The 57,671-nt window shown below is 67.1% G+C and carries 50 protein-coding genes (2 of these 50 cut by a window edge); 35 read left to right on the forward strand and 15 right to left on the reverse strand.

What is annotated here, in order from left to right; translation table 11 throughout:
- The 4 genes from tig to clpX form a co-directional block, all read left to right on the forward strand.
- Positions 1–14 carry the end of a trigger factor gene (gene tig / locus V9G04_03890; GenBank protein MEI2712442.1) on the forward strand. 1,345 nt of this gene lie to the left of the window's left edge, so 14 of the gene's 1,359 nt are visible here — the last part of the coding sequence; its start codon lies off the left edge, out of view; the stop codon is at positions 12–14.
- A 172-nt stretch (positions 15–186) separates the two neighbouring features.
- Positions 187–795: an ATP-dependent Clp protease proteolytic subunit gene (locus tag V9G04_03895; GenBank protein MEI2712443.1), complete on the forward strand. Its 609-nt coding sequence runs from the start codon at positions 187–189 to the stop codon at positions 793–795.
- 2 nt (positions 796–797) lie between these two features.
- Positions 798–1,406, forward strand: a complete 609-nt coding sequence (locus V9G04_03900; GenBank protein MEI2712444.1) for an ATP-dependent Clp protease proteolytic subunit — start codon at positions 798–800, stop codon at positions 1,404–1,406.
- A gap of 96 nt (positions 1,407–1,502) precedes the next feature.
- Complete coding sequence (gene clpX, locus V9G04_03905) at positions 1,503–2,783, forward strand: ATP-dependent Clp protease ATP-binding subunit ClpX (protein ID MEI2712445.1); 1,281 nt, start codon at positions 1,503–1,505, stop codon at positions 2,781–2,783.
- A 26-nt stretch (positions 2,784–2,809) separates the two neighbouring features.
- On the opposite strand, the gene valS is transcribed toward clpX, so the two are convergent.
- Both valS and V9G04_03915 read right to left on the reverse strand, forming a co-directional pair.
- Complete coding sequence (valS, locus tag V9G04_03910) at positions 2,810–5,461, reverse strand: valine--tRNA ligase (GenBank protein ID MEI2712446.1); 2,652 nt, start codon at positions 5,459–5,461, stop codon at positions 2,810–2,812.
- A gap of 58 nt (positions 5,462–5,519) precedes the next feature.
- Positions 5,520–6,602 carry a MauE/DoxX family redox-associated membrane protein gene (locus V9G04_03915; protein ID MEI2712447.1) on the reverse strand — a complete coding sequence of 361 codons (1,083 nt, stop codon included), beginning with the start codon at positions 6,600–6,602 and terminating at the stop codon, positions 5,520–5,522.
- Positions 6,603–6,648: 46 nt separating this feature from the next.
- On the opposite strand from V9G04_03915, the gene V9G04_03920 reads away from it, so the two are divergent.
- The 4 genes from V9G04_03920 (at position 6,649) to V9G04_03935 (ending at position 9,828) form a co-directional block, all read left to right on the forward strand.
- A complete protein-coding gene (locus tag V9G04_03920) occupies positions 6,649–8,028 on the forward strand; it encodes a folylpolyglutamate synthase/dihydrofolate synthase family protein (protein ID MEI2712448.1) in 1,380 nt (459 codons plus the stop codon).
- Entirely contained in the window at positions 8,025–8,399 is a 375-nt protein-coding gene (locus V9G04_03925; GenBank protein MEI2712449.1) for a DUF4233 domain-containing protein, read from the forward strand. Before V9G04_03920 ends, V9G04_03925 begins: the two co-directional genes overlap by 4 nt.
- A 53-nt stretch (positions 8,400–8,452) precedes the next feature.
- Positions 8,453–8,872 (forward strand): nucleoside-diphosphate kinase, encoded by a 420-nt coding sequence (ndk, locus tag V9G04_03930; GenBank protein MEI2712450.1) that lies wholly within the window; start codon positions 8,453–8,455, stop codon positions 8,870–8,872.
- 113 nt (positions 8,873–8,985) lie between these two features.
- The gene (locus V9G04_03935; GenBank protein ID MEI2712451.1) at positions 8,986–9,828 is read left to right on the forward strand and encodes a methylenetetrahydrofolate reductase; all 843 of its coding nucleotides are present in this window, start codon (positions 8,986–8,988) and stop codon (positions 9,826–9,828) included.
- A gap of 24 nt (positions 9,829–9,852) precedes the next feature.
- Here V9G04_03935 and V9G04_03940 read toward each other — a convergent pair whose 3' ends face one another.
- The 5 genes from V9G04_03940 to V9G04_03960 are packed head-to-tail and all read right to left on the reverse strand — an operon-like array spanning position 9,853 to position 14,691.
- Positions 9,853–10,530, reverse strand: coding sequence for a DUF1638 domain-containing protein (locus V9G04_03940; GenBank protein ID MEI2712452.1), 678 nt, complete (start codon positions 10,528–10,530; stop codon positions 9,853–9,855).
- Positions 10,469–12,364 carry an ASKHA domain-containing protein gene (locus V9G04_03945; GenBank protein MEI2712453.1) on the reverse strand — a complete coding sequence of 632 codons (1,896 nt, stop codon included), beginning with the start codon at positions 12,362–12,364 and terminating at the stop codon, positions 10,469–10,471. Before V9G04_03945 ends, V9G04_03940 begins: the two co-directional genes overlap by 62 nt.
- Before the next feature lies 1 nt (position 12,365).
- Complete coding sequence (locus V9G04_03950) at positions 12,366–13,253, reverse strand: dihydropteroate synthase (GenBank protein ID MEI2712454.1); 888 nt, start codon at positions 13,251–13,253, stop codon at positions 12,366–12,368.
- The gene (locus tag V9G04_03955; GenBank protein MEI2712455.1) at positions 13,253–13,918 is read right to left on the reverse strand and encodes a corrinoid protein; all 666 of its coding nucleotides are present in this window, start codon (positions 13,916–13,918) and stop codon (positions 13,253–13,255) included. Before V9G04_03955 ends, V9G04_03950 begins: the two co-directional genes overlap by 1 nt.
- Complete coding sequence (locus V9G04_03960) at positions 13,915–14,691, reverse strand: IclR family transcriptional regulator (protein ID MEI2712456.1); 777 nt, start codon at positions 14,689–14,691, stop codon at positions 13,915–13,917. The genes V9G04_03955 and V9G04_03960 overlap by 4 nt, the downstream gene beginning before the upstream one ends.
- A gap of 88 nt (positions 14,692–14,779) precedes the next feature.
- Here V9G04_03960 and V9G04_03965 point away from each other — a divergent pair, with 88 nt between their 5' ends.
- The 15 genes from V9G04_03965 (at position 14,780) to V9G04_04035 (ending at position 34,200) form a co-directional block, all read left to right on the forward strand.
- The gene (locus V9G04_03965) at positions 14,780–16,240 is read left to right on the forward strand and encodes a trimethylamine methyltransferase family protein (protein ID MEI2712457.1); all 1,461 of its coding nucleotides are present in this window, start codon (positions 14,780–14,782) and stop codon (positions 16,238–16,240) included.
- A 79-nt stretch (positions 16,241–16,319) separates the two neighbouring features.
- Complete coding sequence (gene purU / locus V9G04_03970) at positions 16,320–17,165, forward strand: formyltetrahydrofolate deformylase (protein MEI2712458.1); 846 nt, start codon at positions 16,320–16,322, stop codon at positions 17,163–17,165.
- 189 nt (positions 17,166–17,354) lie between these two features.
- The gene (locus V9G04_03975) at positions 17,355–18,164 is read left to right on the forward strand and encodes an IclR family transcriptional regulator (GenBank protein MEI2712459.1); all 810 of its coding nucleotides are present in this window, start codon (positions 17,355–17,357) and stop codon (positions 18,162–18,164) included.
- 76 nt (positions 18,165–18,240) lie between these two features.
- Positions 18,241–19,458: an inorganic phosphate transporter gene (locus tag V9G04_03980; protein MEI2712460.1), complete on the forward strand. Its 1,218-nt coding sequence runs from the start codon at positions 18,241–18,243 to the stop codon at positions 19,456–19,458.
- Positions 19,458–19,766, forward strand: coding sequence for a hypothetical protein (locus V9G04_03985; GenBank protein ID MEI2712461.1), 309 nt, complete (start codon positions 19,458–19,460; stop codon positions 19,764–19,766). The genes V9G04_03980 and V9G04_03985 overlap by 1 nt, the downstream gene beginning before the upstream one ends.
- A gap of 1 nt (position 19,767) precedes the next feature.
- Entirely contained in the window at positions 19,768–20,334 is a 567-nt protein-coding gene (locus tag V9G04_03990) for a DUF3349 domain-containing protein (protein MEI2712462.1), read from the forward strand.
- 113 nt (positions 20,335–20,447) lie between these two features.
- On the forward strand, positions 20,448–21,950 hold the full coding sequence (locus V9G04_03995) for an aldehyde dehydrogenase family protein (protein MEI2712463.1): 1,503 nt from the start codon (positions 20,448–20,450) through the stop codon (positions 21,948–21,950).
- Entirely contained in the window at positions 21,950–23,659 is a 1,710-nt protein-coding gene (betA, locus tag V9G04_04000) for a choline dehydrogenase (GenBank protein ID MEI2712464.1), read from the forward strand. Before V9G04_03995 ends, betA begins: the two co-directional genes overlap by 1 nt.
- Positions 23,656–24,708, forward strand: a complete 1,053-nt coding sequence (locus V9G04_04005) for a betaine/proline/choline family ABC transporter ATP-binding protein (protein ID MEI2712465.1) — start codon at positions 23,656–23,658, stop codon at positions 24,706–24,708. The genes betA and V9G04_04005 overlap by 4 nt, the downstream gene beginning before the upstream one ends.
- Positions 24,708–26,711: an ABC transporter permease subunit gene (locus V9G04_04010; GenBank protein MEI2712466.1), complete on the forward strand. Its 2,004-nt coding sequence runs from the start codon at positions 24,708–24,710 to the stop codon at positions 26,709–26,711. The genes V9G04_04005 and V9G04_04010 overlap by 1 nt, the downstream gene beginning before the upstream one ends.
- A 47-nt stretch (positions 26,712–26,758) precedes the next feature.
- A complete protein-coding gene (locus tag V9G04_04015) occupies positions 26,759–27,751 on the forward strand; it encodes an ABC transporter substrate-binding protein (GenBank protein ID MEI2712467.1) in 993 nt (330 codons plus the stop codon).
- Positions 27,752–28,055: 304 nt separating this feature from the next.
- Positions 28,056–29,762, forward strand: a complete 1,707-nt coding sequence (locus tag V9G04_04020) for a BCCT family transporter (protein MEI2712468.1) — start codon at positions 28,056–28,058, stop codon at positions 29,760–29,762.
- Positions 29,763–29,889: 127 nt separating this feature from the next.
- Complete coding sequence (locus V9G04_04025) at positions 29,890–32,415, forward strand: FAD-dependent oxidoreductase (GenBank protein MEI2712469.1); 2,526 nt, start codon at positions 29,890–29,892, stop codon at positions 32,413–32,415.
- 58 nt (positions 32,416–32,473) lie between these two features.
- Positions 32,474–33,244 carry a hypothetical protein gene (locus V9G04_04030; GenBank protein MEI2712470.1) on the forward strand — a complete coding sequence of 257 codons (771 nt, stop codon included), beginning with the start codon at positions 32,474–32,476 and terminating at the stop codon, positions 33,242–33,244.
- A complete protein-coding gene (locus tag V9G04_04035) occupies positions 33,241–34,200 on the forward strand; it encodes an electron transfer flavoprotein subunit alpha/FixB family protein (GenBank protein MEI2712471.1) in 960 nt (319 codons plus the stop codon). The genes V9G04_04030 and V9G04_04035 overlap by 4 nt, the downstream gene beginning before the upstream one ends.
- A 100-nt stretch (positions 34,201–34,300) precedes the next feature.
- On the opposite strand, the gene V9G04_04040 is transcribed toward V9G04_04035, so the two are convergent.
- The gene (locus tag V9G04_04040; protein ID MEI2712472.1) at positions 34,301–34,855 is read right to left on the reverse strand and encodes a DUF937 domain-containing protein; all 555 of its coding nucleotides are present in this window, start codon (positions 34,853–34,855) and stop codon (positions 34,301–34,303) included.
- A 268-nt stretch (positions 34,856–35,123) separates the two neighbouring features.
- Here V9G04_04040 and V9G04_04045 point away from each other — a divergent pair, with 268 nt between their 5' ends.
- The 5 genes from V9G04_04045 to rodA are packed head-to-tail and all read left to right on the forward strand — an operon-like array spanning position 35,124 to position 40,954.
- Positions 35,124–36,137 (forward strand): rod shape-determining protein, encoded by a 1,014-nt coding sequence (locus tag V9G04_04045; GenBank protein MEI2712473.1) that lies wholly within the window; start codon positions 35,124–35,126, stop codon positions 36,135–36,137.
- A complete protein-coding gene (gene mreC / locus V9G04_04050) occupies positions 36,137–37,147 on the forward strand; it encodes a rod shape-determining protein MreC (protein MEI2712474.1) in 1,011 nt (336 codons plus the stop codon). Before V9G04_04045 ends, mreC begins: the two co-directional genes overlap by 1 nt.
- A complete protein-coding gene (mreD, locus tag V9G04_04055) occupies positions 37,144–37,656 on the forward strand; it encodes a rod shape-determining protein MreD (GenBank protein ID MEI2712475.1) in 513 nt (170 codons plus the stop codon). Before mreC ends, mreD begins: the two co-directional genes overlap by 4 nt.
- Before the next feature lie 47 nt (positions 37,657–37,703).
- Positions 37,704–39,791 carry a penicillin-binding protein 2 gene (gene mrdA, locus V9G04_04060; GenBank protein ID MEI2712476.1) on the forward strand — a complete coding sequence of 696 codons (2,088 nt, stop codon included), beginning with the start codon at positions 37,704–37,706 and terminating at the stop codon, positions 39,789–39,791.
- Entirely contained in the window at positions 39,791–40,954 is a 1,164-nt protein-coding gene (gene rodA, locus V9G04_04065; GenBank protein MEI2712477.1) for a rod shape-determining protein RodA, read from the forward strand. Before mrdA ends, rodA begins: the two co-directional genes overlap by 1 nt.
- 90 nt (positions 40,955–41,044) lie before the next feature.
- On the opposite strand, the gene V9G04_04070 is transcribed toward rodA, so the two are convergent.
- Entirely contained in the window at positions 41,045–42,142 is a 1,098-nt protein-coding gene (locus V9G04_04070) for an ionic transporter y4hA (protein ID MEI2712478.1), read from the reverse strand.
- A gap of 123 nt (positions 42,143–42,265) precedes the next feature.
- On the opposite strand from V9G04_04070, the gene V9G04_04075 reads away from it, so the two are divergent.
- Both V9G04_04075 and V9G04_04080 read left to right on the forward strand, forming a co-directional pair.
- Complete coding sequence (locus V9G04_04075) at positions 42,266–44,212, forward strand: TIGR03960 family B12-binding radical SAM protein (protein ID MEI2712479.1); 1,947 nt, start codon at positions 42,266–42,268, stop codon at positions 44,210–44,212.
- 36 nt (positions 44,213–44,248) lie between these two features.
- Positions 44,249–44,998 carry an FkbM family methyltransferase gene (locus V9G04_04080; GenBank protein MEI2712480.1) on the forward strand — a complete coding sequence of 250 codons (750 nt, stop codon included), beginning with the start codon at positions 44,249–44,251 and terminating at the stop codon, positions 44,996–44,998.
- Between the two features lie 87 nt (positions 44,999–45,085).
- Here the strand turns inward: V9G04_04080 and V9G04_04085 are convergent, their stop codons facing one another.
- Positions 45,086–46,168: an NAD(P)-dependent oxidoreductase gene (locus V9G04_04085; protein MEI2712481.1), complete on the reverse strand. Its 1,083-nt coding sequence runs from the start codon at positions 46,166–46,168 to the stop codon at positions 45,086–45,088.
- Between the two features lie 96 nt (positions 46,169–46,264).
- Between V9G04_04085 and V9G04_04090 the strand changes: the two genes are divergently transcribed.
- From V9G04_04090 to V9G04_04100, 3 genes are all read left to right on the forward strand, one after another.
- A complete protein-coding gene (locus tag V9G04_04090; protein ID MEI2712482.1) occupies positions 46,265–47,191 on the forward strand; it encodes a hypothetical protein in 927 nt (308 codons plus the stop codon).
- Complete coding sequence (locus tag V9G04_04095; GenBank protein ID MEI2712483.1) at positions 47,188–49,032, forward strand: glycosyltransferase; 1,845 nt, start codon at positions 47,188–47,190, stop codon at positions 49,030–49,032. The genes V9G04_04090 and V9G04_04095 overlap by 4 nt, the downstream gene beginning before the upstream one ends.
- Positions 49,033–49,100: 68 nt before the next feature.
- Positions 49,101–50,198, forward strand: coding sequence for a glycosyltransferase family 1 protein (locus tag V9G04_04100; protein MEI2712484.1), 1,098 nt, complete (start codon positions 49,101–49,103; stop codon positions 50,196–50,198).
- Here the strand turns inward: V9G04_04100 and V9G04_04105 are convergent.
- The 3 genes from V9G04_04105 to V9G04_04115 are packed head-to-tail and all read right to left on the reverse strand — an operon-like array spanning position 50,179 to position 53,353.
- Positions 50,179–51,636, reverse strand: coding sequence for a polysaccharide biosynthesis C-terminal domain-containing protein (locus V9G04_04105; protein ID MEI2712485.1), 1,458 nt, complete (start codon positions 51,634–51,636; stop codon positions 50,179–50,181). The two genes, V9G04_04100 and V9G04_04105, sit on opposite strands and share 20 nt — an antisense overlap.
- A complete protein-coding gene (locus V9G04_04110) occupies positions 51,633–52,601 on the reverse strand; it encodes a glycosyltransferase family 4 protein (protein ID MEI2712486.1) in 969 nt (322 codons plus the stop codon). The genes V9G04_04105 and V9G04_04110 overlap by 4 nt, the downstream gene beginning before the upstream one ends.
- On the reverse strand, positions 52,598–53,353 hold the full coding sequence (locus V9G04_04115) for a class I SAM-dependent methyltransferase (protein ID MEI2712487.1): 756 nt from the start codon (positions 53,351–53,353) through the stop codon (positions 52,598–52,600). The genes V9G04_04110 and V9G04_04115 overlap by 4 nt, the downstream gene beginning before the upstream one ends.
- A 44-nt stretch (positions 53,354–53,397) precedes the next feature.
- On the opposite strand from V9G04_04115, the gene V9G04_04120 reads away from it, so the two are divergent.
- Both V9G04_04120 and V9G04_04125 read left to right on the forward strand, forming a co-directional pair.
- On the forward strand, positions 53,398–53,949 hold the full coding sequence (locus V9G04_04120; protein MEI2712488.1) for an acyltransferase: 552 nt from the start codon (positions 53,398–53,400) through the stop codon (positions 53,947–53,949).
- Between the two features lie 2 nt (positions 53,950–53,951).
- A complete protein-coding gene (locus V9G04_04125) occupies positions 53,952–55,127 on the forward strand; it encodes a glycosyltransferase family 4 protein (protein ID MEI2712489.1) in 1,176 nt (391 codons plus the stop codon).
- A 104-nt stretch (positions 55,128–55,231) separates the two neighbouring features.
- Here V9G04_04125 and V9G04_04130 read toward each other — a convergent pair whose 3' ends face one another.
- Entirely contained in the window at positions 55,232–56,527 is a 1,296-nt protein-coding gene (locus tag V9G04_04130; protein ID MEI2712490.1) for a hypothetical protein, read from the reverse strand.
- 546 nt (positions 56,528–57,073) lie between these two features.
- Positions 57,074–57,671, reverse strand: partial view of an acyltransferase gene (locus tag V9G04_04135; GenBank protein ID MEI2712491.1) — the 3' portion only. The gene runs 470 nt beyond the window's last position; 598 of the gene's 1,068 nt are visible here — the last part of the coding sequence; the start codon falls outside the window, past its right edge; its stop codon occupies positions 57,074–57,076.

The following is a 57,671-nucleotide window of genomic DNA, read 5'->3' on the forward strand; positions in this document are numbered from 1 at the left end:
AGCGTGGACGCTGACTGATCCAGCCCAGAACACCGACAGGCCCCGCCCGCGACTCCCGCCGGCGGGGCCTGTCGGTGTTCTGGACGGTTCGCTCGTACGCCGTGGGCGAACACCGGCCACATCCGCGTGTGAGTGTCGGTCGGCCCGGCTACTGTCGCGATCGTGACGAATCCGAACTCTGTGCAGATGAACGGTGGCGGCGGTGCCTACGGGCTCGACGACCACATCTACCAGCGCCTGCTTCGCGAGCGCATCGTCTTCCTCGGCTCCGAGGTGCGTGACCAGAACGCCAACGCGATCTGTGCCCAGCTCTTGTTGCTGTCGGCCGAGGACCCAGAGGCTGACATCTTCTTGCACATCAACTCGCCCGGTGGCTCGGTCGACGCCGGCATGGCGATCTACGACACCATGAACTACATCCCCAACGATGTCGCCACCGTCGGCATGGGGCTGGCCGCCTCGATGGGTCAGTTCCTGCTGTGCGCGGGCACCAAGGGCAAGAGGTACGCGCTGCCGCACGCGCGGATCATGATGCACCAGCCGTCCTCGGGCATGGGAGGCTCCGCCTCCGACATCAAGATCCAGGCCCAGCAGTCGCTGCACATCAAGAAGGTGCTGCTGGAGCTGATCTCCGAGCACACCGGCCAGACGGTCGAGCAGGTCACCGCCGACGCCGACCGCGACCGCTGGTTCACCGCGCAGGAGGCGTTGGAGTACGGCCTCGTCGACGCCGTGATCAAGTCCGCTCGCGAAGCGGCGGACGAGGGTCGTCCCGCCCACAAGTCAGGAGACTGAGCATGAACTACTACATCCCCCAGTGGGAGGAGCGGACGTCGTACGGTTTCCGCCGCATCGACCCGTACGCCAAGCTCTTCGAGGACCGCATCATCTTCCTCGGCACCCCGATCAGCGACGACGTCGCCAATGCGGTGATGGCGCAGTTGCTGTGCCTGGAGTCGATGAACCCCGACACCGACATCCAGATCTACATCAACTCCCCGGGTGGTTCGTTCACCGCGCTCACCGCGATCTACGACACGATGCGCTTCATCAAGCCCGACATCCAGACGGTGTGCCTGGGTCAGGCGGCCTCCGCCGCAGCGATCCTGCTCGCGGCCGGCACGCCCGGCAAGAGACTGGCGCTGCCCAACAGCCGGATCCTGATCCACCAGCCCTACACCGAGGGCACGTTCGGCCAGACCTCCGACATCGAGATCCAGGCCAACGAGATCCTGCGGATGCGCGAGTTGTTGGAGAACATGATCTCGACTCACTCGGGCAAGGACGTCGAGCAGGTCTCGCGCGACATCGAGCGTGACAAGATCCTGACCGCCGAACAGGCCGTCGAGTACGGCCTGATCGACGCGGTCCTCGACTCCCGCAAGAGCACCCTCGCCTTGGGCTGACCTCATCGTGTCGCGCGCTCGGGCGGGCACCCTTCGGGGTACCGTCTGAGCGTTCGGCGCCGGTCGGTCGGACGATTCGAATCGAAAGGTTTTCGCGTGGCACGCATCGGTGATGGGGGAGACCTCCTCAAGTGCAGCTTCTGTGGCAAGAGCCAGAAGCAGGTCAAGAAGTTGATCGCCGGTCCCGGCGTCTATATCTGTGACGAGTGCATCGATCTGTGCAACGAGATCATCGAGGAGGAACTCAACGAGGGCGCCGACGTCGATCTGGCGGAGTTGCCCAAGCCCAAGGAGATCTTCGAGTTCCTCAACGCCTATGTGATCGGCCAGGAGACGGCCAAGAAGTCGCTGGCGGTGGCGGTATACAACCACTACAAGCGGGTCCAGGCGGGACTGCCGCCCGCTGGTGGTCGACACACGAAGTCCGACCAGGTCGAGGTGGCAAAGTCCAATATCTTGGTGATCGGCCCGACCGGCTGCGGCAAGACCTACCTTGCCCAGACGCTCGCACGGATGCTCAACGTGCCGTTCGCGATCGCGGACGCGACCGCGCTCACCGAGGCCGGCTACGTCGGTGAGGATGTCGAGAACATCTTGCTGAAGTTGATTCAGGCGGCCGACTATGACGTCAAGAAGGCCGAGACCGGCATCATCTATATCGACGAGATCGACAAGGTCGCCCGCAAGGCCGAAAACCCCTCGATCACTCGTGACGTGTCGGGAGAAGGTGTCCAGCAGGCGCTGTTGAAGATCCTGGAGGGCACCACCGCCTCCGTGCCACCCCAGGGCGGGCGCAAGCACCCGCACCAGGAGTTCATCCAGATCGACACCACCAACATTCTCTTCATCGTCGGTGGCGCCTTCGCCGGCCTCGAGCAGATCATCGAGCAGCGCGTCGGCAAGAAGTCCCTCGGATTCACCGCCGAAGTGCGCGGTCAGGCTGAGCGGGAGGCCGACGACCTGTTGGCCAAGGTGCGTCCAGAGGATCTGACCAAGTTCGGACTCATCCCCGAGTTCATCGGTCGGCTTCCGCTGATCGCCTCGGTCGCCAAACTCGACGAGCAGGCGCTCGTGGAGATCCTGACGGTGCCACGCAACGCGTTGGTCAAGCAGTATCAGCGACTTTTCGAGCTCGACCAGGTCGAGTTGGAGTTCGACGACGAGGCCATCAAGGCGATCGCGCACCAGGCCCTCGAACGTGGCACGGGCGCGCGCGGGCTGCGCGCGATCATCGAGGAGGTTCTCCTCCACGCGATGTACGACGTCCCGTCGCGAGGCGATGTCGCGAAGGTGATCGTAGGCCGCGAGGTCATCGTGGACGGCGCCGCGCCGGTGCTGGTCTCGCGCCAGGAGGGCAAGAAGAAGAAGTCGGCCTGACCCGTCGCGCGGGCAGGCCGACCTGTTCAGGCCTCTACCGGAGCCAACTCCACGTCGACGCTGACCTCTGAGCCGGCATCGGGCGCGAACTCCAGCGTGCCGATCACGCGTGCCGCGCGAGCCAGGTCGGCAGCGGCCTGCTCCGCCGCACCCACCAACATCTCCGGCCCTCGTACGGTGGCTCGCGCCACCTCCGCGCGCATCGAGACCTTGGCGGCCGACTTCGCGCCGCGAACTCCTGTCAGGGCAGCGGCAACACCGGTCAGGATCGTGGGGTCGCCATCTGCTGTCCACTCGGCGCCGTCCGGCCAGGGGGCGCGGTGAATGGAGCCTTCCTGCCACCACGACCACACCTCTTCGGTGACGTAGGGCAGGAACGGCGCGAGTAGTCGCAACACGGTGTGCAGCGCGGTGGCGAGAGCTGCCTTCGCGGACTCGGTGGCGACACCGCCGTTCTCGGCGTACGCCCGCTCCTTGACCAACTCGAGGTAGTCGTCGCAGAACTCCCAGAAGAACTTCTCCGCGCTCTCCAAAGCGGTGGTGTAGTCGTACTTCTCGAACGCTGCGGTCGCCACCCGGGCCGTCTCGGCCAGGCGCGCGAGCAGGGCACGATCGACTGCTTCGGTCGCCAGCGCCGGGTCCGGGTTGGTCGCCTGCACCGACCCCAGCACGAACTTGGACGCATTGAGCACCTTCATCGCGAGTCGACGACCGACCTTGATCTGCTGCTCGTCGAAAGGCGAGTCCAACCCGGGCCGCGTCATCGCGGCGCGCCACCGGACCGCATCCGCACCATGGGTCGCCAACAGGTTCTCCGGGTCGATCTTGGAGTTGGCGGCCGACTTCGAGAGCTTGCCCTGCTTGCCCTTGCCGGTGCCCGCGGTCACGAAGCCCGAGATCATCACGTGGCGCCACGGCACGCCGTGGTTCTCGTAGTGCGCGCGCACCACGCGGGAGAACAGCCAGGTGCGGATGATGTCGTGCGCGTGGGTGCACAGGTCGTACGGGAACGTCTGCGACCACAAGGTGTCGTCGATCAGCCAGCCACCGGCGATGTGCGGGGTCAGCGACGAGGTGGCCCAGGTGTCCATGATGTCGGGATCGCCGAGGAAGCCACCGGGCTTGCCGCGCTGGTCCTCGTCATAACCGTGTGGCGCCTGGGTGGAGGGGTCGATCGGCAACTCGTTCTCGCGAGGCACCAGTGGGTGCGCGTAGTCGGGTTCGCCCTCGTCATCCAGCGGATACCAGACCGGGAAGGGCACGCCGAAGAAACGTTGCCGAGAGATCAGCCAGTCACCGTTGAGGCCCTTGACCCAGTTGTCGTAGCGATGCCGCATGTGCTCAGGCACCCAGTCGAGCTCTGCCCCGCGAGCCAGCATCTCGGCTCGGATCTCGCCGTCACGCCCACCGTTGCGGATGTACCACTGCCGGGTCGAGACGATCTCCAGCGGCTTGTCGCCCTTCTCATAGAAGTTCGTCATCCGCTGGGTGGGTTTCGGCTCACCGTCCAGATCGCCGCTCTCGCGCAGCATCGCGACCATCGCCTCGCGTGCGGAGAAGGTCGTCTTGCCCGCGAGTTCGGCGTACGCGCGCGAGGCCCGCTCACTGCTGAGCCACTCGGGGGTGTCGGCCAGGACGCGACCGTCGCGGCCGATCACCGTGCGTACCGGCAGGTTGAGTTCGCGCCACCACTGCACGTCGGTGAGGTCGCCGAAGGTGCAGCACATCACCAGGCCGGAGCCCTTGTCCGGTTCGGCGGCCTCGTGGGCGAGCACCGGAAGTTCGACGCCGAAGACCGGTGAGGTCACGGTGGCGCCCGAGGCGATCAGGTCGGCGTACCGCTCGTCATCGGGGTGCGCGATCAGCGCCACGCAGGCAGCGATCAACTCCGGGCGAGTGGTTTCGATGAAGAGTTTGGTGTCGAGACGCCCGTCGGTCTCCTCCACCACCGATTGGCGGTGGAAGGCGACCCGGTGATAGGCGCCGGGGTATTCGCGGGCCTCCAACTCGGCCTGCGCCACCGCAGTCCGGAAGGTCACGTCCCACAGAGTCGGGGCTTCTTGGAGGTACGCCTCGCCGCGGGCGAAGTTGCGAAGGAACGCGGTCTGGCTGACTCGCTGAGCGTGCTCGCCGATCGTGGTGTAGCTCTCGTCCCAGTCCACCGACAGCCCCAGGGTGCGCCACAACTCCTCGAACTTCTTCTCGTCCTCAACGATGAGTTCCTCGCAGAGTTCGACGAAGTTGGGTCGACTCACGGGGATCTGGCGCTTGGGGTCGGGCTTGTCCGGCGGGGTGAAGTCGGGGTCGTACGGCAGCGACGGATCGCAACGAACGCCGTAGAAGTTCTGCACCCGTCGCTCGGTCGGCAGGCCGTTGTCGTCCCAGCCCATCGGGTAGAAGACGGTCTTGCCGCGCATCCGCTGGAAACGCGCGATCAGGTCGGCGTGGGTGTACGAGAAGACGTGCCCGACGTGCAGCGCGCCGCTCGCCGTCGGCGGGGGGGTGTCGATCGAGTAGACCGACTCGCGCGGCTGGGTGCGGTCGAAGACGTACGTCCCCTGGTCCTTCCACGTCTGCGACCAGGTGGCCTCCAGGCCCTCCAGCGCCGGCTTGTCAGGTACGACGACGTCGCGCGTTGCGGTCGTCGGTTCCTGGGCGTACGGCGGGGTCTGCGTCATGGTCGCAGAGTCTAGGAGCCGGGCTCCCGACGGCGAAAACCAGTTGCCCCTGGTGGGCTCAGTTCGGCTGGCCGACCTCGGCGTCGGTGCTGGCGACGACCTCGCCGGCCACGACGTCGTCCTCCTCGGCTGCCTGGTTCAGGACCTCTTCGATGTCGGTGATGAACGCCTCGATCTCCTCGACGCCGTGCACCGGGCCACCGGCGAGCATGCCGTCGGCTCCGAGCAGGACGGCCGCAGGGCTTGCGGGGAGCTTGAGGGCCCGCCAGACGAGACTTGCGTGGTCATAGAGCATGTCGTCATCGTCTTGGAGCAAGGGGAGCGAGTGGCGGGTGACCTCGATGCTGTTGGTGGTCAACAGTGCGACCTTGAGTGAGGGCAGCCGTTCGCGCCAATCCGCCAAACTCTCGGCCATCCGATGACTGGAGCCGCAAAAACAGTTGATACTCACCAAGAGCACGGCCTGCGAGCTGGCCAGTTCATACAGCGTCGCCATCGTGCCGTCGGTCCGTTGCAGGGCAGCCTCGGGAATCCGCTCTCGGATGTAGTCCAGTTCGTCGTCGACCGGCGACGGCTCGGCCGCAGCCTGCGGGGGGTGAGCGGCAGCCGATGCCCGCTTCGGGCGCGGCGGCGCAGTGATCAGGTAGGTCAACGCGCTGACGGTCAAGGCGCCCACGACCCACCACCAGCCCGTCGAGCCCAGGTCGCCTAGCAGCGCAGGCAGAGAGTCGCCCTGCCAGGTCGCGACCGTCCAGACGACGGCCACCGCCACGAGCAGTGTGTTGCGTACGAGCGTGCGTTCGGTGACCTGGTTCTGGCCGATCCGTCCGAAGCAACCGCACGTCGGGCGCGGGTCGAAGGTGAGCCCGCGAGCGATGAGTCCCCAATAGATCAGCATCAAGCCGGTGGCCGCGAGCGCGCCCAGGCGTGCGGGCCAGCCGGCGGGCAAGAACAGCGCCGCGGCGATCAGCAACTCACCCGGGGGCACGGAGCGGGCGACGGCTGCTGCTTGCAGGGCCTCGGGCACGCGCAGAAGACGGAGCGCGGAACGTGTCGAGTCGCTCGCGTTCCACTTCGCCATCGCGCTGAAGACCAGCACGGCGATCAGGATCAGTGGTGCCAGAATGACGGCGTGAGGCATGCGCAGAAGTGTAGGTCTAGGGGCGCGGGACCTTAGACTCGCCGCGATGCCTGACCAGATCACACCTGACAGCCCCGAAGCTCGGCCGGCGGCGACCTTCGCCGAGGCTGAGGAGGCGCTGCTCTCCCGCTGGCCCGAGACCAAGTTGGAGCCGTCGCTGGACCGGATCCGCGCGTTCGTCGACCTGCTCGGTCAGCCCCAGACCAGTTATCCCGTCGTGCACCTCACCGGCACCAACGGCAAGACCTCGACGTCGCGGATGATCGACGCGTTGTTGCGCGCCCACGAGTTGCGGACCGGTCGCTTCACCTCGCCACACCTGGAGCGGATGAGCGAGCGGATCTGCCTGGATGGCGAACCGCTCAGCGACGAGGCATTCGTACGCGCTTTCAACGATGTGGCGCCGTACACCCATCTCGTCGACGCGTCCGAGCCCTTCCCGCTGTCGTTCTTCGAGACGGTAGTGGGGATGGCGTACGCCGCCTTCGCCGATGCGCCTGTTGATGTCGCGGTCGTGGAAGTCGGCATGGGCGGGGCCTGGGATGCGACGAATGTCGCGGACGCCGCCGTCGCCGTGATCATGCCGATCTCGGTCGACCATGAGAAGTATCTGGGCGACTCACCGGTCACGATCGCCGTGGAGAAAGCCGGGATCATCAAGGCCGGGACGCTGGCTGTCGTCGCCGAGCAGACGCCCGAAGTGCTCGCGGTCCTGGCTGATCGGGCTCGCGAGGTCGGGGCGGATCTGCTCGTCGAGGGTGTGGACTTCGAGGTCGAGTCTCGCGTGGCTGCTGTGGGGGGCCAGGTCGTCACCTTGCGCGGGTCGGTGGGACGCTACGAAGACCTGTTCTTGCCGTTGTACGGCGCGCATCAAGCCCAGAACGCCGCCTGCGCACTCGTGGCGGTCGAAGCGCTGATCGGTCGCGGCGGCGCACTGGACGACGCGGTGGTGCGGGCCGCGTTCGCGGAGTTCACCTCGCCAGGTCGCCTGGAGGTCGTACGCCGCTCGCCGACGATCCTGCTCGACGCCGCCCACAACCCGCACGGCGCGCAGGCGACGGCGGCCGCGCTCGAGGACTCGTTCTCGTTCGATCCCCTGATCGGCGTGATGGGCGTGATGGCGGACAAGGACTACGAAGGCGTGCTGGCCGCGTTCGAGTCCACGCTGGCGCACCTGGTGTGCACCCAGAACTCCACGCCTCGCTCGATGCCGGCCGAGGAGTTGGCGCAGGCCGCACGAGAGGTCTTCGGCGACGACAGGGTGAGCGTTGCGCCGTCATTGGCCGACGCGATCGAGCAGGCGGCGACCCTGGCCGAGGCAGGTGACGCGGTCGGCTCCTCACTGTCGGCAGGCGCCGTGCTGGTCACCGGCTCGGTCGTCACCGTCGGCGAGGCCAGGGCGCTGCTGAAGGGGGGCCGCTCATGAGGTCACCGCGGCGCGGCATGTGTGCGGCGATCCTGGCGCTCGAGGCGGTCGTGCTCGGCCTTACCTCGCCGGTAATGATCATGGTCAGCGACGTCCCCCGCGGTGTCGGGCTCGGCATCGGACTCGGGCTCGCGCTCACCTGCGTACTGCTCGCGGGCATGTTGCGCCACGAGGCGGCGTACGTGGCGGGCTGGTTGATCCAGGTCGCCGCCGTCGCCCTGGGCTTCGTCGTGCCGGTGATGTTCGTGATCGGGTTGATCTTCATGTCCCTGTGGGGCTCGGCCGACTTCCTGGGACGCAAGATCGAGAGGGAGCGGGCGGCAGCGTACGCAGCGGCCGAGACCGACGACGAGGACCGACCGCTGGGCTGACCTCTGGGCTGACCGCTGGGCTGACCGCTGGGCTGGCCACTAGGCTGGGCGCCATGGAGCGCTCGCTTGTTCTTGTGAAGCCCGATGGGGTCCGTCGCGGCCTGGTGGGGGAGGTCGTACGCCGCATCGAAGCCAAGGGCTACTCGCTCGTCGCACTCGACCTGCGGGTGCCGACCCGGGACCTGCTGGCCGAGCACTACGCCGAGCACGAGGGCAAGCCGTTCTACGAGTCGCTGGTCGAGTTCATGATGTCCGGTCCGGTCGCTGCGATCGTGATCGAGGGCCAGCAGTGCGTGGCCGGTTTCCGTTCGCTCGCCGGTGCGACCGACCCGACCGCCGCAGCGCCGGGCACGATCCGCGGCGACCTCGGGCGTGACTGGGGTGAGAAGGTCACGGCCAATGTCGTGCACGGTTCGGATGCGGCCGAATCCGCCGCCCGCGAGATCGCCATCTGGTTCCCCGGCCTGGTGTGAACCCGAGCGGGTATCCACCGCGAGGTCTTTGCCGGGTCGCGGGCCATTGCCGCGCGCCCTGATGCGGGCGTACGCTCTCCCGTGTGGTGCGTATCACGAAACGCGGTAGCGCAATGCGCAACAAGCACAAGGTCACTATGCGTCGGCTCCTGGAGCATTCGCGCTTCGAAGTGCTCCCCACGCCCACCGTGGAGGCCAAGATCCTGGCCAGCGTAGGCACCGACGTGCCGATCACGGTCACGGCATCGGAGGGCAAGGGACTGGAGGCCACGCTCGCGCTCGCCGAGAGCCTGGCCCGGCAGGGCTATCGAGCAGTGCCGCACCTGGCCGCTCGACTGGTGTCGGGACGCAGCGAACTCGAGGAGATCGTCGCCCGGCTGCAAGCCGTGGGGATCGACTCGGTGTTCGTGCCCGGAGGCGATGCGACCCCGAAGGGTGACTATCCGGATGCACTCGCGCTGCTGGAGGACCTGACGGTCCTGGGCAGTCCGTTCCGCCATGTCGGCGTGGCGGGCTATCCCGAATCGCACCCCACGATCCACGACGACCTGACCGTGCAGTCCATGTGGGACAAGCGCAAGCACGCGACTCACGTCGTGTCCAACCTGACTTTCGATCCACAACTCATCGCCAGCTGGATCCACCGGATGCGGCTGCGCGGCATCACGATGCCGTTGCTGATCGGGATCCCAGGCCCGGTGGAGCGCACCAAACTGCTCGGCATGGCCACCAAGATCGGAGTCGGTGAGTCCACGCGGTTCCTGAACAAGCAGAAGGGCGTGATGGCGCGACTGATGGCGCCCGGGGGCTTCACCGGTGAGTCGTTTCTCGAAGCCTGCGCACCGGCCGCGACCGACCCCGAGGCCCGCGTCGAAGGACTGCACGTCTACACCTTCAACCAGGTCGCCGAGACGGCTGCCTGGCGTACGGAACTCCTGTCCCGACTGGCGCAATAGCGCGGCGGACTTAAGGCCGGCGGATCAAGGCTGGTGGATGAGGTCGGCCAGCGCGCGCTCGAGACCGGCGTGCCCGGTCTCGACGACCGTCAACGGCAGGCCGATCCGCTCGGCCGCGCGCCGGGCCAACTCGCGTAACTCCTCATCAGGTTCCTGCGCGAGCCAGACGACGCGCGTGTAGGCCTTGAAATAGTCGTCGCGAAGCTCCGGATAACGGTCGAGGCCGAGTTCGCGTACGACCGTGCGCTCGAAGGAGCGCACCAGGAAGTCCGTGAAGACGTAGGTGCCGGGCTGCTGCGCGAAGAACTCCTCGATCCGCTGCGCGCCGCCATAGATGTCATAGCAGTGCAACCCCGGCAGTCGTTCGACACCCAGCTCCGCGCAGACCTCGTCGAGGGCGCCGTACGTCCCGCAGTCGGCGTACCCGATCACCACCTGCCCGTGGGTGGGCAACAGCCGCTGTGCCAGGTCGCGTACCTGCCCGGCGATGAGATGCGGTTGGTTGTGCAGCAACGGGGGCAGCGGATGTACGTCGAGTGGCCAGCCCCGCCGTTCGGCGATCTGCGCGGCGGGTTGGGCGAGTGCGCCGCACGCGATCAGGGCGATGCGCTCAGAGGACTGCCGGTCTGGAGACGACCCGTCAGAAGGCGAGTTGGTCGACGAAGCGGTCGTTGAAGTCGGGCCGGTCGGAGAGCTCGACATAGGTCACCTCCTCGGTCAGTGCCGTGGCACCGGCACGCTCTTGGAGCGACAACAGCGCCATCTTGGCGCCCTCGCCGGCGACGTTGCCCGCCGAGTTGATCCGCAGCACGGAAAGTTTGGGCACCAGCCCGATCCGGATCGCGGAGGCGGGGGAGAGGTAGGACCCGAACGATCCCGCCAGCAGCACCTGCTGGACGTCGGAGGCCTCCAGGCCGAGTTCATCGAGCAGCAGCGCCCACCCGGTCGAGATCGCGGCCTTGGCGAACTGGAGCTCGCGGACGTCGCGCTGGGACAACACGACGTATTCGCCGTCGAGGTCACCATGGAGCAAGAACACGCGCTCCTCGCCCAGTTTGCCCAGTCTCGGGGCCAGTCCGGGCGCGTGGCTGGCTGCGTCCTCCTCGGTGATGAAGCGTCCCGAGGCGTCGAGAAGTCCCACGCGCACCAACTCGGCCACCGCGTCGACCAGTCCGGAACCGCACAGGCCCCGCGGCTCGACGTCGCCGATAACCCCGAGGTCGACGTCGCCGTCCGGTGACAACTTGACCGTCTCGATCGCCCCGTCGGCCGCACGCATGCCGCAGCGGATGGCGCCACCCTCGAAGGCCGGGCCTGCCGGTGCGGCGGTCGAGACGATCCGATCGCCGTCGGAGAGCACGATCTCGCAGTTGGTGCCGACGTCGACGAACAAACGGGTGCGCTTGTCGCGGTCCATCCCGCTGGCCAGCATGCCCGCGACGATGTCGCCGCCGACGTACGCGCCCAGTGAGGGGAACAGATAGGCGGGTGCGCGCGGGTGCACCGCGAGCCCCAGGTCGCTGGCCGACACTTCGGGGAAGTCTGCGCTGGACATGATGAACGGCGCGACACCCAACGGCTCGGGATCGATCCCCAACGCCAATGCGGTCATCGTCGCGTTGCCCGCCAGCGCGACCTCATAGACGTGATGAGGATCGACGCCGCCTTCGGCGATGACCTCCTCAGTCAGCTGGGCCAAGGTGTTGCAGGCAGCCGTACGCAACCGGCCGAGCGCGTCGGGATCCATCATGGTGGCCGAGATCCGGGTGATCACGTCGCCCCCGAACGGCTGTTGCTGGTTGAGGGACGACGACACGGCGACCGGCGTGCCGGTCTCCAGGTCCAGCAGGGTGGCCACGCACGTGGTGGTGCCCAGGTCGAACGCGACGCCGTAGCGCAGCTTGGACGTGTCTCCGGGCTCGATGTCGATCAGCCGTTCGTTGACCACCACCGCCGTGACCCGAAAGTCGTGTGCTCGCAGCAGGCCGGGCAGCTTGCGCAACACGGTCAGGTCGCAGTGCAAGTCCAGATCGGAGACCGCGGCGCGCAGTCGCGCGAGGTCGGTCGTCTGGTCGGCGAGCGTGGGCTCGTCGAGCTCGACGTACCGCTTCTGTACGGCTGGTCGCAAGATCACCTGGCGGCCCACGCCGACGGTCGCGGCCTTCGGGCGAGTGGTCAGCGGCGGCACCTGGACGACGACGTCGTGGACCGGCTTGACCAGACAGGCCAGCCGCCAACCCTCGTCGAGTTCGGTCTCGGAGAAGGTACGACGATCGTGTGAGGTCACCGGGGCTGCGAAGTCGATCTGCACCTTGCACTTGCGACAGGTGCCATGTCCGCCGCACGTCGAGTCGATCGCCACGCCGTTCCACGAAGCCGCGTCGAACAGGCTCACGCCGGGCGGCACGCGTACTTGCTTCGATGTGCCGTCCGCGACGTCCAGGGTCAATTGGATCCGGCCGGTGCCGTCATGGCTGGGCTCGGGCGCACCGAGCCGCGGAAGAAGTCCCTCGCGGTGCAGATCCCCTTGGTCCACGTCAGTTCGTCGCCGCCTCGGCTGCCGCCTTCTTGGCGCGGGCGCGCGCGATCCACGCGCCGCCCCACTCGTCACGGCCCAGCATCAGGTCGGCAGCCTTGACCGAGTCGACGATCGACGGGGTGCGTACGTCCATGATCCCGCTGGTCATCCCGCACATCATCGCCATCGGCAGGAACGAGCCGTTGATCGCGTGACGCTCGGGCATCCCGAAGGACACGTTGGAGGCGCCACAGGTCATGTTGAGGCCGTACTGATCGCGGATCTGGCGCATCGTCTCGAAGCCGGCCTGACCGTTGGTGGTGTCGGCACCGATCGGCATGGCCAGCGGGTCGATGATGATGTCGGCGAGCGGAATGCCGTACTCCTTGGTCGCGACCTCGACGATCTTCTTCACCATGACCAGCCGCTTCTCGGGCTCCATGGGGATCTCGTCGACGTCGTTGGGCAGCGCGATGACCGCGGCGTCGTACTTCTTGACCAGCGGCAACACCTGCTCCATCCGCTCGTCCTCGGCGGTGATCGAATTGACCAGAGCACGCCCCTGGTAGACCGCGAGCCCCGCTTCGAGCGCCTCGACAACCGAGGAATCGATGCACACTGGCAAGTCCGTCAGTCCCTGGATCATGGTGATGGCCTTGGCGAGCAACTCCGCCTCGTCGGTCAGCGGCACACCCATGTTGCAGTCGAGCACGTGCGCGCCGCCCTCGACCTGGGCGCGTACGTCACGCTCGATCGCCGACATGTCGCCGGCGCGCAGTTGCTCCTGGAAGATCCGGCGCCCGGTCGGATTGATCCGCTCGCCGATCATGCAGAACGGCTGGTCGATGCCGATCGCGACCTGCTTGGTCGCGGACCGGATGATCGTGGTCTGCGGCTCGGCGCTCATCAGGCAGGCACCATCGAGCGCTTCTTGCGCAGCAGGTCCTTGGCGCGTTTGACCGTCGCGGATGCGTCGGCTGCATAACCGTCGGCGCCGACCGCGTCTGCGTACTCCTGGGTCACGGGCGCGCCGCCGACCATCACGATCACGTCATCGCGCATGCCCGCCTTCTCCAAGGCGTTGATGTTGGCCTTGAACATCGGCATCGTCGTGGTGAGGAACGCCGAGAAGCCGACGATGTCGGGGGAGTGCTCCTCGATCGCGGAGATGAACTTCTCCGGCGCGACCTGGACACCGAGGTCGATGACCTCGAAGCCGGCGCCCTCCAACATGATGTTGACCAGGTTCTTGCCGATGTCGTGCACGTCGCCCTTGACGGTGCCCATCAAGAACTTGCCGATGGTCTCGACGCCGGTGTCGGCCAGCAGTGGGCGGAGCACCTCCATCGCGCCGGCCATGGCGCGACCGGCGATCAGCATCTCGGGGACGAAGAAGTCGCCGCGCTCGAAGCGAGCGCCGACCTCCTCGAGTGAGGGGATCAGGGCGTCGAAAAGGAGCGTCTGCGGCTCCATGTCCATGCCCAGCGCCTCATGGGTGAGTTCCAGAACACGGGGCCCGTTCCCGGTCAGCGTCTCGTCGTAGAGGCCCTGCAGAATTTCCTCGGGGGTCATGCGACGCCCTCCTTCGTGAAGAGAGTGCCCAGGGCTCGGGTGAGTTGGGCGGATTGATCCATCATCAAGCGCGCGAGCGCACGGTGGCGCCCGGCGAGTCGAGCGGTGGGACCCGAGATCCCGAGCACGGCGACGACGTCGCCACGGATGTTGTGGACGGGAACCGCCACGGAGGTGAGGCCGACCTCGAGTTCATCGCTGGTGAAGGCATAGCCATCGCGTTCGACGCCTGCGAGCACCTCGCGCAGTCGGCGTACGTCGGTGATGGTGTGATCGGTCAGCGCGGGCAGCGCGTCGGGCAGTGGGAGTTCGCCGGCTGCCATCAGCACCTTGGCGATCGCCGAGGCGTGGTTGGGGACCTCGACGTGGGTCCAGTCGCGAGTGCCGAGCAGGAACGTGGAGTCGACCTGTGCGATGTGGTCGACGACGCTGCCCAACGCGATGGCCAGGTTGACTGTCTCCCCGGTGACATCGACCAGGTTCTGCATCATCGGCTGAGCCAGGCGTACGAGATCCGGCGACTCGCGGCGGGCCGCGAATCTGGAGAAGAGCGGTCCGGCCACGTATTCACCCTCGTCGGTGCGCTCCACCAGTTCGGTGCGCTCCAAGGCGGTGAGCAGGCGCGAGGTCGTCGACTTCGGCAGCCCGCACTCCTCGGCCAGGCTGGAGAAACCGACGGGTTCCTCGGCGTCCACCACGGTGGACAGCAGCAGGGCCGCCCGGTCCACCGCCTGGGTGCCGGTGGCCCCCTCGCTGATGGATCTCTCGCTCATGAGGGCCTTCCCATCGGTTCCATGATGTGGAACGCTGATTCCATATCATGAGGCCACTGGGGCCGGATTGTCGAGAGGGAGAGCCAGGATGTTCGTCAACAAGATGCCGAGGTACGAGATCCTCAGCCAGGACGCGATCGCCACCCTCGACACCGGCTGGCGGCGGCTGATGACCGAGATCGGCGTCGAATTCATGGACGACCGCGCGCTCGACCTCTTCCGTCAGGCTGGCCAGAAGGTGCAGGACAACACGGTCTTCCTCGACCCCGACTTCGTACTCGAGCAGGTCGCCAAGGCGCCCGGCGAGTTCGACGTGCAGGCGCGCAACCCGGAGAACTCGATCCACATCGGTGGCGACCACATGGCGTTCGGTGCGGTGTACGGCCCGCCGTTCGTACGCGAGGGCGAGGTGCGCCGCGACGCGACGATGGACGACTTCCGCAACTTCACCAAGCTCGCCCAGTCGTCCGGTGTCCTCGACTCCGCGGGTGGCGTCATCTGCGAGCCCAACGACACGCCACTGGACTCGCGGCACCTCGACATGATCTACGCGCTGCAGACCCTGACCGACAAGATCTATATGGGCAACGTGGTCAGCGGGGTCAACGCCGCCGACACGATCGCGATGTCGTCGATCCTGTTCGGTGCGGGCGAGGGCATCGAGGCCGGGCGGGCCCGGATCGAGGAGACTCCGGCGACGATCTCGCTGATCAACTGCAACTCGCCGCTGCGCTGGGACGACCGGATGCTGGAGGCGCAGTTCGAATACTCCGCGGCCAACCAGGCAGTCGTACTGACGCCCTTCATCCTGATGGGCGCGATGTCCCCGGTGACGATCCCGGCGGCGCTGGTCCAACAGATCACCGAGGCGCTGTCGGGCATCGCGCTCTCGCAGTTGATCCGACCGGGCTCCCCGGTGGTCTTCGGGTCTTTCCTGTCCAACATCGACATGCAGTCGGGCTCTCCCACCTTCGGTACGCCGGAGTCGGGCATCGGTCTGTTGTGCACCGGCCAGATCGCCCGGCACTTCGGGTTGCCGTTCCGTACCGGCGGCGGCCTCACGTCGTCACAGGTCCCGGACGCCCAAGCCGGCTACGAGGCGCTGATGACCTTGATGCCGACCTTCCTGGCCGGCACCAACTGGGCGATGCACTCGGCCGGTTGGCTCGAGGGCGGGCTCGTGGCCGGATACGAGAAGTTCATCGTCGACGAGCAGATCGTCGAGATGTTGCAGCATGAGTTCACGCCGCTGGAGATCGACGAGGCGTCGATGGCGTTCGGCGCGCACGAGGAGGTCGGCCACGGCGGCCACTTCCTGGGGTCGATGCACACGATGGAGTTGTTCCGCACGTGCTTCTATCGCCCGTTCCTGAACTCGTCGGAGAACTACGAGCGTTGGATGCGCGGGGGCAGTGTCGACACCGCGGGCCGAGCGGCCAAGCTGTGGAAGCAGCGCGTCGAGGAGTACGAGCAGCCGCCGCTGGACGAGGCGATCCGTGAGGAGTTGGAGGCGTACGTCGTGAGACGGCGTCACGAGTTGGGCGACTGAAGCCCGAGAGCGAGCGCAGCGAGCGGGTCGGGCTGAAGCGCCAATTCTGGACAGCGACTGGCCCCATAGGCTGGGCCGTGTGACCCACTTCGTCCTCACCCTGACCTGCCCCGACCGACCCGGGATCGTGCACTCGGTCTCGGGATTCCTCGCCGAGCGCGGCGCCAACATCACCGAATCGCAGCAGTATGGCGACGCCGACACCGAGGCGTTCTTCATGCGGGTCGCTTTTGATCTCGGCGGCGGCGTGGTCGATGAGTTGCGCGAGGCCTTCATGACGGTGGCGGCGCGGTTCGAGATGTCGTACGAGCTGTGGGACGCCAAGGCGCCCTTCCGGACCTTGCTGATGGTCAGCCAGCATCTGCACTGCCTCAACGACCTGCTATTTCGTTGGTCGACCGGTGCGCTGCCGATCGAGATCCCGGTGGTGGTGTCCAACCACCGCGACGCCGAGCGCCTCGTCCGTGGGTATGGGCTGGAGTTCGTGCACGTGCCCGTCACGCGCGACACCAAAGCCGAGGCCGAAGCGACTCTGCGTGGACTGATCGAGGAGCACGACGTCGACCTGGTCGTGCTGGCGCGCTACATGCAGATCCTGTCGGACGACCTGTGCCGCGATCTGTCCGGTCGCGCGATCAACATCCACCACTCGTTCCTGCCCAGCTTCAAGGGCGCCAAGCCCTACCATCAGGCGTACGACCGCGGGGTCAAGTTGGTCGGCGCGACCGCGCACTATGTGACCGGTGACCTGGACGAGGGCCCGATCATCGAGCAGGACGTGATGCGGGTTGACCACGGCGACACCCAGGCCGAGCTCGTGGCGGCGGGGCGCGACGTCGAAGCCCAGGTGCTCTCGCGGGCGGTGAAGTGGCACGCGGAGAGCCGGGTGCTGCTCAACGGGCACCGTACGGTCGTCTTCCGCTGACATCGACCTGTCGCGTCTGCTCCGGTGAAGTGGCTCGACCTGTCGCTAATGCTCGAGTTCTCCACAGATGCCGAAGCAGACGCGACAGGTCGGCGGGGTTGGGCGAAGCAGACGCGACAGGTCGGCGGGGTCGGGCGAAGCAGACGCGACAGGTCGACGGATGATGCGCATGGCGGATACGGTTGCGCCATGAGCAACACGGACGCCCGCGAAAGCACTGCGCAGCCGGGCGACCAGGCGGGCGGTTCGGGAGCGGTCCAGTCGGTCGATCGCGCGTTGACGATCCTGGAGACCCTGGCCCGACGCGGCGAACTCGGCGTCACCGAGATCGCCGCTGAACTGGGCGTACACAAGTCCACGGCCTTCCGGCTGGTGGCCACCATCGAACAGCACGGCCTCGTGGAGCAGACCGAGGATCGCGGCAAGTACCGGCTGGGAGTCGGATTGCTGCGCCTTGCGGGCGCCACGACCTCGCGGCTCGACCTGGTGCAGGAGGCCCGCCCTCTCGTACGCCAACTCGCCGCCGACACCAACGAGACAGTCAACATCGCGGTGCTCGCGGACAAGGCTGCGTTGTACGTCGACCAGGTGGCGGGCTCCAGCGCGCTGCAATCGCACAACTGGGTCGGTCAGCACATCCCGTTGCACGCGACCAGCAACGGCAAGGTGCTGCTCGCCTGGCTCAGCCTGGCCGAGCAGAAGGCGCAACTGGGCACGATGCCCGCGTACACCCCGCAGACGGTCACCAAGCGCCAGAAGTTGCTCGCCCAACTCGCGCAGGTGGCCGAGCACGGCTATGCGATCGCGACCGACGAACTCGAGGTTGGACTCACGGCCGTGGCGGCACCGCTGCGCAACGCGCACGGCGACGTGGTCGCTTCGCTCAGCGTCAGCGGACCGACGTTCCGGCTCGGGGAGGCGCGTATCGACGAGGTGTTGGCGCAGGTGATCGCCACCGCCACCGAGATCTCGCACCGCCTCGGATGGAGTCACCGCTGAGGGCCGGTCTAGGCAGATCAGATGAATATCAGGTGACAGTTTGCCGTCCGGGTGGTGTTGCCTCCACTCTGGTGCTGTGGATCCCGCACTCATCGTGCTCATCTGTGTCATCGGTACGGCACTCTTCTTCGACTTCACCAACGGCTTTCACGACACCGGCAATGCCGTGGCCGCCTCCATTGCCACCGGGGCGCTGAAGCCCAAGCAGGCGGTGGCGCTGGCAGCCACGATGAACCTGATCGGCGCCTTCCTCTCCGTCGCAGTCGCCCTGACCGTCACCAACTCGGTCGTCAAACTGCAAAACGACGATGGTTCGCCACGTTCTGACCTGCTCGCCAATCATGGTGAGGCGTTGCTGCTGATCGTGCTGGCGGGTCTGACCGGCGCGATCTTGTGGAACATGTTCACCTGGCTGCTCGGCCTGCCGTCGAGTTCGTCGTACGCCCTGCTCGGCGGCATCATCGGCGCGACCATGGCCGCACTCGGCACCGACGGTGTCAAGTGGGTCGGTGACGGCACCAAGATCGACGGCGTCGTCGGCAAGATCTTGATCCCCGCGGTGCTCTCGCCCCTGATCGCGGGAGCGATCGCGGCGTTCGGCGCCTGGGTGGTGCTCAAACTGGCGAGCGGCCTGAACAAGAAGCGTGGCGACGCCGGCTTCCGTTGGGGTCAGATCGGTGCTGCCTCGCTGGTGAGCCTGGGGCACGGCACCAACGACGCGCAGAAGACCATGGGCGTCATCACCCTCGGCCTGATTGCGTACGGCTCTCACACCGACACCACTTCAGTGCCGTTCTGGGTCAAGGTCGCGTGTGCCGTGGCGATCGCGAGTGGCACCTACCTCGGCGGCTGGCGGATCATCCGCACCCTGAGCAAGGGCTTGGTCGAGATCACCCGCCCGCAGGGCATGGCCGCCGACGGCGCCTCGACTGCGGTCATCTTGACCGCCTCGCACCTCGGCGTGCCGCTGAGCACCACACAGGTCGCGAGCGGCTCGATCCTGGGCTCGGGCGTGGGTCGCCCCGGGGCACACGTGCGCTGGAGTGTGGCCGGACGGATGGTGATCGCGTGGGCGACCACGCTGCCGGCCGCCGGTTTGATCGGCGCGTTCATGTGGTGGCTGGGCCACACGATTGGCGGACTTCCGGGCGCGCTGGTGGTGATGGCGCTGCTGATCTCGGGTGCGTTGTGGATGTTCTGGCAATCGCGCCACGACAAGGTCGACCACCACAACGTCAGCGAGATGTGGGAAGGCACCAAGAAGATTCGCAAGCAGAAGGTGGACAACTCGTGATGTGGGAGACCATCAAGGTGTCGCTCGAAGGCACCTGGATCTTGTTCAAGGACGGGCTGCTGCTGGGCGCCGGCTTGCCGATCATCTTCGCCTTGGGCGTACGCCTGTGGGCCGGGCGTGAGAATGTCGCCGCAGACGGCACCGTCACCGAGCACCCGTCGAACACGGGCACGAAGATCTTGGCCTGGTTGTGTTTTGCGGTCGTGTTGTTGGCCGTGATCGCCGGCATTGAGATCATCGTCGCCGCCGGCATGGGCAAGGAAGTGAGCTTCGAGCACATCTTCCCGACGATTGTGGAGAAGAGCTGAGATGGATTCGTCCGCAGTTGAGCGCGTCATGGTCTGGATCGCTGGCGCCTATCCCGACGGCGTTCCGAAGGCCGATCGGGCCGGACTGGTCGGAGTGCTGCGCAACATGCTGGACGGCGAGGAACTCGCCGAGGTCGCACGTGGCTGGAACCTCCACGTCGATGAGGCCGCATCCAAGAGCGAGGTAGCCCGGGTCGGCGGCGTGCTTGTGGCGGGCGGTTGGCCGCTGGCTGCGCCCGCGCGCAGCACCGAGATGGTCGTGAGCGAAGGCGTCGTGATGCGCGCGCTGGGCGGCGTGGTCAACTGGCTCAAGGCGGGCTATCCCGAGGGCGTGCCCGACCAGGACTTCATCCCGTTGGTCGCGATCTTGGAACGTCGGCTGACCAAGGCCGAGATGAAGGCCGTACGCAAGGACCTCCAGGCGGCGGGTGTGCTCAAGCCGGCCCAGGAAGACATCGCCGACGCCATCGAGTCGGTCATCAACGAGTCCGCAACGCCTCAAGAGATCGCGCGGGTGACCGCGCATCTGCGCAAGAAGGGCTGGCCGGTCGAACTCGGCGGCGACTAGACCGCCCGCCCGAAGTGCTTGACCAACCGCGCTGACCCCTCCATGCTCAGCGATGGCGCACGTTGCGAAATGAGCATTGAGTTGCGTCATTTGCAACAGGAGGTACGGACGCCTTGGCCGAGTTGTTCATCGACGGACGGTGGGTGTCGGCACGCGCTGGCGCGAAGCGTGAGATTCGGTGCCCGGCCGACAACTCGCTGGTAGCCGAGATCGACGAGGCCGGCCCAGAGGACACCGAGGCGGCCATCGCGGCCGCACGCGCTGCCTTCGACCTGAATGTGTGGAGTCGTACGCCCGTCGCCGAACGGGGGGCTTTCTTGCTCCGCGTCGCTGATCTGCTGCAACGCGACAGGGCCGAGATGGCGCGGATGGAGTCGCTCGACACCGGCAAGCGCCTCGTCGAGAGCGAGTACGACATCGACGACGTGACGTCAGTCTTTCGCCACTACGGCGCACTCGCGATCGAGGAGCAGTCAGACTCGTCCGGTCACGAGGCGGCGCGAACCGTCGACGTGGGGCGAGACGGCGTACACAGCATGGTGGTCCACGAACCGGTGGGCGTCTGTTCACTGATCACCCCGTGGAACTATCCGTTGCTGCAGGTGTCCTGGAAGGTCGCGCCCTGCCTGATGGCAGGCAACACCTTCGTCCTCAAGCCCTCGGAGTTGACCCCGCACACGGCGATCCACCTGATGCGCCTCCTGGACGAGGCGGGTCTGCCCAAGGGCGTGGGCAACCTCGTCCTGGGCGCGGGCGCAACAGCCGGAGCGCCGCTGTCCACCGACCCGCGCGTCGACCTCGTGTCGTTCACGGGCGGTCTCTCGACCGGCAAGGCGCTGATGCGCAACGCGGCCGACACGGTCAAGCGCATCGCGCTCGAACTAGGCGGCAAGAACCCGAACATCGTCTTCGCTGACGTCACCGGAACCGATCTTTGGGAGGCCGCGCTCGACAACGCCCTCACCGCCGTCTTCTTGCACTCCGGGCAGGTCTGCAGCGCAGGCGCTCGGCTCCTGGTCGAGGAATCCATCCACGACGAGTTCGTGGACGAGTTGGTCAACCGCGCCGGGAAGATCCGCCTCGGCGGGCCGTTCGACGACGACGCCCAGACCGGTGCCCTGGTCTCGGCCGATCACCTGGCCAAGGTGGAGGCGTACGTCGCGGCGGCTCGCGCCGAGGGGGCGGTGGTGCGTACGGGTGGCTCCCGGGTCACCGACGGCGCCTTGGCCCACGGCTACTTCTTCGCTCCCACCGTGCTCGACGAATGCTCGACCGAGATGACCTGCGTTCAGGACGAGTCCTTCGGCCCGGTCCTGACGGTCGAGACGTTCACCGACGAGGCCGACGCGATCCGCCTCGCTAATGACTCCATCTATGGCCTGGCCGGGGCGGTGTGGACCAACGAGGGAGCCACAGCGGACCGGGTCGCTGCTGCCCTGCGGATGGGTACGGTCTGGATCAACGACTTCCACCCCTACGTCGCCCAGGCCGAGTGGGGTGGCTACAAACAGTCCGGCATCGGCCGCGAACTCGGCGCCCACGGCCTCGCCGAGTACCGAGAGACCAAGCACATCTGGCGCAACACCGCGCCCGCACGATCGGAGTGGTGGGACTGATGGCTGGGCGAGAGACCTTCGACTTCATCGTCGTCGGTGGTGGTTCGGCGGGCAGCGCACTGGGTGCCCGGCTGAGCGAGGACGCCTCGAATGATGTGCTGGTCCTCGAAGCGGGCCGCAGCGACTTCCGCATCGACCCGCTCGTACATATGCCGGCCGCACTGCCTTTCGGCATCGGCAACCCGATGTACGACTGGCGCTATGAGACCGATCCGGAGCCCGAGATGGGCGGCCGCCGGATCTATCACGCGCGCGGCAAGGTGCTGGGTGGGTCCTCAAGCATCAACGGAATGATCTTCCAGCGGGGCAACCCGATGGACTACGACCGCTGGGCGGCCGACCCCGGGATGGAGAGTTGGGACTACCTGCACTGCCTTCCCTATTTCAAGAAGATGGAGGCGCTGCACCTGGCCGACGGCAGCAACGGCGGCAACGCCTGGCGCGGCGGCGACGGCCCGTTGTGGCTGGAACGTGGCAGGGCGGCCAACCCGCTCTTCGAGGCGTTCTTCACCGCCGCCGAGCAGGCCGGCTTCCCGCGTACGTCCGACGTGAACGGCTATCGCCAGGAAGGCTTCGGCCCCTTCGATCGCAACATCCGCGACTCACGGCGCTGGTCGGCGGCGCGGGCGTACCTGCACCCGGCGATGCGGCGGCCTAACCTGACCGTACGCACCCTCGCGCATGCCACCCGAGTCCTGTTCCGTGGCACCAAGGCGATCGGCGTCGAATACCGGCGCGGCGGGCGGACGTACCGCGCGTACGCCGACGACATCATCCTCAGCGGCGGCGCGATCAATACGCCCCAACTGCTGCAACTCTCCGGCGTCGGCAACCGAGAGCACCTCGAACCGCTCGGCGTCGAGATGGTGCACCACCTGCCGGGGGTGGGGGAGAACCTCCAGGACCACCTCGAGGTCTATATCCAGTACGCCGCCAAGCAGCCGGTTTCGATCGCGCCCGGGCTGAGGTGGCATCGACGCCCGAAGACGGCCGTGGACTGGCTGTTCTTCAAGAAGGGCCTCGGCGCGACCAACCACTTCGAGGGCGGCGGTTTCGCGCGCAGCAACGACGACGTGTCGTGGCCCAACCTGATGTTCCACTTCCTGCCGATCGCGATCCGCTATGACGGCACCCAGCCCAAGGGGCTGCCGGTCGGCGGGCACGGCTATCAGGTGCACATCGGCCCGATGTATGCCGACACCCGCGGCCATGTGCGGATCAAGAGCACCAATCCGTACGAGAAGCCGTCGATGCTGTTCAACTATCTGTCGACTCCGACGGACCGCAAGGAATGGGTCGAGGCGATCCGCACGGCCCGGTTGATCCTCAACCAGCCCGCGATGGCGCCGTTCAACGGCGGCGAGATCTCGCCCGGCCCGAGCGTGGAGACCGACGAAGAGATCCTCGACTGGGTGCGCGAGGATGCCGAGACGGCACTGCATCCCAGTTGCACCGCGAAGATGGGTGTGGGCGACGACGCAGTCACCGATCCGACGTCGCTCAATGTGTACGGCGTGGAGGGGCTGCGAGTCGTCGACGCGAGCGTCTTCCCCTATGTCACGAACGGCAATATCTATGCCCCGGTGATGATGGTCGCGGAGAAGGCGGCGGACCTGATTCTTGGAAATACCCCACTTCCGGCCGATTCCGTGCCTTACTACAGGCACGGCTCCGGGATGCCGTTGGAGCCGCAGGAGGCCACGTCATGACCGAGGCAGCGCTGTCCGTCAGCAACCTGTGGAAGATATTCGGCGCGAAGGCCGACAAGATCATCGGGACATCCGACGCCGACCTGTCCCGCGCGGACCTGAAGGCGAAGACCGGCTGTGTGGTCGGCGTCAAGGATGTGTCCTTCGACGTCGCGCCGGGCGAGGTGTTCGTCGTGATGGGGCTCTCTGGCTCCGGCAAGTCGACGCTCGTACGCCTGCTCACCCGCCTGATTGAGCCGACCGCTGGGTCGGTAATGCTCAACGGCCAAGACGTCACCACGGCCAGCGAGCGAGATCTTCGCGAGTTGCGTCGCAAGCACGTGTCCATGGTGTTCCAGCATTTCGGTCTGCTGCCCCACAAGCAGGTCATCGACAACGTGGCGTACGGCCTGGAGGTGCGCGGCGTGCCGAAGGCCGAGCGCAGGGCCAAGGCGGCCGAGGTCGTCGATCTGGTCGGGCTGAGCGGCTATGAGAAGTCCTATCCCGACCAACTCTCCGGAGGCATGCAGCAGCGCGTCGGACTCGCGCGAGCCCTGGCGGGTGATCCCGACATGTTGCTCTTCGACGAGCCGTTCTCGGCACTGGACCCGCTGATCCGACGCGACATGCAGAACGAAGTCATCCGGCTCCACAAGGAACTGGGCAAGACGATGGTCTTCATCACCCACGACCTCGCCGAGGCGCTGAAACTGGGTGACCGCATCCTCATCATGCGCGACGGCGAGATCGTCCAGGTCGGCACGGGTGACGAGATCGTGGCCCAACCCGCCGACGACTACGTACGCGAGTTCGTCTCAGACGTGCCCAAGTCGCACGTCTTGACGCTCAAGTGGGTGATGCGTCCGCCCGTCGGTGACGAAGGAGTGGGGTCGACGACGCTGCACCAGGATGTGATCGTACGAGAGGCTGCGCGCGCTGTCCTGGACGCGCAAGGTCCTGTGCGAGTGGTCGACGACCACGACAAGTTCGTGGGCGTGGTCGACGACGAGGACATCCTGCGCGTGGTGGTGGCAGAGGACCGTACGCCTTCCGATGTCGCGGAGTCCTGATGGCCACCGCGACTCTCAGCCCCGAACGCAAGCCGGTCGAACCCGGCGCTCCTGAGCCAGAGCCGACCGAGAAGCGCGTGTCGCGCTGGGTGTGGGCGGCTCTGGTGATCGCAGTGTGGCTGGTGGTCTGGTTCTTCACCAAGGGTCGCGACACGCTGGCGATCGCCGGCACCGAGATGACGCCGCTGCATCGCGACCTGTCCGGGCTGCGCGACGACGTGCTGGGGGCGCGCAGCACCAACCCGATCATGCAGTTCACCTATGGTCTGGGAAAGTTCTTCAACGAGATCGTGAAGTGGCTGCAAGAACTGATCTCCGTCCCGGCGTTTCCGCGGCCCGTACCTCAGATCGGCTGGCTGGGAGTGACGGCGATCGCCACCGTGCTGGCGCAGATCTTCGCCGGGTGGAGGCCGGCCGTGCTCGTCCTGGGCACCTTCTTGTCCTTCGGTCTCTTCGGGTATTGGTCCGACAGCATGGACCTGTTGATCATCACCGGGATGGCCGTCACGATCTGCTTCGCGCTCGGTCTGCCGATCGGCATCCTGATGGCCCGCAACCGCCTCGTACATTCGGCGATCACCAGCCTGCTCGACGTGATGCAGACCTTCCCGACCTTCGTCTACCTCGCACCGTTCGCGTTGTTCTTCGGCATCGGCGCGTCGTCAGCGGTGATGTTGACCCTGGTCTATGCGATGCCACCGATCATCAGGATCACCGCCCACGGCATCCTGGAGGTGTCGCCGCAAGTCCTGGAAGCCACCGACTCGGCCGGTCAGACCTCATGGCAGCGCCTGGTCAAGGTCGAACTCCCGATGGCGCGGCGCACCATCGTGGTGGGTCTGAACCAGACCACCCTGGCCGCGCTGTCGATGGCGACACTCGCCGCCTTCGTGGATGGCCCCGGGCTCGGCCAGCCCGTGCTGGACGCCCTGAAGATCCTCGACGTCGGTGGTGGCTTCGTGCCGGGTGCGCTGATCGTGGCGATGGCGATCATGCTCGACCGCGTCACGACGGCGGCCAGCGAGCGCGGCGAGGTGATCGCTCGCGGTGGCGGGGGAGACGTACGCACTCGTCGCCTTCTCGCAGGCGTCGGGGCCGTTATCGCCTTGGTCTGCGTCTATCTCTCGCGCACTTATCCCGCACTCGCGACCTTCCCCGACACTCCTTGGAAGCAGCGCTTGGCCGATGTGGTGAACTCGATCTTCGACTGGATCACCGGCAACCTCGACGGCGTCACGGAAGGCTTCAAGAACCTCGTCACCGACGTCCTGCTGAACCCGCTCCAGTCGTTCCTGGCCGACTCCCCGTGGTGGTTGGCGGGCATCGGGATCAGCGCGCTGGCATTCGTGTTCGGAGGCGTACGCGCGCTCATCCCGGCGCTGGTGTGTCTGACCGGCATCTACTTCACCGACCTGTGGAACGTCACCATGGAGACACTGACGATGTGTCTGGTCGGTGTGTTGCTGGTGATGGCACTCGCGATCGTGCTGGGTGTCGCGATGGGCCGCAGTCGGCGTACGGACCTGATCATCCGGCCGCTGCTCGACGCGGGGCAGACCATCCCGCCCTTCGTGTACCTGATCCCGGTGCTGGGTCTGTTCGGCGTTGGCCGGTTCGCCGCGATCCTCGCGGCCGTCGTCTATGCGGCGCCGGTGGCGATCAAATTGGTCGCCGACGGAGTGAAGGGCATCCCACAGCCCACCATCGAAGCCGCGAGGTCGGTCGGCAGCACGACCTGGCAGGAGATCGGCAAGGTGCAGTTGCCGATGGCCAAGTCGTCGCTGGTGCTGGCCACCAACCAGGGCCTGCTGTATGTCTTGTCGATGGTCGTGATCGGTGGACTGGTCGGAGCCCAGGCGCTGGGGTACGACGTCGTACACGGGTTTGCTCGCTCCGAGTACTGGGGTCGTGGCGCTGCCGCCGGCATCGCGATCGCCCTGCTCGGCATCATGATCGACCGCATCGCGCGCGCTGCGGCGGACCGTTCCGGCCGCAAGGCCTGAGCACCAACGACCCAGCTCGGGTCGGTCACCACTCAAGGAGGAAGCAAGTGAGAAGAAGTCTGGCAAGAAGCACAGGCCTCGCCTCCGTAGCCATCGGTGCCGTTCTGGTGCTCGCAGGCTGCGGTGGGGGCACGATCGACGAGCAGACCAAGGCCAACGAGTCGAAGGCCTCCACCGCCGGGGGCGAGTGCGGCGACCTCAACATGGCGGTCAACCCGTGGGTCGGCTACGAGGCCGACGCGTACGTCGTGGGCTACATCGCGGAGACCGAGTTGGGCTGCAACGTCACCTACAAGGACCTCAAGGAGGACGTCTCCTGGCAGGGCTTCGGCACCGGCGAGGTCGATGTGGTGATCGAGGACTGGGGCCACCCCGATCTGGAAAAGAAGTTCTTCGCCGATTCTGGTGACGGTTCCGCCGAGGACTTCGGTCCGACCGGCAACGTCGGCATCATCGGCTGGTACGTCCCGCCGTGGTTGGCCAAGGAGCACCCGGACATCCTGGACTACAACAACCTCAACAAGTACGCCAAGGACTTCGCCACCTCGGAGTCGGGTGGCAAGGGTCAGTTCCTGGGTGCCGATCCGTCGTACGTGCAGTTCGACGAGGCCATCGTGAGCAACCTGGGGCTCGACTTCAAGGTCGTCTTCTCCGGCTCCGAGGCAGCCTCGATCCAGGCGTTCCAGAAGGCTGAGAAGAACAAGGAGTTCCTGATCGGGTACTTCTACGAGCCGCAGTGGTTGTTCGCCGATATCCCCCTGGAGAAGGTTGCGCTGCCGCCGTACGAGGAGGGCTGCCAGGACGACCCGGCCAAGGTCGCGTGTGACTACCCCGAGACCGAGCTCAAGAAGATCGTGTCCACCGAGTGGGCCGACTCGGACTCGACGGCGGTCGACCTGGTGAAGAACTTCACCTGGACCAATGACGACCAGAACCTGGTCTCGAAGTACATCTCCGAAGAGAAGATGGACCCCAAGGACGCCGCGAAGAAGTGGGTCGAGGAGAACCAGGACAAGGTGGACGCCTGGCTCGGCAAGTGAGCTCGAGTCCGCTAACTCGGCGGCGTGGTTTCGAGACGCGCCTGCGGCGCTCCTCCACCACCGGTAGGACGTGGTGGTTTCGAGACGCGCCTGCGGCGCTCCTCAACCACCGGTGTTCGCATCCCCGGTGGTTGAGGAGGCCGCGCAGCGGCCGTCTCGAAACCACACCGAGTTGTCGCCGTGAGACCGAAGGCGGTTGACAAAGCATGTGACCTGCGCCACCTTGTTGCGAACTGTGCATGAAGTTGCGGTGAACGCAACACACTCACGGGCGCATACACACCAGGCATTCTCAGGAGCTGGCATGGCAGAACCGACCACACCCGCGCAGCACGGGCGACCGCACGCTCGCAAAGACCTCCCTCTCGACACCGTCACCTTCGGCATCGCGGCCACGCTCGTCGCCGCTTTCCTGCTCTGGGGCGCCCTCAGCCCGAGTTCGATGTCGGACAAGACCGGCACCTGGCTCACCTGGCTGACCACCAACTTCGGTTGGCTGTTCGTGCTCACCAGCGCGTTCTTCGTACTCTTCTCGGGCTATCTCGCGATCAGCCGCTACGGCAACATCAAGCTCGGCCCCGACGATTCTCAACCCGAGTTCTCCACCTTCTCGTGGGTCTCGATGATGTTCGCCACCGGCATGGGCATCGGCCTGATCTTCTGGGGTGTCGCCGAGCCGTTGACCCACCTGAACACCCCGCCGTTGGGCATCGGCAAGGGCGGCACCGGTGCCGCTGCCCAGAAGTCGATGGAATACACCTACTTCCACTGGGGCTTCCACCCCTGGGCGATGTACGCCGTGATCGGCTTGTCGATCGGCTACTTCGCCTATCGCAAGGGCTACGGCAACCTGATCAGCGGGGCGTTCCGGCCGCTGCTCGGCGACAAGGCATCCGAAGGCCCGGGCAAGGCGATCGACGTGATCGCGATCTTCGCGACGCTCTTCGGCTCCGCCACCTCGCTGGGCCTCGGCGCGCTGCAGATCACCGGTGGTCTGGACAACGTGGGCATCGGCAGCGGCAAGAGCGTCACCTTGGCGGTGATCGTGATCGCCATCTTGACCGCGTGCTTCGTGGTCTCAGCCGTGACCGGCATCGACAAGGGCGTGCAGTTCCTCTCCAACGCCAACGCGGTCGCCGCTGTGGTCTTGGTCTTCTTCCTTTTCGTCGTCGGTCCGACCGTCTTCATCATGAGCACGTTCACCGAGTCGCTGGGTGGCTACCTGACTCATCTGCCCACGATGAGTTTCCGTACGGGTGCCTTCTCGGCCGACGAACAGGCCTGGATCAGCGGCTGGACCGTCTTCTACTGGGCCTGGTGGATCTCGTGGACCCCCTTCGTCGGCATGTTCATCGCCCGCATCTCCAAGGGGCGCACGATCCGCCAGTTCGTGATTTACGTGATCCTGGTCCCGAGCCTGGTCTCGTTCGTCTGGTTCGCGATCCTCGGTGGCGCCGCGATGGACCTGCAACTGCACCAAGGCAAGGACATGGCCGCCGAGCTGGCCAAGGGCACGGAGAGCGTGCTGTTCGAAACGCTGCGCGACTATCCGCTCAGTGCCGTCACGGTGGTGTTGGCGATCTTCTTGATCGCGATCTTCTTCATTACCGGCGCCGACTCGGCCTCGATCGTGATGGGCATGCTCAGTCAGAACGGTCAGGAGGAACCCAAGCGCTGGCTGATCATCTTCTGGGGTGTCGCCCAGGGTGCGGTCGCTGCCGTGCTGTTGTGGTCGGGAGGCGATGACCTCAAACTCGGCCTGAGCGCCCTGCAGACGTTGATCATCATCGTGGCCGGGCCGTTCATGCTGATCATCATCGCGATGTGCTTCTCCCTGCTGAAGGCACTGCGAGAGGAGCCGTACGAGTCGACGCTGCCCAGCCGCGTACGTCGGGCCGTGCTGCACGCGCAGCGGATGGATCTGGAGGAGCAGAACCTGGTCGCGCTCGCGGCACTCGGTCACGAGCACCCGTCGATCGACGAGGCTGACAAGGAGCCCGAGCAGCAGTAGGGTCCACCACCTCGTACGCCTGTGACGCGCTCTGCTTGACAGTGGGGCGCGTCACAGGCACATTTGGAGACTGTTCCCTATCGCGCATCAGGTTGCGTCATGCGCAACTCTTTGGAAGGCGTCTCCCATGGCTGAAGTTCCCTCGTCCGCGAAGTGCGTCGTCATCGGTGCCGGCATCGTCGGCAACGGTCTGGTCTGGCATCTGGCCAACCTGGGCTGGCGCGACATCGTCCAACTCGACAAGGGCGCGCTGCCCAACCCGGGCGGCTCCACCGGCCACGCGTCGAACTTCATCTTCCCGGTCGACCACAGCCGCGAGATGACCGACCTGACGTTCGACTCGGTGCGCCAATACACCGAGATGGACGTCTTCACCCAGTCCGGCGGCATCGAGGTCGCCCGCTCCGAGGAGCGGATGGAGGAGCTGCGTCGCCGGATGTCCAGCGCCAAGGCGTGGGGCATCGATGCTCGGATGGTGACTCCCGACGAGGTCGAGGAGATGGTGCCGTTCTTGGAGAAGGACGTCATCCTGGGCGGCTTCTACACCCCCAGCGTCGGCGTCGTCGACTCGCTGCGCGCAGGCACGATCATGCGCGAGAAGGCGATGGAGCTCGGCGCCCTGACCGTCGTACCCAATGTGGAGGTCGTCGGTCTCGACACCGAGGAGAGCACCCACGGGCGCCGCAAGATCACCCGCGTACGCACCGACAAGGGCGACATCGAGGCGGAGTACGTCGTGATCGCCTGCGGTGTGTGGAGCCCGAAGATCGGCGACATGGCGGGCATCAAGATCCCGCTCACCCCGGCCGTACACCAGATGATCTCGGTCGGCCCCTGCCCGCAACTGGCGGACAAGGAGGGTGAGATCAGTTTCCCGATCGTGCGCGACATGGACACCTTCTGTTATGAGCGCCAGCACGGCGCCGACATGGAGGTCGGGTCGTACGCCCACCGCCCGATCCTGATGGAGCCCGAGGACATCCCCTCGATCGAGCAGTCCAAGCTGTCGCCGACCGAGTTGCCGTTCACCGAGGAGGACTTCGACCAGCAGTTGGAGGAGGCCTTCGAGCTGATGCCGGACCTGCTGGGTGCCGAGGGTGCCGAGATCCGCTATGCGATCAACGGCCTGCTCTCGCTGACCGTCGACGGCATGCCGATCCTGGGTGAATCCGACGTCGAGAAGCTCTGGGTCGCAGCCGCAGTCTGGATCAAGGAAGGCCCCGGCACCGCGCGCGCCGTCGCCGAGTGGATGGTCAACGGCCACCCCGAGATCGACGTCAGCGCCAGCGACATCGCCCGCTTCCACAGCCACCAGGGCGACCGTGAGCACGTGCGGGAGCGTACGTCCGAGGCGTTCAACAAGACGTACGGCATCGTCCACCCGTCCGAGCAGTACGAGTCGCGCCGCGGCATCCGCAAGTCGCCGATGTACGACGTCCAGGCCGCCGATGGTGCGGTCTTCTTCGAGACCGTCGGCTGGGAGCGGCCGTTCTGGTACGAGTCCAACGCCGGCCTCGTCGAGACGTACGGCGATGCCGTGATGCCGCGCGAGCACGAGTGGGACTCGCGCTGGTGGAGCCCGATCATCAACGCCGAGCACCTCGCGATGCGCGAGCACGCCGGTGTGGTCGACCTGTCGGCGTTCCACATCTTCGACATCACCGGCCCGGGCGCGCTGGCCAGCGTGCAGCAGACCTGTGTCGCGCAGTGCGACGTCGCGGTCGGCAAGGTGATCTACACCCCGGTGCTTGACTCCAAGGGCGGCTTCATCTCCGACCTCACGGTGATGCGGCTCGGCGACGAGCACTTCCGCGTCGTCACCGGCGGCGCGCACGGCATGGTGGACGTCAAGTGGTTCCGCGACCACCTGGCCGACGGTGCCACGCTCGAGGACCTCACCAACGACTACTCGACCATCGGCATCTGGGGTCCCAAGGCCCGCGAGATCCTCGCCTCACTCACCAGCGACGACGTCTCCGGTGAGGGCTTCGGAATGCTGTCGTGCCGTGAGATCTCGGTCGAGGGTGTCGGTGCACCGGTGCTCGCGTCGCGGATCTCGTACGTCGGCGAACTCGGCTGGGAGCTCTATGTGCCGATGGCCAACGCGGTGGAATTGTGGAACGCGTTGCTCGGCGCCGGCCGTCCGGTGGGTGCGGTGCCGGTGGGCATCGGCGTCTACGGCACGACCGGTCGCATCGAGAAGGGCTACCGCGCGTTCGGCGCCGAACTCGACGGAGAGCGTTCGATCGTCGAGGCGGGCATGCAGCGTCCGAAGGTCAAGGCGGCCGACTTCGTGGGCCGCGAGGCGTACCTCGCCCAGCGCGACGCCGAACCCAAGACGATCCTGTGCACGCTGACCGTCGACGACCACACCTCGGCCAGCGGCGTGAAGCGCTACATGCTGGGTGGGGAACCGATCGTGACGCGCGACGGCGCGATCCTGACCGACGGTCACGGCAAGCACCCGTACGTCACGTCCGCCGGCTCCGCGCCGTCGTTGGGCAAGCACGTGCTGATGGCGTACCTGCCCGTCGACCAGGCCACGCTCGGCAACGAGCTCGCGGTCTCCTATATGGAGGAGCTCTATCCCGTGACGGTCGGCTCGGTGGACGCTACGTCGCTCTTCGACCCGGCCAACGAGCGGATGCGGTGATGTCGCCGGTGGTGGAGGTGCGAGCGAAGCGAGCCTCGAAACCAAGGCAGGTGTCAGCATGACCAACGTCCTGGTCTGCATCAAGCGAGTCCCTGACGTCAGCAGCGAAGTGGTGTTGACCGACGACGCCCAGGCGGTCGACGGTCGGCACTCCGGCTGGACCGTGAGTCCGCACGAGAACTGTGCGATCGAGTTGGCGATCCAGATCGCGTCCGACGGGGGTGGGACTGCGACCGTCCTGACCCTGGGGCCCGAAGAGGCAGCCGACCAGTTGCGGTCCTCGCTGGCTCTGGGTGTTCAGGCGGCAGTGCACATCGTGGCCGAGTCGTCGGCCTACGGTCCGGGCGACGTGGCCCGCGAAGTGGCAGCCGTCGTACGCGAGCACGAGGCGGCCGGGACGTCGTACGACCTGATCTTGCTTGGCAACGACGCAGCCGACAGCGGCGACTTCCAGGTGGGCGTACGTCTGGCCACGATGCTTGAGCGTCCGGTCGTCGGCGGGGTCAACCTGGTGTCGGTCGAGGACGGCGTCGCCGTGGCGCTCGGTGAGGCGGCCGAGGGGCGCGAGACCTATCGGGTGCCGCTGCCGGCCGTGGTGGCCGTGATGGAGGGCGGGGTCGACCCGCGCTATCCGACGGTTTCGGGTCGGATCAAGGCCAAGAAGATCGCGATCGAGGAGCGCCAGCCGTCGGCTGCACCAGCAGGTGCCGTACGCACGCGGATCACGCTGCCGCCTCCGACACCCTCCTCGGTGGAGATGCTCGGAGAAGGGGTCGCCGCGGTCGGCGCATTGAAGGACGTGCTCGTGAAGCTGGGGGTGGCGCGATGATCATCGTGCTGGTCGAGATCGAGCAGGGCGCGCCGGCCGAGGTGTCCCTGGAGACTGTGGCGTTCGCGCGCTCGCTGAGCGAGGCCGGCGGGGGAGTGCCGATCGACGCCGTCGTCGTCGGTGACCTCGGTGACAGCGCGAGCGCGCTGGCGGCGTACGGCGTACGGCGGGTTTATCAGGCTGTGGGTGACGACTTCGGTTCGTTCGGTGGTGGTGCCTGGGCCTCGGCCCTGCTCGCTGCGCGTGAAGCTGCCGGCGCGGTGGTCGTCACCGCAGCGGGCACCAACCGTGGCAACGAAGCACTTGCGCACGTAGCGGCCCGGCTGGACGCGCCGATGGCGGCCAACGTGATCGCGTTCGCCTCCTTGGCGCCCTTCACCGTGACCCGCCAGGTCGTCGGGGGAGCGGCGTGGGAGGAACTCGTCCTCGGGATGCGCCCGGCGATCTTCTCGGTCGCGGGTCACGCGGTGGCGGCAGAGCCTGCGGCTACTCCAGGTGCGGCCGAGGTGGTCGCCCTGAACGTCGTCTTGACCGAGCAGGACCGCGTCTCGCGGGTCGCCTCGGTCGAGCAGGCGTCGGGCGGGGACTCCTCGGGTCTGAAGGACGCGAAGTTCGTGGTCGGTGCCGGCCGCGGCGCGGGCGGGCCCAACGGGTTCGACGCCGTGGACGCGGTAGCCGCGAAACTCGGCGGCGTCGTGGGCGTCTCGCGTGTCGTGACGTCGTTGGGCTGGCGCCCCCACCACGAGCAGGTCGGCCAGACCGGCACCCGGATCGCTCCGGACGTCTATCTGGCGTGCGGCATCAGCGGCGCCATCCAGCACTGGGCCGGCTGCGCCTCCTCCAAGACGATCATCGCGGTCAACACCGACGCCGAGGCGCCGATGGTGACCAAGGCCGACTATGCCCTGATCGGGGATATGCACGAGGTGCTTCCCGCGCTGCTTGAGCAACTCTGAGCGCACCACCCCACACACGCAAAGAACTGCGGCCGCGGGGGGCTCGTCCTTGCGACGGACCGGCCCCGCGGCCGCAGTTCTTCGGAATTCTGGGGAGGGATCAGGCCTTGCGGCCGCCGCCGAGCAGCCCACCCAGCAGGTCGCCGAAGATCGAACCCATCGCGCTGCCCGCTGACGACTGCGATGACCCGCCGGCACCCTGAGCGGCACCGGCCAGGATCGTGGAGAGGATCGCGCCGAGAGCACCCGCGCCAGCACCCTTGCTCGCCAACTGCTTGGCCAGATAGGACAGCACAATCGGAGCCAGGATCGGGATCAGCTTCTTGATCAGCGTCGAGGAGGCCCCGGTGGCACCGAGTTGGTTGATCACCTGCTCCTCGTTGTTGCCGAAGATGTGGCGGCTGATCGCCTCGCCGTCCGCGGTGTCCACCTGGTCGATATCGACCGGCGGGTCGGCCAGATCGTTGTTGTGGGCGTCGAGTGCCGACGCGAGTGACTGGGCGCCACCGGCATCTTGAGCGTTGGCCTCCAGGCCGCCGAACAGGGTGGGCAGCGCGATGTTGACGGCCGCCTGCACCGCGGCCGGGTCTTCGCCCAGTCGGGCGGCGATCTGGTCGATGGGCAGGTTGGCGGCGAGTTCTTCGTACGAAGTCATGAGGGCAACCTATCTTCCCGGCGGAATGCGCGCATTAGTGCCCGGTCGGCGCGAATCACGCGCGCATTTGTGCCCGGTCGGCGCGAATCACGCGCGCATTTGTGCCCGGTCGGCGCAGCGTCGGCGTGGCGTCCCCCAGCCGCGCCCTCGCTCTTCTTACCCTCGACGCACGGGGTCAGCGACCTCGCGCTCGACCCTTCCCCACACACGACGTGCCACGTGACGACGCGGCACCGGCAGCGAGGCGTACGCATGGCAACCAAGCTTCATCGGCCGCGACATGGCGGTGGATCTCGGGACCGCCAACACGCTGGTGTACGTGCGGGGTCGCGGTGTGCTGCTCGACGAGCCGAGCGTGGTCGCGCTCAACTCGCGTACGGCCGAGATCGTCGCAGTGGGCCACGAGGCCAAGCGGATGATCGGACGCGCACCCGAGGCGATCACCCCGATCCGGCCGATGAAAGACGGCGTCATCGCCGACTTCGAGGCCACCGAGCAGATGCTGCGCTTCTTCATCCACCAGGTGCACCGTCGCCGCTACTTCGCCAAGCCGCGGATGGTGATCTGCGTTCCCAGCGGGATTACCGCGGTAGAGCAACGCGCGGTCAAGGAGGCCGGCTACCAGGCCGGTGCGCGCAAGGTCTACATCGTCGAAGAGCCGATGGCCGCCGCGATCGGTGCCGGGCTCCCGGTGCACCAAGCGACCGGCAACATGATCGTCGACGTCGGTGGCGGCACCACCGAAGTCGCCGTGATCTCGTTGGGCGGCATCGTGACCAGCCTGTCCATCCGCACCGCGGGCGACGACCTCGACGCCGCGATCGTCAACTGGATGAAGAAGGAATACAGCCTGCTGCTGGGCGAACGTACGGCCGAAGAGGTCAAGATGACCCTCGGTTCTGCATTCCCGCTGCCGGACGAGCCGGAGGCCGAGATCCGTGGCCGCGACATGGTCTCCGGCCTGCCGCGCACTGCCGTGGTGTCCAGCGCCGAGATCCGCCAGGCGCTCGACGAACCGCTGCACGCGATCGTGGATGCCGTACGCGCCACCCTCGACCAGACCCCACCCGAACTCGCCGGCGACATCATGGACCGCGGCATCGTGCTGACCGGCGGAGGCGCACTCCTGCGCGGCCTCGACGAGCGGCTGCGCCACGAGACCGGCATGCCGGTGCACATCGCCGAAGACCCGCTGTCGAGCGTCGCCTTCGGTGCGGGCAAGTGTGTCGAGGAGTTCGAGGCGCTGCAGCAGGTGCTCGTGACCGAGTCTCGGAGATTCTGATGAGCCTGATGGAGCGCCCCACGATCGGGTCCTTCGAGCCCGTACGCGGGGTCGACGCGCCGCTCGACGACGCGGTGGCCCGAGAGATTCCCGAGCGGCGCTGGCGCGGAGGCGGCGGCTCGTCTCGGCTGCGGCAGCCCGATCGGCGCAGTGTCCGGTCCCTGCTGATCGCGCTGGTCCTGGCCTGCGCGACGCTGATGACGCTGGACCACCAGGCCGACACGGTGCTGGAGCCCGTACGCGAAGGTCTCGGCAGCGTCTTGGGGCCGGTCGAGGACGCCGCGGCCGACGCGATCGCCCCCGTCGCGGCGGTGCCGCAATGGTTCCGCACCCAGCGCGACCTGCGCGCCGAGGTGGCGGACCTGCGCGCCGACAACGCCGACCTCAAGCGGCAACTCGCCACGAACGCATTCGACCGCGGTCGCCTCAGTGAGTACGACAAACTCACGGCCTCGGCCAAGGATCTGGGGGTCGCGATGGTGCCGGCTCGCGTCATCGCCAGGGGGCCGGCGCAGAGCTTCTCGCGCACCGTGACGATCGACGCCGGGTCCTCGTCGGGGTTGCGCGCCGATCTCACGGTCGTCAACGGCGACGGCCTGGTCGGCCGGGTGCTGCGTACGACCAAAACCACGGCCACCGTGCTGTTGATCCTGGACGGCAACTCGGTCGTAGGCGCCCGGATAGGCGACGGGCTTGAGGCCGGCTACCTGCGTGGGCGCGGCGTGATCGGCAACGACGGTCGCCTCGACCTCGAACTCGTCGACGGGACCGTGATCCCCGCGAAGGGCGACCCGGTCGTCACGTGGGGCAGCCGCGATGGCGCGCCCTACGTCGGCGGCATCCCGGTCGGCGCGGTCACCCAGGTCTTCGCCAACCTTCGTGACCAGACCCAGCGCGCCGTGATCGAGCCGTACGTCGACTTCAGTGCTCTGGACCGCGTCGGTGTGATCGTGCCGTCCGGCACGACGAGCGATCGCGCGGTCATCGAGGCAGACGGGAGCCTGCAGTGACCTGGCTGCGTACGCTCGTGGCCGGTGCCGTGCTCACGGTCGCCCTCGTCCTCCAGGTCAGCGTCTTCTCCGCCTTCGCCTGGCAAGGCATCACGCCCAACCTGTGCCTTCTGGTCGTAGTAGCCGCCGCCCTCACCCGAGGGCCCCAGTTCGCGATGGTGCTCGGGTTCGTCGCCGGAGTCCTGCTCGACCTCGCCCCACCGGCCGATCACACGGCGGGGCGGTGGGCGCTTGCGCTGGTCCTCGTCGGGTTCATCGCAGGACGGGTCCGCCAGGACCTCCAGCCGACGACCTGGGCGGTGGTCGGCACCGTGGCTGCGTGCAGTTTCGTCGGTACGTCGGTCTTCGCGCTCACCGGCCTGGCGCTGGGTGAGGTGCACGCGGGTATGGGCGAGATGCTGCAGGTCATCGGGGTCTCGGTGCTCTGGGACGTGCTGCTGACACCGGTGATCGTGCCGCTCGTGGTGCGCCTGTTCGAACGTCTCACGCCCGGCCGGGTCCTCGCCTGATGGCCGCCGGCGCCACCACCCGATCGCACCGCAGCAGGCTTCGCCTCGTGGTGCTCCAGGTGCTGGTCTTCTCGCTGTTCGCCACGCTGTTCACCCGGCTCTACTACCTCCAGGTCGTCAGCGGCGACAGCTATCAGGCCAAGGCGGCCTCGCAATCCGTACGCGAGATCGTGCAGCAGCCGCCCCGAGGCTTGATCGTCGACGCGCAGGGGCGGCCACTCGTGGCCAACCGCAGCGCCTGGTCGATCGCGATCGACCGCACCATGCTCGACAAACTGGCCGCCGATGATCGGGGGCGGCTGGTCGCTCGGGTGGCGCAGACCATCGGGGTCAAACGCCAGATCGTGGAGGATCGTCTGGTCAGTTGCGGTGCCGCCGACGCCAAGGCAGACGTGTGTTGGAACGGCTCGCCCTTCCAGCCGGTGCCGGTCGCCGACGACGTACGTTCGGAGGTCGCGCTGCGGATCATGGAGCAGCCCGAGGACTTCCCGGCGGTGATCGCCAGCCAGCAGAGCCTGCGGTCCTACCCGCGCCCGTTCGGGGTCAACCTGGCGCACGCCTTGGGTTACCTCAGCCCGGTCACCGAGGACGAGTTCGACCTCGCGCAGAAGCATCATGACGACTCGATCAACGGTGCCTCTGTGGTCGGTCGCGCCGGCGTCGAGAAGTCGTACGACCGGTTCTTGCGCGGCGTCCCGGGCTATGAGCGCGTCGTGGTCGACTCGATGGGCCGGGTGATGGGTGCCGACTCGACCACGTCCGCGGCGCCCGGAGACACCCTGGTGACCTCTCTGGATGCCAAGGTCCAAGGTGTGGTGGAGAAGCAACTCGCGGAGATGATCAGGCTCGCGCGACTGGAGACCGACAAGGTGACTGGTCGCAAGTTCGCTGCCGACGCCGGCTCCGCGATCGTGATGGAGGCCCGCACCGGGCGCATCGTGGCCATGGCCAGCCAGCCGACGTACGACCCGAGCACGTGGGTGGGCGGCATCTCCGAACGCGAACTGCAGCGGCTCTACTCCAAGCAGGCCAACTATCCGTTGCTCTCGCGCGTGACTCAGGGACAGTACGCGCCGGGTTCGACCTGGAAGCCGATCATGTCCGCCGGTGCGCTGACCCACGGGTACTCGACCGACACCCGCCTGGGCTGCCCCTCCTCACTGCGGATCGGCAACAGAGTCTTCAAGAACTTCGAGTCCACGTCGGCGGCGTCAATCTCGTTCGCGCAGGCGCTGGAGATGTCGTGCAACACGTTCTTTTATCAGGTGGGCTACCACTATTGGCAGAAGTACGGCAGCAAGGTCGATGACGTGCGCGCCAGCGACCCGCTGGTCGCCGAGGCCAAGAAGTTCGGCTTCGGTCGCGCGACCGGCATCGACATCCCCGGGGAGGCGTCGGGTCGGATCGCGGACCGCAAGTGGAAGCGGGCCTACTGGCAGAGCCAGAAGGACTACTACTGCGAACTCTCCAAGAACCCCGAGCCTGACACCACGGCGTACATGAAGCTCTTTGCTCGCGAGTTCTGCGCCGAGGGGTACGCCTACCGTGCCGGAGACGCCGCCAACTTCGCGATCGGGCAGGGCGACACCATGGTCACCCCCCTGCAGATGGCCACGGCGTACGCCGCGATCGCCAACGGCGGAACCCTCTATGCCCCACGCATCGGCAAGGCGATCGTCGACCCGCAGGGGCGCGTGGTGAAGCAGATCAAGCCCAAGGTGGCCAGTCGCGTCGGCGTACCCAAACGGATCCTCGACTACATCGACTCGGCGATGCAGGACGTGTCGCGCACCGGCACGATGTCGTGGCGGCTGGTGGACTTCCCGCTCGACCAGGTCACGATCCGCTCGAAGACGGGCACGGCCGAGGTCTATGGCAAGCAGACCACCGGGTGGGTCGGTTCCTACACCAAGGACTACGTCGTGGTGATGAACATCAGCCAGGGCGGCACCGGGTCCGGGTCGACCGGTCCGGCGATCCGCGCGATCTATGAAGCGCTCTATGGCGTCGAGGGGACGAACGTAAACCCGAAGCGCGAGGCGATCCCAGGTCTGATCGCCCCTGACACGCTGCCCACGTTCCGCCGCGACGGGTCGATCCTGCCTCCGGCTCCGACCGAGGCAGGAGGCGCGTGATGAGCGTCCGTACGGCAGCCCCTCGCCAAAATGCTGCGGCGACGCGGGTGCCGCTCCCTGCGAGAGGGATCGACTGGATCCTGATGGCCGCGGTGTCTGCGCTGATCGTGATCGGCGTCCTCCTGGTGTGGTCAGCCACCAGCGCCCGAGACACTCTCACCGGTGGCGACGACACGGCCTATCTGCGCAAGGAGATCGTCAACGTCGTCATCGGCGTCGGCCTGATGGCGGCGGTGTTGATGGTCAACCACCGTTGGGTACGCCTGCTCGCGCCGGTGATCTACGTGGGTTCGTTGATCGGTCTGGTGTTGGTGCTCGTGATGGGCTCGACGATCAACGGATCGAAGTCGTGGATCACGTTGGCCGGCATGTCGATCCAGCCTTCGGAGTTCGCCAAACTCGCAGTGGTGGTGGGGATGGCTCTCCTCGTCGCCGAACGGGCCGACTGGTCGCGCCGGGGGGTCGGGCTGATCGAGGTCGTCGGCATGCTCGCGATCGCGGGCGTCCCGGCCGTACTCATCTTGGCGCAGCCCGACCTCGGCACCATGCTGGTGCTGACCGCGACCGTGTTCGGTGTCTTGGCCTCGGCCGGGACGCCCCGACGCTGGCTGGCGCTGCTCGCCGCCGGCGGGGTGACGGGCGCGGTCGCGGCAGTGGCGATGGGGGTGCTCAAGCCCTATCAGGTCGACCGCTTCATGGCGTTCACCAATCCTGCTCTCGACCCCCGAGGTGCGGGTTATAACGTCGAGCAGGCGCGGATCGCGATCGGCAACGGCGGGCTCTTCGGCCAAGGCCTCTTCGACGGGTCTCAGACCCGTTCGGGTTTCGTGCCCGAGCAGCACACCGACTTCATCTTCACCGTGGCCGGTGAGGAACTCGGCCTGCTGGGTGCAGGTGCGGTGATCGGGCTGCTGGCCCTCGTGATCTGGCGCGCGCTGGCGATCGCGTGGGCAACGCCGGACATGTTCGGCCGGGTCGCGGCAGCAGGGATCGCGTGTTGGTTCGGCTTCCAGGCGTTCCAGAACATCGGGATGTGCCTGGGCATCATGCCGGTGACCGGCGTACCCCTGCCGTTCGTGTCGTACGGCGGCTCGTCACTGTTCGCCTCGATGCTGGCCGTCGGCCTGCTGCAGAACATCCACCTCGGCACCTCCCGCCGCTGACCGGGCGCAAGTGCACGCGTAAATCCCGCCCACCGGGCACAAGTGCACGCTCAGAACCCGCCGACCGGGCACAAGTGCACGCGCGCCCGGCTACGGCTGGGCGCTCATGAAGAGGTACGCCGCCAACAGCACCAGATGTACGCCACCTTGCAGCCGGGTGGCCCGCCCAGGCATGACGGTCAGCACCGACACGATCACCGACACCACCAGCAACACGATGTGCAGGTCGTCCAGCCCCAGATGCAGTGGACCTTCGAGCCAGATGCCCGCGATCGCGATGGTGGGGATGGTGAGACCGATGGAGGCCATCGCGGAGCCGTACGCCAGGTTGAGGCTGACCTGCACCCGCTCGCGTGCTGCCGCGCGAGCGGCAGCGATGGTCTCGGGCAAGAGCACCAGCAGCGCGATGATCACACCGACGACTGACGGCGGTAGCCCGAGCGCGGCGACGCCCTCCTTGATCGCCGGGGACTCGATCTTGGCCAGGCCCACCACGCCCACGAGTGCGACGCACAGCATTCCCAGCGATATCCAGGCCGTACGCGCGCTGGGCGGGTCGGCGTGTGAGTCGCCGTCCTCGTCCTGGAACCCCGGGCCGTCCTCGACGGGCAGGAAGAAGTCACGATGGCGCCGGGTCTGGGTGGAGACGAACATCAGGTAGAGCGCCAGCGATGCCACGGCCGCGAAACCCAACTGGGAGTCGGTGAACTCCGGGCCGGGTTCGCTGGTGGTGAAGCGCGGCAGCACCAGACACAGCGTCGCCAGGGTCGTCACCGTCGCGAGGGCCGCGCCCGTGCCCTCGGCGTTGAAGAGAGTGATGTCGCGTTTGACCGCTCCGACCAGCAACGAGATGCCGACGATGCCGTTCATCGTGATCATGGCGGCCGCGAAGACGGTGTCCCGGGCCAAGGTCGTGGACTCGTCGCCACCGGAGATCATCAGTGTCACGATCAGGGCGACCTCGATCACCGTGACGGCGACGGCCAGGACGAGAGAACCAAAAGGCTCGCCCACGCGATGCGCGACCACCTCGGCATGATGCACCGCCGCTAGCACGGCGCCCGCGAGGACGAGTCCGACCAGCGCCACCACGACGCCGGACAGGTCACGGCCCCAGGTCAGTGCGAGCACCACCAGGGCCAGGGGTGGCGCGATCATCGGGCCGAAAGAGGTCAGGCGCGCCAGCATGGGGAGAAACTTAACGGGTTGCGGGTGTCGCAGAGAGTTGAGACCGCGTACGAACTCGTGACCCCGCCTCGGGCGGCCGTACAGTGGCTCCTTGCCCCGCACCCGAGCATGAGGTGAGCACGCGTGACCCGCACGACCACCACACCAGAGTCCGTCTTCTCGCGCCTCGAGCCGCGTCTGGCCGAGGTCTCCAAGCCCATCCAGTACGTCGGGGGGGAACTCAACTCGACTGTGAAGGACTGGGACAGCGTCGAGGTTCATTGGGCGCTGATGTATCCCGATGCGTACGAGATCGGGCTGCCCAACCAGGGAGTCCAGATCCTCTATGAGGTGCTCAACGAGCGCGACTGGATCTTGGCCGAGCGCACCTATTCGGTCTGGAGTGATCTGGAGAAGGTGATGCGCGAGGAGGGGATTCCGCAGTTCACCGTCGACGCACACCGTCCCGTCGGCGCGTTCGACCTCTTCGGCATCTCGTTCTCCACCGAGCTCGGTTACACCAACATGCTCAACGCGTTGAGCCTGGCCGGGATCGCGCTGCATGCCGTCGACCGCACCGAAGACGACCCGATCGTGATCGCAGGCGGGCACGCGGCCTTCAACCCCGAGCCGATCTCGGACTTCATCGACGCCGCGGTGCTCGGTGACGGCGAGGAGGTAGTGCTGGCGATCTCGCAGGTCGTACGCGAGGCCAAGGCCGAGGGAGCCGACCGCGACGAGATCCTGCGACGCCTGGCCATGAGCGGCAACATCTACGTGCCGAAGTTCTACGACGTCCGCTATGCCGACGACGGTCAGATCGAGGCCGTCGTTCCCAACCGCCCCGCCATCCCGCACCGCGTACGCAAGCACACGCTGATGGATCTGGACCAGTGGCCCTACCCGGCCAAGCCGCTGGTGCCACTGGCCGAGACGGTGCACGAACGGTTCAGCGTGGAGATCTTCCGAGGCTGTACGCGCGGCTGCCGCTTCTGCCAAGCCGGCATGATCACCCGTCCCGTACGCGAGCGGTCGATCCGCACCATCGGTGACATGGTCGAGAACGGCATCCGGAAGTCTGGTTTCGAGGAGGTCGGGCTGCTGTCGTTGTCCAGCGCCGACCACACCGAGATCGGGGACCTCGCGACCGACCTGGCCGACCGCTATGAGGGGCAGAACGTCTCGCTCAGTCTGCCCAGCACCCGTGTCGACGCCTTCAACATCACGCTCGCCAACGAGTTCTCTCGCAACGGTCGCCGCTCCGGGCTGACCTTCGCGCCCGAAGGCGGCAGCGAGCGGATGCGCAAGGTGATCAACAAGATGGTCACCGAGGAAGACCTGATCCGTACGGTCGCGACCGCCTACTCGCACGGCTGGCGCCAGGTGAAGCTCTACTTCATGTGCGGTCTGCCCACCGAGACCGACGAGGACGTGCTCGCGATCGCCGACCTGGCCAAGGCCGTGATCGCCAAGGGGCGCGAGGTCAGCGGACGCAACGACATCCGGTGCACGGTCTCGATCGGCGGGTTCGTACCCAAAGCGCACACCCCCTTCCAGTGGGCCGCGCAACTCGACCACGAGACCACTGACGAGCGGCTGCGGAAACTCAGGGACGTGGTCCGCAGCGATCGCCGTTATGGCCGCGCCATCGGCTTCCGCTATCACGACGGCAAGCCCGGGATCATCGAGGGGCTGCTCTCACGCGGTGACCGCCGGGTCGGTCGCATCATCGAGGAGGTCTGGCGAGACGGTGGTCGTTTCGACGGCTGGTCGGAACATTTCTCGTACGACCGGTGGGTCGCGTGCGCGGAAAGGGCCCTGCAAGGTACGGGCGTGGACCTCGACTGGTTCACCACGCGCGAACGGTCCTACGACGAGATCCTGCCGTGGGACCACCTCGACTCCGGCCTGGACAAGGACTGGCTGTGGGGTGACTGGGAGGACGCTCTCGCGGCGGCCGACGGTGAGGACATCGAGATCGAGGACTGCCGCTGGACGCCCTGTTATGACTGCGGCGTCTGTCCCGAGATGGGCACCGAGATCCAGGTCGGCCCCACCGGGCAGCGACTGTTGCCACTGTCTGTGGTGTGACGCGTGCGGCGCAGGCGCGCTGGCTAGGCTGTCGGCGTGGCAAGACGTGATAGCAAAGCCCAGTTGGTCGCGCTGATCGATCGCGCCGGCCTCGGCGCTCCGGCGCGCGCGATCTATGCCCGCGTCAGCCCGTTGGCCAAGCGGGTCGCGCGCGACGACAGCCTGACTCGCGCGTTGATGGCGCACCAACTTCGCGCCGACGCCAACGTGGTGGATATCGGCGCCCACGACGGCGCGTTCCTCGCCGAGGCGTACCGGTGCGCGCCCCAGGGGCACCACGTCGCGATCGAGCCGATCCCCGACAAGGCCGAGGCGCTGCGCGTACGTTTCCCCGACGCCGAGGTCCACCACCTGGCCCTGTCCGACGAGACCACGACCGCCCAGTTCACGCTGTATGTCAACGATCCGCAGCAGAGCGGACTCAAGGCTCGCGACCACATGGGCGACGCCGAGGCCATGACCTTCGACATCGACGTCAAGCCGCTCGACGACGTACTGGCTGCTGACCGACCCGTGGCCTTGATCAAGATCGATGTCGAGGGAGCCGAGCATCAGGTGCTCGCGGGCGCGCGCCGCACCATCGCCGCCTGGCAGCCCACCTTGGTCTTCGAGCACGGCATCGGCGGCATCGAATACTTCGGCAAGGGTCCCGGTGACCTCTACGACCTGGTTGTCACCGACTACGGCTACCGGATCTTCGACATCGAGGGCGACGGTCCCTACACGCGTACGCAGTTCGTCGACGTCTTCGACAAGCCGCTCTGGATGTTCGTCGCGCACCCCTGAGTTCGCGGAGCAGACGCGACAGGTCGGCGCCATTTCGCGGAGCAGACGCGACAGGTCGGCCCCATTTCGCGGAGCAGACGCGACAGGTCAGTCGAGTTGTGCGGCGATCCAGCCCTGCAGGTCTGCGATGCCGGCCTCCAGGGTCCACTGCGGACTCCAGTCGAGGTTGTCGACCGTGTGCGCCACATCGCAGGCGGCGTGGCGTACGTCCCCGTCACGGAACTGGCCGGTGACGTGCGGCTCGGGGGCGCCATGGAAAGCGGCGACGGCGACAGCGAGATCGCGGATCGTCGTACGCACTCCGGCACCGACGTCGAGCGTGCGCTCCAGTGAAACCGGAGGAGTACGGATCGCCGCGACCAGCGCGTCGGCCACATCGTTGATGTAGACGAAGTCGCGAGTGATCTCGCCGTCCTCATATAGCGGGATGCTCTGGCCGTCACGGGCCAGCCGCGAGAAGAGCGACACGATTCCGGTGTAGGGGTTGCTCAGCGACTGGCCGGCGCCGTACACGTTCTGCAGTCGCAGCACCGAGAGCCGCGCATCGCGAGAACCGGTCCACGAGCGCAGGATGTGCTCCTGGGCGAGCTTGGTGCTGCCATAGACGCTGGACGGGTTCGGGGTCGTGGTGATCACCGAGTTGGGGATGTGCGTGGCGTCGGCGAAGTCCCACTCGCCCGCGGACAGTTGGGCGTGCGTACGCGCACCAGGCTGATAGGTGGTGCCGTCCACGCGCTGCCAGGTGCCTTCGCCATAGATCGCCCGGCTGCTGGTGAGGACGAAGTGCGCCGGCAGGTGGTCGGCGCGGGTGAGGCCATCGAGCATCTGCGTGGTGCCCACGACGTTGACCAGACCATGGCGCGAGCTCTCGCTCAGTGATTGCGCCGTGCCCGTCTCCGCGGCCAGATGTACGACCACATCGGGTCGCACGTCGGCAAGCAACGCGTCCCAGGCTGCGGCATCCGTCACATCCGCCACCACGAGTTCGGCGGCCTCGTGCAACGCGGCCGGCCGCGATTGCGTGGCGTGCACCTGCGGATGCAGGTTGTCCATCACGACCCAGCGCGCCACCTCGGGCGCCAGACGCTCGGCGATCGCGCACCCGATGAACCCGGCGCCGCCGGTCACGAGCACGGTGCTGTCGGCAAGGGAAAGATTGGCCTGCTCCACCCGATGAGCATGCCGTACGACGCGCGGCCCGCGCACATCGTCGCGACTCGTCGCACCGATAGACTTCCGGGCGAGTCGAACACCTCGAGGAGCGTTGTGACCCTAACTGCCCAGACGGCATCCGACGTCGTCATCGGCGTCCAGTCTTTGCTGTACGACACCCCGATCACCTCGATCGAGCGGATGCTGGCCGCGCTCGACAACTCCTCGATGATCGGACTGCGCGAGCACCGGTGCTCGGGCTTCGTCGTCACACTCGGTGACGGTTCCAGCCGCCGGGTGCTGGAGGAAGCCGACGTGGCCCGCCTCCAAGCGGCGTACCCGCACATCCACAACATCCGCTATCACTGGTTCGGTTACAACATCGGTACTGCGGGCGGTCACAACGCGATGGTCGACCTGCTGCCGGAACCGACCCACGTGATCTTCTCCAACCCCGATGTCGTGGTCGAACCACGGGCGATCTGGCGGATGCTGGAAGCATTCGACGACCCCGACGTGGGCTTCGTCGAGGCCAAACAACTGCCGATCGAGCATCCCAAGGACTTCGCGAGCCGCAGCGGGCTCACCGGGTGGGCGACCACCGCGTTCGCGATGACGCCGAAGACGCTCTTCAAAGAACTCGAGGGCTTCGACGCCGAGTCCTTCTTCATGTACTGCGACGATGTCGACTACTCGTGGCGGGTGCGTGAGGCGAACAAGAAGGTGATCTACCAAGCCGGTGCCGTGGTCTTCCACGACAAATATCTCTCGCTCGACGGCGACTGGCAGCCGACCAGCGCCGAGGTCAGGTACTCGGCCGAGGCTGCTCTCTTCCTGGCCGACAAGTGGTCCCGCCCCGCGCTCGTGGAGAGTCTGCTGAAGACGTTCGAGGATCCCAAGATGGACAGCGTCTATCACGAAGCGGCCAAGAAGTACCGCCGGCGACGTCGTCGTGGTCTGCTCGTGGAACGCCGTGATCCGGAGAAGGCCATCGGCTATTTCAAGAACTCCCGCTATGCAGAGCACAGGTTCCCGTTGTGAGTGAAGCGCACAAATACGACAACGCCGTCCAGCCCGACAACAAGTTCGGACACACGCTGGTCCTGCTGGAGCGCCACCTGGGTGCGCGCGAGGTCGAGGAGGACACGCAGGCGATCCATCTGGACCTGGCGTGCGGGTACGGCCACATCGCCGACCCGATCATCGACAAGTTCGGCCTGCACTACGTCGGCGTGGACGTCGACGACGACGAACTCGACACGTTGCGTGAGCGCGGACTCGAAGCACACGCGGCCGACCTGACCGATCCGGACGTCGCGGACCGGCTGGCCGAGATCATCGACGGCCGGCCGGTCGCGTCCATCACCTTCCTCGACGGGTTGGAGCACCTCACCGACGGCCGCCCCTCCCTGCGCGCGGTCGGGTCGATCCTGGCGGCGAACCGTGCGATCGCCGTGACTTCGGTGCCCAATGTCACCCATGTCGATGTGGGCCTCAAGACGCTGATGGGGCAGTGGACCTACACCGAGGCCGGACTGCTCGACATCACCCACTATCAACTCTTCAGCCATGACTCGCTGGTGGAGACGATGGCGCAGTGCGGTCTGCGCAAGATCGACACCCACGATGTGCTGTTGGCGCGCAGCGACCAGTTCTTCCCCGAGGACCACGTCGCGCTCAACACCACGACGCCGATGTCGGCGTGGCTGCGTGGCGTACGCGATCAGGCCGAACCGCACGGGCTGGTCAACCAGTTCGTCTGGGCGTTGACCGCCGCGCCGCCTCGCCCGGCGCGGGACTTGAACACCCCGCCCAGGCAGGCCGGCGAGGTCTTCTTGAGCGTCGTGATGCGTACGCAGGGCCGCCGCCCCCAGGAACTGCGCGAGGCACTGTTGTGCCTGAGCGCGCAATCGAGCCAGGACTTCGAGGTCCTGATCGTGGCGCACAAGACCGAGATCAGCGAGCAGAAGTCGGTCGAGCAGATCATCGAGGATCAGCCGCCGTACCTGAAGGACAGAATCCGGCTACTGCTCCTCGACCGTGGCAAGCGTTCGGCACCGATCAACTTCGGTCTGGAGAACGCCAAGGGCCGCTACATCGCCATCTTCGACGACGACGACATCGTGATGGGCGACTGGGTCAAGGAGTTCGCCGACGCCGAGCGAGGCTCGCAAGGACGCATCCTGCGCTGTCTCGCACTGCGTCAGGCGGCGTCGGTGGACACGGTGCTGGGGCACACGGCGATCCGTTCGACCAGCGCGCCTGAGGCGATGTACAGCCCCGAGTTCTCGCTGACCCAGCACCTGGTCGAGAACCAGTCACCACCGATCGGTTGGGTGTTCCCGCGCAGCCTCGTCACCGACTTCGGTCTGCGTTATGACGACTCGATGACGACCACGGAGGACTGGGAGTTCCTGCTCCGCGCGGCCGAGTTGGCAGGCGTACGAGACGTCGGGCGTGGCACGGCGATCTACCGCTGGTGGGAGACCCGGGAGTCCTCGCGCACCGAGCACCCCCAGCATGAGTGGGCCCAGAACCAGGCAGAGATCGAGCGGCGTATCGATGCCCGCCCCTTCCTGCTGCCTGCCGGTGAGACCCGGCAGTTGCGCGAGGACCTTCGCGAGTTGCGACGGCTGCGCAAGCAGGTGCGCCAGCAGCAGCGCGCGATCGGCAAGCTCGAAGTCATCCAGGCTCGCCGCCTGCATCAGATCAACCGGCTGCGTGGGCGGCTCGCCAAGGCCAAGCAGGCCAAGCCCAAGGGGCCGGTGCTGCGGCCCACCGCGGTGATGCCGGCGCGGCCCGCGACCCGCATGGAGCGCATGCGCCAGGTATTGCGACCGCGCACGCGGTTGCGGTCATTGGCCCGCCGGGTGCGCCGCTGACGGCACTAGTGCTGCGCCGTGTGACGTGCCAGGCACGTAGACTGCGCCGGTCTCATTCGGAGGTCCCCTTGCCCGCACGCCCGCTCGTCTTCGTCGACATGCTCTCCTACACCGGCACCAAAGGGGGGATGGAGACCTATACCCGGGAGCTCTACCGCGCGATCGGCGAGTCGGATCCGGGGATGGACTTCGTCGCGCTCGCCAGCAAGGAGGGTGCGCGTCTCGACTTGTCGTGGTTCCCCGGCGAGGTGATCCGCAGCGGTATCAGTGGGGAGAACCGCTTCATCTGGGCGTGGGGGGAGTTGTTCGCCTCCTCACGGCGCGCAACGCGTCGTGGTGCCGACATGGTGCATTGCCCCGCCACGTTAGGGCCGATGCGTACGCCGATGCCGACGGTGATCACCATTCACGACATGCTCTATTGGAGTCACCCGGAGTTCATGGTGACGCCCTTCTACACCAAGCCGGTGAAGTGGATGGAGCGCAAGGCGGCAGCCAATGCGACCCGGGTGATCACCGATTCCGAACAGTCTGCCGACGCGATCCGCAACTTCCTGGACTACCCCGCCGATCGGCTCCACGTCATCCCGTTGGCCGCGACCTCCGTCCGCCGCAGCGACATCCCCTTCGCCGACCGGGAACCGCTCGTGATCGGCAGCGGTCAGCGCCGGCCGTACAAGAACTGGGAGTCGCTCATCCGGGCGCTGCCACTGATCCCCGAGGCCGAGCGCCCCCGCCTGGTGCTCACCGGTGGTGGCCAGGACGACCCGTTGCGTCCGGTCGTCGAGGAGACCGGGATGCAGGCGTGGGTCGAGTTGCGCGGCTGGGTCACCGAGGAGGAACTGTCGGACCTCTATCGCCGAGCGCGCGCGCTGGCGTTCCCGACGCTGGTCGAGGGTTTCGGCCTGCCGGTGGTCGAGGCGATGGCGTCCGGACTGCCGGTGATCGCATCCGACATCCCGGTGCTGCGCGAGGTGGGAGCAGACGCCGCCATCTGGATCGACCCGCACGATCTCCATTCGATCGCGACGGCACTGCGCTCGACCGTCACCGCTCCCGCGCGACTTGAGGAGCGTGCGCGTGAGGGGCTCGCGCACGCCGAAGAGTTCACCTGGCAGCGCGTCGCTGACCAGACCCTCGCGGTCTTCAGGCAGACACTTGGTTGACCCGCGCCTCGCGGGCGAACCACACCAGCGGTGAGCGGGCCAGCAGCCCCACGGCCACCACGAGGGACAAGCCGACCCACAACGGCGAACCGTCCCAACGCACGGCGATCTCGGCGGCTCCCGCTGACACTGCGACCAGACCGAGGATCGCTGCCGCCGTCCGCCGCCCGCCCGCCCCGGTGCGGGCTAAATGCCATAGCGGCACCGCCATCACGAGCAGCTCGGTGAGCCAGGTGATGCGGGCGCTCGCGGCTGCGCCCCACGTGGGCACCAGCGCCAGGCTCAAGGCGATATTGGCGACCAGCCCGATCACGGCGTACCAGAGGTAGTCGCCACTGCGACCAAGTGACACATAGACGTACGCCAGAGTCATCGCCGGGACGATCACGGCCGAGAACGGTGCCAGGAGCGCGAGGTAGTGCTCTGCTCCGGGCAGATCCGGACCGATGAGTCGGCGCAGGATCAGTGAGCCACCGATGAAAGCCGCGCTGCCCATCGCGCCCAGCGCCGTCACCGACACCAGCAGTCGATGGGTGACATCGTCGCTGAGCAGATGCGCTCGCGCCGTCCTGGCCGCCAGCAGGGGGAGGACTGCCGCCGAGACGACCCCGGCGAGGCCGATCAGTTGCTCGATGAAGAGGAATCCGAAAAGGAATCGGCTGGCCTCCGCGTCGTCGGTGTAGAGGTTGACGAAGGCGATCGACGTACGCGTGTAGCTGGCGGTGATGATCAGCGCCAGCATCAAGGGCAGCACCTCGCGCACCAGCGAGGCGCGGTTGGCGCGTGCGGTCGCGGGAGCCATGCCCGCGGTGAGGCTCAACGAGGGTGTCGTGGCGAGTTCGCGCAGGGCGAGCAGCCCGAGCAACGTCAAAGGTGCGGTGAAGGCGAGCAGTCCCAGCACCGGGATCGGCGCGTGAGTCTGCACGCCGATCCACAGTGCGCCGAGACCGAGGAGCGTGCACAACGTCTCCCACGCGGTGAGCCGATGCAGCCGCTGGTCGACCTGCAGCCACGGCATCACCAGGGTGACGACCGCGCGGCCGAACACCTGTGCGCCCAACACCGCTGCGAGCGGTAGCGCGTCCAGACCTCGGACGGCGACCACGAATCCGACCAGCACGACGTACGAGATCGCACCCAGGCCCAGTCGCAGCGGCCAGAAGTGACGCGGGTCTGTCGCGGTGCGGGCGTCGGTGGCAAGGCGGCGTACGGTCACCGGCGTCAGCCCCGGCTCCAACAGCACCCCCACCAGCCCGACGGTGGACAGAACCGTGGCCCAATCGGCGTAGTCGTTGCCCATCCGGGTCGTGACCAGATAGGTGCTGGCCGCCAGCGCGAGCAGCGAGACGGCTCGTGCGACCAGCTGGGCCAGGGCCGTGTGGGTGGCGCCGACCTGGGACGCGACCGCCGCCGGTCCGGGGCCGGACGGCTTGCTCATCGCGAAGCCAGCGTGCGGTAGTGCTCGTCGAGGGTTGCGGCCACGTCGTCCCAGGTCGGGACCGGCAGCGGTGCCGCAGGCCGTGGGCCCAGGGCGCGCAAAGTGGCGTCGAGGTCGGCGAACTCCTCGACCAGGTGGACATGAGGCGCGTACGTGCGGGCCAGTTCACGGTTCGCGGGTAGTGGTGAGACCACGATCGGAGTGCCCCACGAGAGCGCTTCGATCAGCGAGAGAGCCTGGCCCTCCGCACGCGAAAGGTGAACGAGGGCTTTCGCGCCGGCGACCAGAGCGGCCAGCGATGCGCGATCGGAGATCTCGCCTAGCCAGACGCCACCTGCCCCGGCCACCACGCGTTCGAAGTCGCGACGCTCGGCCTCGGTGCCCTCGAAGCCCCCCGCGACGACCGGCCGGTGGCCGGCAAGGGCTGCGACGGTCTCCGCCTGGCGCTTGCGCCTGCTGATCGAGCCGACCAGGGCGACGTACGACTCCTCGGGTGTGCCAAGGGGTGGTGAGGAGGCGGTCACGGGGATGACCCCGTTGGGTACGAGCGCCACCTTGCGAGCGCCCAGGCGAGCGACGAGTTCGGCCTCGTGCTCCGTCTGCGCCACGACCAGGTCCGCGCGCTCCAGCAGCCGTGCGCGGGCGGCCGGTGACCAACTGGCCAGTGGGGCACGCGCAGACAGCAACTCCACGCGTTCGCGACCCGGTGGCAGCACCAGGACGGGAGAGACGACCAGCGGCGAGGGGTTGCGGCGCCAATGTCCGAGTTGATGGCAGACGTCGGCCTCGGCTCCGAAGGCGTGCAGCAGGTCGAAGGCACGCGGGCCTTCTTCCGCCGCGATCCGGAAGACCTCGTGACCACGTCGGCGCAGGGCTGCCCCGGTCTCTCGGGCCTGCACCTCCAGTCCGCCGCCCCCCAGCGGCGCCGGCACTCCGCCCAGGATCCCGATGCGCAGCCCCGTCATGAGGCGGTCTTGGTCGCGCGCGCAACCCATCCCAGAGGCAGGGCGTGCCGGTGGTCCAGACGGGCGTCGAGTTTGGGTGCGGCCTTGGCGAGCAGGGCGCTGAGGACGAGTCCGGTGCCACCCGCTGCGCGCTGTCCCAGGGTGCGGCGTCCCGAGGCGGCGGCGGTGGAGAGGCCTTGGTGGCGCAGCATGTTGGCGAGTGTGCCGAACCATCCGGTCAGGGGTTCGACACCGATGTCGCCGAACCCGGCGCGCTCCAGCAGTCCGCGCAGGCCGTGAGAGGTGTAACGGAAATGGTCGTGGGGTTCCTCGTGCAACTCGACGACGAACGGCACCGTGATCAGCAGCCGGCCGTGGGGCGTCAGGATGCGGTGCAACTCCCGCAAGGCCTGCTCGGGGTTCGCAATGTGTTCCAGCACCTCGGTCAGCAACACCGCATCAAAACACGCGTCCTCGATCGGCAGAGATGCCAGGTCGCCGACCACGTCGGCCCGCTTGGCGCCGTCATGGACCGACTCGGACCAGTCGTGTGTTCGATAGTCGCAATGGGCGAAGAGGGGACGGTAGGGCGCGTTGCCTGCCCCGGCATCCAGGACCCGGCTGCCGGGCGGCACCGACGCAGCGAACTCGCGTACGGCCTGCGTGATCGGACCGCGGGCGACCGGTGACTCGGCGACGAACGCGTCCAGGGCGCCCCTCGCTTCGGAGGAGATGGCAGGCTCGGAAGAGCTGGCAGAAGAGAACCGCGGCACGGGGACGAGCCTGCCATATCAGGGTCGCACTAGAGTCTGCGAGCATGAACTTCAGACGGGTCGCGAGCAGGGCACTGCCCAACCCGGAGTGGTTGCTCAATCATGTGGTCAACAAGGTGCCGTACACCGCGCAACGGCACCGGATGTATGCGGCGCTGGGCGTGAACTTCGAGGACCCGAGTACGGGATGCCTGATGCTGGGCGTCGAGGTGCACTCACCACACGACCTGCACGTCGGCCGCAACGTCGTGGTGGGTCCGGGGGCGCTGCTCGACTGCCGTGGCGGCCTGCATATCGGAGCGGACGTCAACATCACCGGCAAATGCAGGTTCATGACTGCCAAGCACGACGTGCAGGACGCCGACTTCGTCGCCAGTTTCGACCCGATCCGGATCGGCGACCGGGCGTGGATCGCCTTGGGTGCCACCGTGCTGGGCGGGGTGACCATCGGGGAGGGGGCGGTGGTGACCGCCAACGCCACTGTGACCAAAGATGTGGAGCCCTACACCATCGTCGGGGGCACGCCGGCGGTGAAGATCGGCGAGCGCAATCGCGACCTGCGCTACCACCTCGAATACCGACCGAACTGGACCTGATCATGGTGCGCGTCTTGTGGTTCCATCCGCGGCAGGTGCTGCCCCCACGGGGCGGGGGTGACCTGCGCACGTCCGGTCTCTTGCGCGGCGTACTCGCAGCGGGGCACGAGGTGCTCTTCGTGCAGCCGGACAACGGACTGCCGTCCGGCCCGGTGCTCGCGGGCGCCGAGTTCGTCACGGTCGACCAGTGGCACGCTCCGGCTCTCGCCGTAGCGAAGGTGCTGAGTCGCTCGGCGTTGCGCAGCCCCCGCCTGGCCCCGTCAGCGCGTGCGCGTACGAAGACCCGGATCGCGAGGTTCCGTCCCCAGGTGGCGATCGTGTCCGAAGTGATGGCACGCCCGTTGGCGGACGCACTGTTGCCGCCTGGAGTGCCGTGGATCTACGACGCTCACAATCTGGAGGGAGACCTCTTCGCCGCCCACGTGGACGCCGCGACTCGGCCCGCAGAACGAGTCACGCTCAGCGTCGACCAGGCGCGGGTCTCGGCCTCCGAGCGGCGCCTGGCACGCGGTGCAGACGCGGTCCTGGCCGTCTCCGAGCACGACGCTTCGGGGCTGCGCCGGATGGCCCCAGGCGTCGACGTGGTGGTTGCGCCCAGTTCGATGGAGGCGCCTGCGGTGCCCGACCGCCCGGGGGAGGCGCCGCCAACCGCGTTGTTCGTCGGCACCTTGGACTTCACGCCCAACGTGCAGGCGTTGGATTGGCTGTTCGACGAGATCGTGCCGGGACTGCGTACGCGGGTGCCCGAATCCCGCATCCTGGTGGTCGGCCGTCGACCGCTCGAACGCCACCGTCGGCTGCTGGAGACGACGACAGGAGTGGAGTTCTGGGAGGACGCGCCGGACATCGCAGCCGCGTATGCCACCGCGCGGTGCGTGCTGATGCCGTTCCAGACCGCGTCCGGCACCAAGCTCAAGGCGTACGAGGCGCTCGCCCATGGTGTTCCACTGGTCACCACTCCCCAAGGCATACACGGAGTCGACGTACGTCCGGAGACCGACGTGCTGGTGGCCGACGGTGCGGACGATCTGGTGCTGGCCGCGACCAGGTTGCTCACCGACCCGCGGTTGGCCGCCGAATACGGCTCAGCGGGTCGCAGGGCGTTCGAGGAGCGCCTTTCGTGGCAGGGCGCCACGTGGCCCCAGGTCAACGCGCTGATCGAGCGGCTGGTCTCGTAGACCGTGATGGTTTCGAGACGCCCGCTGCGCGGGCTCCTCAACCACCGGAAATAGACCGTGATGGTTTCGAGACGCCCGCTGCGCGGGCCCTCAACCACCGGAGATCAGGGGGTGGGTAGCGGCTTGCGCTGTTCGACCGTGAAGTCGACGCCCGGGTTGCATTCCTTGCCTCTGAGGTAGTCGGCCATCACCGGGTCTCGGGTGTAGACCACCGTGCCGTCGCCGAACGCCTGGACGGTCGCGCAGACCGTGGCCCCGTCGGCGGGGTTGTAGGCGTACGCGGCGAAGCGCAACTCGTCGCTCAGATCCTTGGAGGCGATCTCCATGGTCCAGAAACTCAGGGTGTAATCACCGCTGAGCCACCCCCCGAACGCCGGGAAGAAGCCGGCGAACAGCGTCTTGGGGTTCTCGTCCAGAGCGCTGAGCATCCGTGCGGTCGGGGCGTCGTAGGTCTGGTCGGCGCGCCACTGCATCGGCGTGAACATGCGGTCGATCGCCATCGGTGTCGGCGGCACCGACTTGACCATGCCGACGGTCAGGATCACCAGCGCCACGCCGACCCCCATTCCCCGCCAGCCACGGCGGGCCAGTGCCCGCGCGGGGACCTGGAGTGCTGCGGGCGCGAGGATGACGATCAGGCAGGCCACCAGCAACGAATACTTCGCGGGGTAGTAGCCCCACCAACTCGGCATCTCGGCGCGTTGGCGGATCAGGGCGTACGTCGCCAAGGCCGTGAGTGGTGCGGCGGCCAGGACCCCCCACTTGACGTCGGATGAGATCCAGCGCCAACCGAGGATGACCACCGCCACGAGCAGTCCCGCGAGCCCGAAGGTCCACTGATAACTGACGATCGGCACGGCCCCGTCGAGAGCGAGGTTTCCACTTTGAGCCGTGACGTCGGCGAACGTCACCTTCCAGGCGTAGACCATCGCGGCGAAGAAGAGTCCGAAGGGAATCGCCAGACGCCACTTCAGCGTCGGCCACGAGCGGAGCGTGGCGACCGCGGCGGCCAACAACCACGACGCGGGGATCACCGCGAGGGGACCCCACGCCACCGCCGCACCCCAGGTGGCCAGCACCAGGCCGCTGAGCGCCGCGATCGTGTGGTCGTGTCGCTTGAGCCAGCAGATCCAGCCACACAGCAGCACCAGCAGCGCCGGGAACATGTTCTGGTAGCCGTAGAAGGACGCCACACCGGCGGCGAACCACAACCAGGGTTGAGCCGCCGCCAGTGCCGCCCACATCGTCCGCTCGCCCCACGAGCCCTTGACCCGGCTCATGGTGATGGCGCCGGCGAGCAGGCTCAGCAGTGCCCAGGAGGCCAGAAAGCTGTTGCGACCACTGACCAGCCAGACCCGCGCCTGGTCCCCGTACGACAGCCCGTCGAGCCCCGCCGACACCCAGGCGCTGTTGAGGATCGTGGTCAGGGGGAGCTGCGTTGCCGCGTGTGGCCAGGCCGCCTTCGGCCAGGAACGACCTGTTGATGATCAGGTTGTTGGCGCTGTCTTGGGCCAAGGTCCAGCCCAGCCAGGGAAAGTTCACCTTCAGCGCGAGGCTGCCCAGATACAGCAGCACCAGGGTGGGCAGCAGAGCTGCCCCCGCCAGATCGCGCCACTGTCTGCGGTCGAGAAACGCGCCCTCGGTCTCGACCGGCAACGCCAATACGGCCGCGTGGATCAGCCCGAACGCCGTGGCGCCGATGATGAAGTCGGTGCCGAAACTCCACCCGGCGTGGGGCGTCGCATAGGCCGCCAGCAGGATCACGATCAAGGCCGACAAGATCGCCAGCGCGGCGCCGAGCAACGCGCCGACGCGGCGGGCGTACGCCAAGGTCGCGGTCGCGAGCACCACGAACATCAACGGCCACACCCGGTTGAGGGGGTGGGCCAGCAGTGCGGCGACAACGACGGCGAAGGTCGTGATCGCGGCGGGAAGCGTACGGCCCCTCATGAGACGGGCCCCACGTGTGGATCGGGCACCGGATGTTCGCGGCGACGCAGCTTGACGATCCGGTCCTTCAGGCGCAGCGACGGATCCTCGATCAGTCGCCAACTGCCGAAGGCGAGCACGCCCGCGCCGAGATAGACCAGCGGCAGGTTGTAGGCCATCCGGTGCACGCCGAGGTAGTCGATCACCAACTGCTGCACCGGGAAGCCCCACAGGTACAGCCCGTACGACAGGTCGCCGAAACGAGAGGCGCGCCGCAGGTAGGGGGTGTTGCCTCGCCCGAGGACCAGCACGACGTACGGCAGCGTCAACGGTGCGTAGTAGGGCAGCCACATCGGCCGAAGCGATATGGCGAGCAGGAACACACAGAAGACGATGACGGCCACGTCCGTGCGGAAGATGTCGGGCCACCTTTGTTCGGCGGTCGCGATCAGCGCACCCGCGGCGAAGAAGACCCACATGCCGGCGGCGTCGGTGATCCGGCTGCCCCAGATCACCTGCGACTCCAGCGGGGGGATCTGGCTCAGGTACATGGCACCGACCAGCAAGACGACCAAGATCGCGGCCCGCGGGCCGAGCCACTTGACTGCGGCCAGG

It is taken from the genome of Nocardioides sp. (genome assembly GCA_037045645.1).
GTDB lineage: Bacteria > Actinomycetota > Actinomycetes > Propionibacteriales > Nocardioidaceae > Nocardioides.

Excerpts from the sequence above, each read along its gene's own strand:
- V9G04_03895 (MEI2712443.1), top strand. The coding sequence starts at position 187 with ATGAACGGTGGCGGCGGTGCCTACGGGCTCGACGACCACATCTACCAG.
- V9G04_03900 (MEI2712444.1), top strand. The coding sequence starts at position 798 with ATGAACTACTACATCCCCCAGTGGGAGGAGCGGACGTCGTACGGTTTC.
- valS (MEI2712446.1), bottom strand. The coding sequence starts at position 5,461 with ATGACGCAGACCCCGCCGTACGCCCAGGAACCGACGACCGCAACGCGC.
- V9G04_03915 (MEI2712447.1), bottom strand. The coding sequence starts at position 6,602 with ATGCCTCACGCCGTCATTCTGGCACCACTGATCCTGATCGCCGTGCTG.
- V9G04_03920 (MEI2712448.1), top strand. The coding sequence starts at position 6,649 with ATGCCTGACCAGATCACACCTGACAGCCCCGAAGCTCGGCCGGCGGCG.
- V9G04_03925 (MEI2712449.1), top strand. The coding sequence starts at position 8,025 with ATGAGGTCACCGCGGCGCGGCATGTGTGCGGCGATCCTGGCGCTCGAG.
- ndk (MEI2712450.1), top strand. The coding sequence starts at position 8,453 with ATGGAGCGCTCGCTTGTTCTTGTGAAGCCCGATGGGGTCCGTCGCGGC.
- V9G04_03935 (MEI2712451.1), top strand. The coding sequence starts at position 8,986 with ATGCGCAACAAGCACAAGGTCACTATGCGTCGGCTCCTGGAGCATTCG.
- V9G04_03940 (MEI2712452.1), bottom strand. The coding sequence starts at position 10,530 with ATGTCGAGCTCTCCGACCGGCCCGACTTCAACGACCGCTTCGTCGACC.
- V9G04_03950 (MEI2712454.1), bottom strand. The coding sequence starts at position 13,253 with ATGAGCGCCGAGCCGCAGACCACGATCATCCGGTCCGCGACCAAGCAG.
- V9G04_03955 (MEI2712455.1), bottom strand. The coding sequence starts at position 13,918 with ATGACCCCCGAGGAAATTCTGCAGGGCCTCTACGACGAGACGCTGACC.
- V9G04_03960 (MEI2712456.1), bottom strand. The coding sequence starts at position 14,691 with ATGAGCGAGAGATCCATCAGCGAGGGGGCCACCGGCACCCAGGCGGTG.
- V9G04_03965 (MEI2712457.1), top strand. The coding sequence starts at position 14,780 with ATGTTCGTCAACAAGATGCCGAGGTACGAGATCCTCAGCCAGGACGCG.
- V9G04_03975 (MEI2712459.1), top strand. The coding sequence starts at position 17,355 with ATGAGCAACACGGACGCCCGCGAAAGCACTGCGCAGCCGGGCGACCAG.
- V9G04_03985 (MEI2712461.1), top strand. The coding sequence starts at position 19,458 with ATGTGGGAGACCATCAAGGTGTCGCTCGAAGGCACCTGGATCTTGTTC.
- V9G04_03990 (MEI2712462.1), top strand. The coding sequence starts at position 19,768 with ATGGATTCGTCCGCAGTTGAGCGCGTCATGGTCTGGATCGCTGGCGCC.
- betA (MEI2712464.1), top strand. The coding sequence starts at position 21,950 with ATGGCTGGGCGAGAGACCTTCGACTTCATCGTCGTCGGTGGTGGTTCG.
- V9G04_04005 (MEI2712465.1), top strand. The coding sequence starts at position 23,656 with ATGACCGAGGCAGCGCTGTCCGTCAGCAACCTGTGGAAGATATTCGGC.
- V9G04_04010 (MEI2712466.1), top strand. The coding sequence starts at position 24,708 with ATGGCCACCGCGACTCTCAGCCCCGAACGCAAGCCGGTCGAACCCGGC.
- V9G04_04020 (MEI2712468.1), top strand. The coding sequence starts at position 28,056 with ATGGCAGAACCGACCACACCCGCGCAGCACGGGCGACCGCACGCTCGC.
- V9G04_04025 (MEI2712469.1), top strand. The coding sequence starts at position 29,890 with ATGGCTGAAGTTCCCTCGTCCGCGAAGTGCGTCGTCATCGGTGCCGGC.
- V9G04_04030 (MEI2712470.1), top strand. The coding sequence starts at position 32,474 with ATGACCAACGTCCTGGTCTGCATCAAGCGAGTCCCTGACGTCAGCAGC.
- V9G04_04035 (MEI2712471.1), top strand. The coding sequence starts at position 33,241 with ATGATCATCGTGCTGGTCGAGATCGAGCAGGGCGCGCCGGCCGAGGTG.
- V9G04_04040 (MEI2712472.1), bottom strand. The coding sequence starts at position 34,855 with ATGACTTCGTACGAAGAACTCGCCGCCAACCTGCCCATCGACCAGATC.
- mreC (MEI2712474.1), top strand. The coding sequence starts at position 36,137 with ATGAGCCTGATGGAGCGCCCCACGATCGGGTCCTTCGAGCCCGTACGC.
- rodA (MEI2712477.1), top strand. The coding sequence starts at position 39,791 with ATGAGCGTCCGTACGGCAGCCCCTCGCCAAAATGCTGCGGCGACGCGG.
- V9G04_04070 (MEI2712478.1), bottom strand. The coding sequence starts at position 42,142 with ATGCTGGCGCGCCTGACCTCTTTCGGCCCGATGATCGCGCCACCCCTG.
- V9G04_04105 (MEI2712485.1), bottom strand. The coding sequence starts at position 51,636 with ATGAGCAAGCCGTCCGGCCCCGGACCGGCGGCGGTCGCGTCCCAGGTC.
- V9G04_04110 (MEI2712486.1), bottom strand. The coding sequence starts at position 52,601 with ATGACGGGGCTGCGCATCGGGATCCTGGGCGGAGTGCCGGCGCCGCTG.
- V9G04_04120 (MEI2712488.1), top strand. The coding sequence starts at position 53,398 with ATGAACTTCAGACGGGTCGCGAGCAGGGCACTGCCCAACCCGGAGTGG.
- V9G04_04125 (MEI2712489.1), top strand. The coding sequence starts at position 53,952 with ATGGTGCGCGTCTTGTGGTTCCATCCGCGGCAGGTGCTGCCCCCACGG.